This window comes from Kribbella steppae (assembly GCF_004342025.1).
Lineage (GTDB): Bacteria > Actinomycetota > Actinomycetes > Propionibacteriales > Kribbellaceae > Kribbella > Kribbella steppae.
On sequence record NZ_SLWN01000004.1, the window covers coordinates 1 to 57,671 of the forward strand.

47 protein-coding genes and 1 pseudogene (1 of these 48 running past the window's edge) are annotated in these 57,671 nt (G+C 68.4%); 22 read left to right on the forward strand and 26 right to left on the reverse strand.

The window, feature by feature from the left end; all coding sequences use genetic code 11:
• Window positions 1-201: 201 nt before the first annotated feature.
• Window positions 202-1,539, forward strand: coding sequence for an NAD(P)/FAD-dependent oxidoreductase (locus EV652_RS12135; RefSeq protein WP_132209194.1), 1,338 nt, complete (start codon window positions 202-204; stop codon window positions 1,537-1,539).
• A gap of 1 nt (window position 1,540) precedes the next feature.
• On the opposite strand, the gene EV652_RS12140 is transcribed toward EV652_RS12135, so the two are convergent.
• A complete protein-coding gene (locus tag EV652_RS12140) occupies window positions 1,541-1,918 on the reverse strand; it encodes a DUF8738 domain-containing protein (RefSeq protein WP_132209195.1) in 378 nt (125 codons plus the stop codon).
• A 143-nt stretch (window positions 1,919-2,061) separates the two neighbouring features.
• Between EV652_RS12140 and EV652_RS12145 the strand changes: the two genes are divergently transcribed.
• Both EV652_RS12145 and EV652_RS12150 read left to right on the forward strand, forming a co-directional pair.
• Window positions 2,062-3,501 carry an alkaline phosphatase PhoX gene (locus tag EV652_RS12145; RefSeq protein WP_132209196.1) on the forward strand — a complete coding sequence of 480 codons (1,440 nt, stop codon included), beginning with the start codon at window positions 2,062-2,064 and terminating at the stop codon, window positions 3,499-3,501.
• Window positions 3,502-3,563: 62 nt separating this feature from the next.
• Window positions 3,564-4,376 (forward strand): LLM class flavin-dependent oxidoreductase, encoded by an 813-nt coding sequence (locus tag EV652_RS12150; RefSeq protein ID WP_132209197.1) that lies wholly within the window; start codon window positions 3,564-3,566, stop codon window positions 4,374-4,376.
• Here EV652_RS12150 and EV652_RS12155 read toward each other — a convergent pair.
• A complete protein-coding gene (locus tag EV652_RS12155; RefSeq protein ID WP_132209198.1) occupies window positions 4,345-4,989 on the reverse strand; it encodes a lysoplasmalogenase family protein in 645 nt (214 codons plus the stop codon). The two genes, EV652_RS12150 and EV652_RS12155, sit on opposite strands and share 32 nt — an antisense overlap.
• Window positions 4,990-5,120: 131 nt before the next feature.
• Between EV652_RS12155 and EV652_RS12160 the strand changes: the two genes are divergently transcribed.
• Together EV652_RS12160 and EV652_RS12165 are read left to right on the forward strand one after the other, a co-directional pair.
• Window positions 5,121-5,729, forward strand: coding sequence for an RNA polymerase sigma factor (locus EV652_RS12160; protein WP_242001713.1), 609 nt, complete (start codon window positions 5,121-5,123; stop codon window positions 5,727-5,729).
• Entirely contained in the window at window positions 5,726-6,589 is an 864-nt protein-coding gene (locus tag EV652_RS12165; RefSeq protein WP_132209199.1) for a hypothetical protein, read from the forward strand. Before EV652_RS12160 ends, EV652_RS12165 begins: the two co-directional genes overlap by 4 nt.
• Here the strand turns inward: EV652_RS12165 and EV652_RS12170 are convergent.
• The 3 genes from EV652_RS12170 to EV652_RS12180 form a co-directional block, all read right to left on the reverse strand.
• A complete protein-coding gene (locus tag EV652_RS12170; protein ID WP_132209200.1) occupies window positions 6,564-7,658 on the reverse strand; it encodes a mandelate racemase/muconate lactonizing enzyme family protein in 1,095 nt (364 codons plus the stop codon). The genes EV652_RS12165 and EV652_RS12170 overlap by 26 nt on opposite strands.
• 63 nt (window positions 7,659-7,721) lie before the next feature.
• Window positions 7,722-10,946: a hypothetical protein gene (locus EV652_RS12175; RefSeq protein ID WP_132209201.1), complete on the reverse strand. Its 3,225-nt coding sequence runs from the start codon at window positions 10,944-10,946 to the stop codon at window positions 7,722-7,724.
• A gap of 129 nt (window positions 10,947-11,075) precedes the next feature.
• On the reverse strand, window positions 11,076-12,071 hold the full coding sequence (locus EV652_RS12180) for a hypothetical protein (protein ID WP_132209202.1): 996 nt from the start codon (window positions 12,069-12,071) through the stop codon (window positions 11,076-11,078).
• An 89-nt stretch (window positions 12,072-12,160) separates the two neighbouring features.
• Here EV652_RS12180 and EV652_RS12185 point away from each other — a divergent pair, with 89 nt between their 5' ends.
• From EV652_RS12185 to EV652_RS12200, 5 genes and pseudogenes are all read left to right on the forward strand, one after another.
• Window positions 12,161-12,961, forward strand: coding sequence for a hypothetical protein (locus EV652_RS12185; RefSeq protein WP_132209203.1), 801 nt, complete (start codon window positions 12,161-12,163; stop codon window positions 12,959-12,961).
• Between the two features lie 267 nt (window positions 12,962-13,228).
• Window positions 13,229-13,357, forward strand: a complete 129-nt coding sequence (locus EV652_RS45775; protein ID WP_255512591.1) for a hypothetical protein — start codon at window positions 13,229-13,231, stop codon at window positions 13,355-13,357.
• A gap of 525 nt (window positions 13,358-13,882) precedes the next feature.
• The gene (locus EV652_RS12190; protein WP_132209204.1) at window positions 13,883-15,397 is read left to right on the forward strand and encodes a hypothetical protein; all 1,515 of its coding nucleotides are present in this window, start codon (window positions 13,883-13,885) and stop codon (window positions 15,395-15,397) included.
• A 98-nt stretch (window positions 15,398-15,495) separates the two neighbouring features.
• Window positions 15,496-15,813 (forward strand): annotated as a pseudogene (locus tag EV652_RS12195) (ATP-binding cassette domain-containing protein); the annotation flags it as partial.
• 13 nt (window positions 15,814-15,826) lie between these two features.
• Window positions 15,827-16,339, forward strand: coding sequence for an ABC transporter permease (locus EV652_RS12200; RefSeq protein ID WP_132209205.1), 513 nt, complete (start codon window positions 15,827-15,829; stop codon window positions 16,337-16,339).
• Window positions 16,340-16,342: 3 nt separating this feature from the next.
• Here EV652_RS12200 and EV652_RS12205 read toward each other — a convergent pair whose 3' ends face one another.
• From EV652_RS12205 to EV652_RS12220, 4 genes are read right to left on the reverse strand one after another with little or no spacing between them, the layout of a single operon-like run.
• Window positions 16,343-16,723 carry a hypothetical protein gene (locus EV652_RS12205; RefSeq protein WP_132209206.1) on the reverse strand — a complete coding sequence of 127 codons (381 nt, stop codon included), beginning with the start codon at window positions 16,721-16,723 and terminating at the stop codon, window positions 16,343-16,345.
• Window positions 16,704-17,996 (reverse strand): BNR-4 repeat-containing protein, encoded by a 1,293-nt coding sequence (locus EV652_RS12210; RefSeq protein ID WP_132209207.1) that lies wholly within the window; start codon window positions 17,994-17,996, stop codon window positions 16,704-16,706. Before EV652_RS12210 ends, EV652_RS12205 begins: the two co-directional genes overlap by 20 nt.
• A 48-nt stretch (window positions 17,997-18,044) precedes the next feature.
• Window positions 18,045-20,936, reverse strand: coding sequence for a Clp protease N-terminal domain-containing protein (locus EV652_RS45995; RefSeq protein WP_132209208.1), 2,892 nt, complete (start codon window positions 20,934-20,936; stop codon window positions 18,045-18,047).
• A 60-nt stretch (window positions 20,937-20,996) separates the two neighbouring features.
• On the reverse strand, window positions 20,997-22,094 hold the full coding sequence (locus EV652_RS12220) for a serine hydrolase domain-containing protein (RefSeq protein WP_132209209.1): 1,098 nt from the start codon (window positions 22,092-22,094) through the stop codon (window positions 20,997-20,999).
• Between the two features lie 81 nt (window positions 22,095-22,175).
• Here EV652_RS12220 and EV652_RS12225 point away from each other — a divergent pair, with 81 nt between their 5' ends.
• Window positions 22,176-22,757: a TetR/AcrR family transcriptional regulator gene (locus tag EV652_RS12225; protein ID WP_132209210.1), complete on the forward strand. Its 582-nt coding sequence runs from the start codon at window positions 22,176-22,178 to the stop codon at window positions 22,755-22,757.
• On the opposite strand, the gene EV652_RS12230 is transcribed toward EV652_RS12225, so the two are convergent.
• From EV652_RS12230 to EV652_RS12255, 6 genes are all read right to left on the reverse strand, one after another.
• Window positions 22,726-23,859, reverse strand: a complete 1,134-nt coding sequence (locus EV652_RS12230) for an MFS transporter (RefSeq protein ID WP_132209211.1) — start codon at window positions 23,857-23,859, stop codon at window positions 22,726-22,728. The two genes, EV652_RS12225 and EV652_RS12230, sit on opposite strands and share 32 nt — an antisense overlap.
• A gap of 68 nt (window positions 23,860-23,927) precedes the next feature.
• Window positions 23,928-24,893: a quinone oxidoreductase family protein gene (locus EV652_RS12235; RefSeq protein WP_132209212.1), complete on the reverse strand. Its 966-nt coding sequence runs from the start codon at window positions 24,891-24,893 to the stop codon at window positions 23,928-23,930.
• Window positions 24,894-24,901: 8 nt separating this feature from the next.
• On the reverse strand, window positions 24,902-25,261 hold the full coding sequence (locus tag EV652_RS12240; RefSeq protein ID WP_132209213.1) for a hypothetical protein: 360 nt from the start codon (window positions 25,259-25,261) through the stop codon (window positions 24,902-24,904).
• Entirely contained in the window at window positions 25,258-26,118 is an 861-nt protein-coding gene (locus EV652_RS12245; protein ID WP_132209214.1) for a DODA-type extradiol aromatic ring-opening family dioxygenase, read from the reverse strand. Before EV652_RS12245 ends, EV652_RS12240 begins: the two co-directional genes overlap by 4 nt.
• Window positions 26,119-26,130: 12 nt before the next feature.
• Window positions 26,131-26,925, reverse strand: a complete 795-nt coding sequence (locus tag EV652_RS12250; RefSeq protein WP_132209215.1) for a citryl-CoA lyase — start codon at window positions 26,923-26,925, stop codon at window positions 26,131-26,133.
• Entirely contained in the window at window positions 26,922-28,085 is a 1,164-nt protein-coding gene (locus tag EV652_RS12255; RefSeq protein WP_242001714.1) for a CaiB/BaiF CoA transferase family protein, read from the reverse strand. The genes EV652_RS12250 and EV652_RS12255 overlap by 4 nt, the downstream gene beginning before the upstream one ends.
• A gap of 182 nt (window positions 28,086-28,267) precedes the next feature.
• On the opposite strand from EV652_RS12255, the gene EV652_RS12260 reads away from it, so the two are divergent.
• Together EV652_RS12260 and EV652_RS12265 are read left to right on the forward strand one after the other, a co-directional pair.
• The gene (locus tag EV652_RS12260; RefSeq protein ID WP_132209217.1) at window positions 28,268-29,740 is read left to right on the forward strand and encodes an amidohydrolase family protein; all 1,473 of its coding nucleotides are present in this window, start codon (window positions 28,268-28,270) and stop codon (window positions 29,738-29,740) included.
• 61 nt (window positions 29,741-29,801) lie between these two features.
• A complete protein-coding gene (locus EV652_RS12265) occupies window positions 29,802-30,626 on the forward strand; it encodes an IclR family transcriptional regulator domain-containing protein (protein ID WP_132209218.1) in 825 nt (274 codons plus the stop codon).
• On the opposite strand, the gene EV652_RS12270 is transcribed toward EV652_RS12265, so the two are convergent.
• Both EV652_RS12270 and EV652_RS12275 read right to left on the reverse strand, forming a co-directional pair.
• Window positions 30,599-31,264, reverse strand: a complete 666-nt coding sequence (locus tag EV652_RS12270) for a DUF4386 domain-containing protein (RefSeq protein WP_132209219.1) — start codon at window positions 31,262-31,264, stop codon at window positions 30,599-30,601. The genes EV652_RS12265 and EV652_RS12270 overlap by 28 nt on opposite strands.
• Before the next feature lie 152 nt (window positions 31,265-31,416).
• Window positions 31,417-32,316 (reverse strand): TIGR03619 family F420-dependent LLM class oxidoreductase, encoded by a 900-nt coding sequence (locus EV652_RS12275; protein WP_132209220.1) that lies wholly within the window; start codon window positions 32,314-32,316, stop codon window positions 31,417-31,419.
• A gap of 89 nt (window positions 32,317-32,405) precedes the next feature.
• On the opposite strand from EV652_RS12275, the gene EV652_RS12280 reads away from it, so the two are divergent.
• Together EV652_RS12280 and EV652_RS12285 are read left to right on the forward strand one after the other, a co-directional pair.
• Window positions 32,406-33,179 (forward strand): inositol monophosphatase family protein, encoded by a 774-nt coding sequence (locus EV652_RS12280; RefSeq protein WP_132209221.1) that lies wholly within the window; start codon window positions 32,406-32,408, stop codon window positions 33,177-33,179.
• A gap of 46 nt (window positions 33,180-33,225) precedes the next feature.
• Entirely contained in the window at window positions 33,226-33,624 is a 399-nt protein-coding gene (locus EV652_RS12285; protein ID WP_132209222.1) for a hypothetical protein, read from the forward strand.
• A gap of 48 nt (window positions 33,625-33,672) precedes the next feature.
• Here the strand turns inward: EV652_RS12285 and EV652_RS12290 are convergent, their stop codons facing one another.
• Together EV652_RS12290 and EV652_RS12295 are read right to left on the reverse strand one after the other, a co-directional pair.
• Entirely contained in the window at window positions 33,673-34,386 is a 714-nt protein-coding gene (locus EV652_RS12290; RefSeq protein WP_132209223.1) for a VOC family protein, read from the reverse strand.
• 76 nt (window positions 34,387-34,462) lie between these two features.
• Entirely contained in the window at window positions 34,463-37,888 is a 3,426-nt protein-coding gene (locus EV652_RS12295; RefSeq protein WP_132209224.1) for an error-prone DNA polymerase, read from the reverse strand.
• A gap of 63 nt (window positions 37,889-37,951) precedes the next feature.
• Between EV652_RS12295 and EV652_RS12300 the strand changes: the two genes are divergently transcribed.
• The 5 genes from EV652_RS12300 to lysA all read left to right on the forward strand — a co-directional run bounded on the left by EV652_RS12300 (window position 37,952) and on the right by lysA (window position 43,532).
• On the forward strand, window positions 37,952-38,287 hold the full coding sequence (locus EV652_RS12300; protein WP_132209225.1) for a hypothetical protein: 336 nt from the start codon (window positions 37,952-37,954) through the stop codon (window positions 38,285-38,287).
• Between the two features lie 385 nt (window positions 38,288-38,672).
• Window positions 38,673-39,710 (forward strand): agmatinase, encoded by a 1,038-nt coding sequence (gene speB, locus EV652_RS12305; protein WP_132209226.1) that lies wholly within the window; start codon window positions 38,673-38,675, stop codon window positions 39,708-39,710.
• Window positions 39,711-39,813: 103 nt separating this feature from the next.
• Window positions 39,814-41,265, forward strand: a complete 1,452-nt coding sequence (locus tag EV652_RS12310; protein WP_132209227.1) for an amino acid permease — start codon at window positions 39,814-39,816, stop codon at window positions 41,263-41,265.
• Window positions 41,265-42,185, forward strand: coding sequence for a universal stress protein (locus tag EV652_RS12315; protein WP_132209228.1), 921 nt, complete (start codon window positions 41,265-41,267; stop codon window positions 42,183-42,185). The genes EV652_RS12310 and EV652_RS12315 overlap by 1 nt, the downstream gene beginning before the upstream one ends.
• Window positions 42,186-42,272: 87 nt before the next feature.
• The gene (gene lysA / locus EV652_RS12320) at window positions 42,273-43,532 is read left to right on the forward strand and encodes a diaminopimelate decarboxylase (protein WP_132209229.1); all 1,260 of its coding nucleotides are present in this window, start codon (window positions 42,273-42,275) and stop codon (window positions 43,530-43,532) included.
• Here lysA and EV652_RS12325 read toward each other — a convergent pair whose 3' ends face one another.
• The gene (locus EV652_RS12325) at window positions 43,533-44,978 is read right to left on the reverse strand and encodes a gamma-aminobutyraldehyde dehydrogenase (protein WP_132209230.1); all 1,446 of its coding nucleotides are present in this window, start codon (window positions 44,976-44,978) and stop codon (window positions 43,533-43,535) included.
• Window positions 44,979-45,052: 74 nt separating this feature from the next.
• Here EV652_RS12325 and EV652_RS12330 point away from each other — a divergent pair, with 74 nt between their 5' ends.
• Window positions 45,053-46,972, forward strand: a complete 1,920-nt coding sequence (locus EV652_RS12330; protein WP_132209231.1) for a primary-amine oxidase — start codon at window positions 45,053-45,055, stop codon at window positions 46,970-46,972.
• A gap of 9 nt (window positions 46,973-46,981) precedes the next feature.
• Here EV652_RS12330 and EV652_RS12335 read toward each other — a convergent pair whose 3' ends face one another.
• The 6 genes from EV652_RS12335 to EV652_RS12360 all read right to left on the reverse strand — a co-directional run bounded on the left by EV652_RS12335 (window position 46,982) and on the right by EV652_RS12360 (window position 57,479).
• Window positions 46,982-49,255 carry a penicillin-binding protein gene (locus tag EV652_RS12335; protein ID WP_132209232.1) on the reverse strand — a complete coding sequence of 758 codons (2,274 nt, stop codon included), beginning with the start codon at window positions 49,253-49,255 and terminating at the stop codon, window positions 46,982-46,984.
• A gap of 21 nt (window positions 49,256-49,276) precedes the next feature.
• Window positions 49,277-54,778 (reverse strand): ATP-binding protein, encoded by a 5,502-nt coding sequence (locus EV652_RS12340; RefSeq protein WP_132209233.1) that lies wholly within the window; start codon window positions 54,776-54,778, stop codon window positions 49,277-49,279.
• Window positions 54,779-54,925: 147 nt separating this feature from the next.
• Entirely contained in the window at window positions 54,926-55,807 is an 882-nt protein-coding gene (locus EV652_RS12345) for an LLM class flavin-dependent oxidoreductase (protein ID WP_132209234.1), read from the reverse strand.
• Between the two features lie 33 nt (window positions 55,808-55,840).
• Window positions 55,841-56,245, reverse strand: coding sequence for a Rieske (2Fe-2S) protein (locus EV652_RS44580; RefSeq protein WP_369410011.1), 405 nt, complete (start codon window positions 56,243-56,245; stop codon window positions 55,841-55,843).
• 11 nt (window positions 56,246-56,256) lie between these two features.
• A complete protein-coding gene (locus EV652_RS12355; protein ID WP_132209236.1) occupies window positions 56,257-56,808 on the reverse strand; it encodes a DUF6529 family protein in 552 nt (183 codons plus the stop codon).
• A gap of 8 nt (window positions 56,809-56,816) precedes the next feature.
• Window positions 56,817-57,479: a hypothetical protein gene (locus EV652_RS12360; RefSeq protein ID WP_132209237.1), complete on the reverse strand. Its 663-nt coding sequence runs from the start codon at window positions 57,477-57,479 to the stop codon at window positions 56,817-56,819.
• Window positions 57,480-57,561: 82 nt separating this feature from the next.
• Here EV652_RS12360 and EV652_RS12365 point away from each other — a divergent pair, with 82 nt between their 5' ends.
• On the forward strand, window positions 57,562-57,671 hold the 5' portion of the coding sequence (locus tag EV652_RS12365; protein ID WP_199238150.1) for an alanyl-tRNA editing protein. It continues 619 nt past the right edge of the window; the window shows 110 of its 729 coding nt (coding positions 1-110); it begins with the start codon at window positions 57,562-57,564; the stop codon falls past the right edge of the window.

Consider the following 57,671-nt stretch of genomic DNA (forward strand, 5'->3'; position numbering starts at 1 on the left):
CGTCACCCTCGAACCCGCCGCCTGAACCACAACCGGCTCCCCTGCGCTCCACCGGCATCTTGCCGCACGCCCGACCCGGTCCATTTTCGGATTAGCGAGCAGCGCCGCGCAGCACGCGGGGAATTGAGAGACGTGCCCTAGTCACAAATGAGCCCGCTGTTTTGTCTTAGTTAGTGAATAGTCGGACAGACGGAGGCAGCAGTGCGCAGGATCCTTGTGGTCGGTGGCGGGTACGCCGGTTTCTACGCGGCATGGAAGCTGGAGAAGAAGCTTCGCAAGGGTGAGGCCGAGATCGTCGTGATCGATCCGCGGCCGTACATGACCTACCAGCCGTTCCTGCCGGAGGTCGTCTCCGGCTCCATCGAGGCTCGGCACGCCGCGATCTCGTTGCGGCGGAATCTGCGCCGGAGCAGGCTCGTCGCCGGCTCGGTCACGTCGATCGAGCACGCCCGGCGGACCGTGACGGTCCGGCCGCTGCAAGGGCCCGAGTTCGACATGCCGTACGACATCATCGTGGTGACCGCGGGTGCGGTGACCCGGACCTTCGCCCTGCCCGGCGTGGCCGAACGCGCGATCGGGATGAAGCACGTCGAGGAGGCGGTCGCGATTCGCGACCGTTTGCTCACCGCCTTCGACGAGGCGTCCGTGCTCCCGCCCGGCCCGCAGCGGCAGCGCCTGCTGACCGTCACCTTCGTGGGCGGCGGCTTCGCCGGCGTGGAAGGCTTCGCGGAACTCCTCTCCCTCGCCAACGGACTGCTGAAGTCCTATCCCGAACTCGCGCCGAGCGACCTCGCCTTCCACCTGGTGGAGGCGACCCAGCGCATCCTGCCGGAGGTCGGCGACGGCCCAGCCAAGTGGGTGCGCTCGACGCTCGAGCGCAAGGGAGCGCAGGTCCACCTCGGCACCACCCTCGTGTCGGCCGCGGACGGTCAGGTCGTGTTGTCCGACGGGTCGGAGTACGAGTCGGATCTGATCGTTTGGACAACCGGCAACGCCGCGACCCGGCTGGTCCGCAGCCACACCGACCTCCCCGTCACCGCACGCGGCCTGATCCAGGCCCGGGCCGACCTCCGGGTCGGCACCGAGACCGACCCGGTGCCGGACGCGTGGGCGGCCGGGGACGACGCTGCGGTTCCCGACCTCGCGTCGCCGGTGCCGGGATCGTTCACGGTGCCGAACGCGCAGAACGCCGTACGGCAGGGGAAGTTGCTGGCGAAGAACCTGCTGCGGACACTGCGCGGGCGCAAGCCGAAGAACTACGTCCATCACACGCTCGGGGCCGTTGCCACCCTCGGCTTGGGCAAGGGGATCTTCCAGTACAAGCGGATCGTGGTTAAGGGCTTCCTCGCGTGGCTCATGCACCGCGGCTACCACGTTCTTGCGGTCCCGACCTGGGACCGGAAGGTGCGGGTGCTCGCGGTGTGGCTGGCCGCCGCCTTCTACGGCCGGGACATCGTCTCGCTGGCTTCGGTGCAGCGGCCCCGAGACGCTTTCGTGAACGAGGCCGACGTACCGATGCTGGACTCCCGCTCCGCCTGAATCAGCGTTGCGGATTGGTGCACAGGAACGGCGGGCGCGTGCCGCCGGAGTGGTAGTGGTACTGCTTGCCGGCGGCCTCAAGGATGATGCGGGAGCCCGGCACCAGGGCCTGGGTGTAGTTCATCCCCGGCTCCGGGCAGCCGAGGCTGCCGTCCGGCCAGGTGACTTCGCTGGAGCTGACCACGGTCACCTGTGCCGCCTCGACGCCCAGCCGCTTGGCGAGGTCGGCCTTGGCCTGCTCGACCGGACCGGACGCCGCCGCAGGCGTCTCGGGGAGGGGTCTGCTGTTCACCGTCGGTTGTCCTTCCGCTCCGGACTCATTGCCACACGCAACCAATAGCGCCGCCACGACGACGGCGACCACACCGAACCTTCGCATCCCGATCACCTCCCACTATGGACGCCCGGCCTGCCCGGATCGTTGCAGGGTCAGTTGTTCAGGTGCTGTTTCCCCGGTGTCAGCCGGCCAGGGGCAGGATCGCCTGGGGCCGCCCGCCCGCCAACGTACCGAGGAGCACCGCCATGTCTGTTGCCCGCCGTTCCGTCCTCCGGGGTGCCGCCGCCGGCGCCGCGGGGGTCGGTTTCGCCACCGTCGGCACCGTCCCGTCGCTCGCCGAGGCCACGCCCGGTCCGCGGCAGTCGCCGTACCCGACGCATCGGCCGTTCCCGCCGCTGCTGGACGACCCCGACGGCATCCTCGCCCTGCCGCCGGGCTTCAAGTACCGGATCGTCACCCGGGCCGGCGAGACCAAGCTCACGACCGGGCAGCCGACCCCGTCCCTGCATGACGGTACGGCGGTCTTCGACGCCGGCCGGAACAAGTACCTGCTGATCCAGAACCACGAGGTCGGCAGCGCCAGCGAACTCGGCGTACCGCCGATCGAGGGCACCGTGTACGACGCCGGCGTCGGCGCGGCCGGAGGTTGCACCGTCATCTCCGTCGACCGGGACGGCAAGAACCTCGGCGAGTGGGTCGGCATCTCCGGCACACTCACCAACTGCGCCGGCGGACACACGCCGTGGGGCACTTGGCTGACCTGCGAGGAGACCGAGTCCAAGGCGAACGGCACGACCCGGCTGAAGGACCACGGCTACGTCTTCGAGGTTTGGGGCGACGGTAAGACCGCGCACCCCGTCCCGCTCAAGGCGCTCGGACGCTATGCGCACGAAGCCCTCGCGGTCGACAAGGACCGCAACCACATCTACCTGTCCGAGGACGCATCCGGACCGAACGGCCTCTTCTACCGCTGGTCCGCTCCACACGGGTACAAGCTCGGGCCGACCAGCTGGCGGCAGCTGGCCGACGTCGGCTTCGGCACCCTCGAGGCGATGGCCATCCTCGGCGACGACGGCAAGCCGATCCCGGATGTCGCCTACCTGACGTCCGCCCAACTGCTCCGGCCGTTCCGGGTCGCCTGGGTCCCGGTCCCCGACCGTGACGCGGTCTCGGTCTCCTGCCGCAAGCAGTTCACCGACGACAAGGTCACCCGCGGCAAGAAGTTCGAAGGAGTCTTCGGCACCGACGAGGGCGTGTACGTCGTCAACTCGTACGCCGAGGCCGGCACCACCGATCTGCCGGGCGACGCCGTACCGCACGACGGCATGGTCTGGTTCTACAACTACCAGGCCCGGACCATCCAGCTGGTCACCTACTTCCCGGACAACGCCGCGGCCGACAAGGGCTCCGAGGCGCGGTACGACGACTACAACTTCGACAGCCCGGACAACGTCACCGTCACCCCGTGGGGTTCGCTCGTCCTCGCCGAGGACGGCAACGCCAGCAGCCACGTGCTGAGCTCGACGCCGGGCGGACCGACGTACGCGATCGTCCGCAATATGCTGAACGACTCCGAGTTCACCGGACCGGCCTTCTCCGACGACGGCAAGGTCCTCTTCGTCAATATGCAGACCCCCGGCATCACCTTCGCGATCACCGGCCCGTGGCGCGACTACCTGGGCTGACCTGGTCCAGCGTCCTCGAGGGGGTTGCGATGCTTGTCGGTGGGGGCGGGTAGGAAGGAGGTATGAGATACAGCGTGATTCTTCCGGGCGGTACGGCGGTCGAGCAGCTCGAGCAGGCTGTGCTCGCCGAGGAGGCCGGGTGGGACGGGGTGTTCGTCTGGGAGGCGGCGTACGGCGTCGACGCGTGGAGTCTGCTGAGCGCCATCGCCGCCCGGACGAGCCGGATCCGCCTCGGCACGATGCTGACTCCACTCCCCTGGCGACGGCCGTGGAAGGTGGCCAGCCAGGTGGTCACGCTGGACCAGATCTCGGCCGGTCGGGCGACGCTGGCGGTCGGGCTCGGCGCGATCGAGACCGACCTGCCGCTGACCGGCGAGGAGCTGGACCTGCGGACCCGGGCCGCAATGATGGACGAGGGCATCGACCTGATCCGCGAGCTCTGGGCCGGGCGCTCCAGCTATCACGGCGAGCACTACTCGTACGAGTGCGCCCGTAATGACCTGGTCGAGGTGGGACGACCAGTGCAGGCGCGCATCCCGATCTGGGTCGTCGGTGCGTGGCCGCGACCCAAGTCGATGCGCCGGGTCCTGCGCTGCGACGGCGTACTGCCGCAGTACCCACCGGGCAAGGACTCTCCGGAGGAGCTCCGGGCCCTCCGCGCCTGGCTGACCGAACAGGGCGGCTCACCGGAGCTGGACGTGATCGCCGAAGGCGAGACCGACCCGTCGACTGCCGCCGCCGAGGTCAGTCCGTGGGCGGTCGCGGGCGCGACCTGGTGGCTGGAGACGCGGTGGGAAATGCCGCACAACTCTCCCGAACGCATGCAGCAGGTCCGCGACCGCATCACCGCCGGTCCACCGACGGGCTCCGACTGACATCAGGCTTGTGTACGGCGCCCGAGGCCAGGAGGTACTGCCCGACGGCGTACGTCGACATCACCAGAGCGCCGCGCCCCGGGAAGTCGCGACCAGCCAGGCGCATGGCGATCAGGGCGTCGGAGATGAGGAAGAGCGTGCCGCCCAGACCGCTGCGGGGATTGTGCCAGCGGGACGCGATGGCGGTTGCGGTCAGCAACAGCGCGTAGGCGGCGACCGGCACTCGCTGACCGCCGAGCCCCGGTGAGAGCACCGCGACCAGGGCGGCCCACAGAGCGCCGTACGCCGCCACTACCCGCCACGACCGTTGCCCGGGCTCGGCCAGGAAGACCGCCAGGTAGCACGCGTGCGCCGCGGCGAAGGCAGCGATCCCAGCCAGTTGCAGATCCGTCTCCAGCAACAGGTCACCGGCCGCCGAGGCCAGTAGTGCGGCCTGCAGCAAGGGCGGTGCCTGCTCGGTCCGCGACCAGGACAGCAGCAACGGCATCAGCGACACCTTGCTCGCCTGCTTCAGCACCTTGACGTCACACCCGACGGCAACCACCTGAACCACCGTCGCACCCCAGTACGCCGCCAACCGCCGCCGGCCCCGTACGAGCTGCCCCAGTCTCATGACGGTGACTCTCCCCCACCCCGGTAAACACCACGGGAACCTTCCGCGTCGAGCCGACACAAGACGGGTGCAAAGGGAGTTTGAGAGTGGACGGGAGCGCTGATGCGCGGCAGTAGCAGTGGAAATAGGTCGTGAGCAGCCTCCAGGCCGTGCACGATGGCCTCATCATGTCGACCAACTCGGATCGGACTCTGTGGGAGCGCGCCACCGACGGCGACTCCGAAGCGTTCGGCCAGTTGTACGACCGGCACGCTCGGGCGATCTACAACTTCCTGTACCGGCGGACCGGGTCCTGGAGCGACGCCGAGGACCTCACCTCGACGGTGTTCCTGCACGCCTGGCGTCGTCGTACCGAGGTCGTCCTCGACCGCGACTCGGCGCTGCCCTGGCTGTTGCGGACCGCCGACTACACGGTCCGGAACGAGTGGCGCGCCAAGTTGCGCTACCGCAAGGCCGTCGCGGCGGCGCAACTGCTGGTGGATCACGTCCGTGACCACGCCGACGACGTCGCCGGACGACTCGACGACGACGAGCGGATCCAACAGGCCCGCGCCTCGCTGAAACGCCTGCCCAAACAGGAACGCGAGATCGTCGAGCTCTGCATCTGGGCGGGCCTCGACCAGCAGGCGGCGGCCGTCGCCCTCAACGTCCCGATCGGCACGGTGAAGTCGCGGCTCTCCCGCGCCCGCAAGCACCTGCGCGAGCTGAACCCTCTGTCCCCCGTGGAGACGCCATCATGACCATGTCCCCGCCGGAGTACGACCTCCGCCCCGAAACCCGCGCCCGCCAGCGCGCCGAACTGATCGCCATCGTCTCGCAGGAGACAGCGACCCCGCCACGACGCCGCCTGGTCCCGCTGGTGGCCGCCGCGGCCGTCGTCGCCATCACCGCGGGCCTCGCGGTCGGCCTGCCGGCACTGCGGAGCGACAACGGGCAGCCGCCGGTGAGCGGCACGAACAAGTCCCAGCCGGCCACCGTCGAACCGCTGAGCGACGCGGACAAGGCGCGGCTCGGCAAGATCTGTTTGGGGCGGTCCCGGACCCCCTACGTCAAACCGGGGCAGGAAGAGCTCGAGGTGAACGACGGGTTCAGATTCTCGAACGCTCCGGGTGACGCCTTCATCACTACCTGGGTGGTCATCCGCCACAGGCCCTTCGCCCTGTGGACGGCCTGCGGGATGAACTCCGAGGGCAAGCTGCTGCAGGTGGTCTCGAACGCCAGGGACCGGGTCCTCTATCACGAAGTGGACAACCGCGCGATCGGCGCCGGCTCCTATGCGGCCCATGTCACCCGGATCACGATTGCCGTTGGCAACCAGGCGCCGGTCGACGCCGTGCTCCGCCACGGGTTCTTCTACGCCCCGGTCCCGTACGTCCGGGTCCGCGGCCCACACACCGCCGCGACGCCGCTCCCCTACACGGTCCGGGGGTACGACGCCGTCGGCCAACTGGTGTACACCAGCCCGAAGAACGACGGGGAATGGCGCGCGGCGTTGAACCCGTGCTACATCGGCAAGCCGGTCACCGGAACGGGCAGGATTCCGGGTCCTGGCCCGAAGATCTGTCGGCGCAGCTTCAGCTGGAACTACCTGCCGCAGTGAGATCGATTCCGAAGCCTGGTCGGTCGGACAGGATGAGGGTGCCGTCGGACAACTGGTAGCCGTCGCCGTCGGTGCCGAGGGTGTGACCGGGCACGCCTTCGACGATGGGGACGTTCCCCAGGCCGGCGGCGATATGGGCGGCGTACAGGGTCTTGAGGGGCAGGCCCCAGGCGTGCGGTGAGGCCTCGGTGGACGACGCCGTCAGGGCCGGCATGAGTCGCCGCCAGGCGGTGAGGCCGTAGCCGACGGCATCCATCAGCGCGACATCGAGGAGATCGGCCCGGGCGAGCCGCAGGATCTGGTCCACGTTCGGATCGAACTCCCCGTCGGCGATCTTCGGCCGCCATGGCAATGTGGCGAGGTGTGCGCGCAGGAACTCCAGGTCCTCGCGGCGCTCGGCGTACACCTCCTCGATCCAGTACAGGCGGCAGTCGGACACCGCGGCGAGGTACTCGGTGAGTGCGTTCACGCTGAAGCCGTCGTTCGGGTCGACCAGGATGTCCGCCTCGGGATAGAGCTCGCGGGCGAGCCGGGTCACCTCGATGTCGCGATCGAGGCCGGCCTGGTACGGCATCCAGCGGTACCCGCGGCCGAGCTTCAGCTTGAAGTCGCGGAACCCGAACTCGTGGTCCTGCGCGAGGTTCTGCTTGATCGCGGTCAGCCCCGCCGGCGCCTCCTGCGGGTCGAGATCGTCGAGATAGATCCCGCCGCTGTAGCACCGCACCTGCGCCGACCCGGCCGCCCCGAGCATCGCGTACACCGGTACGTCGAGAATCCGCGCCGCCAGATCGTGCAGCGCATAATCCAGGAACTCCGCCCCCGGCTCGATCACGCCGAGCTCCGGATCGATCAACTCGGCCACGTTCCTGCCGATCAGCGCTGCCGGATCCCCAGTCGACAATGGCAGTCCCCACCCCGTCGCGCCCCGATCGGTCTCGACGACGTACGCCGTCTCGACTCCGCCCCTCCCGTGATGCCCCCGAAACGAGTTCCGCCCCACCTCCCGGATGTACTCGGCCCCAACCTGTGCCGTACCGATCCCCGTGATCACATGCCGAGAAAGGCTCATCAGTCCTCCATGCCGCCGACGCCAAAACATCTCCCAGCATGCCGTGCCCACGGACCCGACGGGCTAGTCGAGCGTGGCGAGCAACTGGTTGAGACAGACGTAAGCGCCCGGCCGAATGAGTGGTACGGCGTCATCAGAACCGTTCCCGGCCTGCTTGGACGGTTCGCATTTCCGTCCGGCCTCGTCGGCGACGGCAGTCTTCAACCGGGTAATGCTGTCGGCCGACAAGGTCCAGCCGAGAGGTGCCTCGACGGATGGCCGGGTCAGCGGAGCCGCGATCACGATCCCGTGCGGCACCTCCCGATGCAGTGCTCTGACTGCCTGTTGGCAGGTGGGCGAGCTGATCGGACATGGATCGGCGATGCCGGTGGCGACGCGTTGCAGCAGCGTGCCTGATGTGGTCTGCACTGCCTTGGCGTTGCGGCCGGCCAACGGCACCAGGAGTTCGGTGGACAGGCCCTGCGGTGGCTCCACGATGTCACCGCGCGCGGCGTCCTCAAGGAACAGCACCACCGGAACGACCGGCGGGCTGTCGGGACTGCTGGCGTTGTAATTCCGCACCACCTGAACGAGCATCGGCGCGATGTCCGACAGCGTGCCGAGTCCGGCCGCTTCGGCGTACCCGCCGTCGATCAATTGAAGATCAGGCCTGGTCTCGTCCACGGGCTCGCAGGAGATCCGGCCGCCCGGCGTGACCGTCGGGAATCGCGCCGACAGCATGGCCGCCGTGGCCCAGGACATCCCCTCCACGCAGGGTCCGTACGCGTCCTGGAGGTCCAGAGACGCGGCCGGTTGCGCCGTCTGACCGCTGCAGTTCGCCCGATCCGCGTCTGTTCCGACGGGACGTGACGCGAGCCCGGTCGTCAGCTCGACCTGGCTGATGAGTACCCGGCATCCCCGGCCCGCGACCGCCGAGTTGAACACGAGGACGCCGCCCGGGCCCGAGACCTTGGTGTCGAACTGCTCCTTCAGCGACCCGACCTCCGATTCCCAGTACGTCTCGATCAGGCCGGCCCGATCCCGCCAGGCGAAGTCGCCGTTGCTGTACGACGGGATCCGCAGCCCGGTGCCGCCGCCGACGAGATCTCCGGCGAGCAGACCTGCCATCGCGGCAGCCAACGCATTCGGTTCCGCGAGCTTCTCGGCGTACCCGATCTTCGCCTTCTCGATGTCGTCACCCCGCGACAACGCCAGCCCGACCGAGCCTCCACTGACCCCACTCGACAAGAAGACCGCCGTACGCGCGCACTTGGCGGTGCGGAAGGTGTCAAGCACCGCAGCCGTCCAGACCGCCGCCCGCACCCCACCCCCACTCGCCGCCACCAGCACCATCGGCCGAACCTTCGTCCCATCGATGTCCTGCTCACAACCGGCGCTTCGCTCCAGCCACTTCTTGAATTCGCCGTCCAGGTTGCCACGCGGCAAAGCATCGAGCTGCTGCGCCCCGGCATCCTGACTGGCACGTATCGCGTGCAGTTGCGGATCCCCGCCGGACGCCGACGCCACGAGGGTAAGTGCGATCAGCAAGGTCAGCAGCGGCGTGGCGCCCATTCCGACGGACCGGAAGATCGGCGGCGGGTCGGAACGCTGCAGCCGAACGATCATGATTCCGAGGATGAAGGCCCAGGCACCGAGCGTCAGCAGGGTCGTCGCGACCACACCGGCATGCCGAGTCATCGTGGCCGGAAGCAGCATCAAGGCAAGGATCCACGCGACCGACGCGACGATCAGACCGACACCTACTGCGATCGCTCGTCCTTGTGGAGGCGTCGGTGTCCTCGGATCCAGGAAGTGTCGCAGACCGCTCGCATTCGCACCGGCCGGCTCAGGTGGCCTCAGCGCACGTGTTGCCAACACGATCAGCGGCATCACCACGACGGCGAAGACAACGCCTCCGATCAGCACGATGAGTCGAACCGACCACACCGTCCCGATCGGCAGACCGAACACCACCTCGACGAACGTCTGCCCTTGTCCTCGAGGGCCGAGCATGACCGGCGCGACCAGCGAACGAACCAGTCCAAGCCCGGCCAGTACCCAAAGACTCGCGGCCAGCAGGTCACCGGCACGCCAGACATCGCGTGCGAACCGTATGTTCTCCTCCCGGCTCGGCGGCGGCTCATCCGGCGGCGGAGCGACCGCCGGAACGGCGGGTGAACGCAGCAAGCGCCGGAGCATGCGGATGAACCGGCGCCAGGCCGCAACGATAGACCGCCAGAGCGCAACGACCCGCGACCGCCAGCGCGCCAGGACCGGCGAGCGCTCCAACCTGCGGTCCCACCATCGTTTGACAGCTCGCGGAACGACAGACAGCGCAAGAACGCCGAGAGGGAACGCGGACGCCACGACGACTGAGCCCCAGCCGACGTCGATCTTCAACACCCCGAGGATGACGGCAACGATCCACGGCGCGATCGCCGCAGCCAGCCACCATCGCCAGCGCCAGTGCCGATCCGGGGGCGCGCCCGGCGGCGGTGCCGTCGAGCCGACCTGCTCGTTCCACACCCGCTCGGCGCGCAGACGACCCAGCACGAAGAGATAGATGCTGACGACCATGGTTGCGGCGGCCGCCCAGATCGCGTGCCACTGACCTTGACGGTCGCCGTCCAGCCACGACCGTTGCACATCGGGCAACTGATCCCAGATGTTCGGCAACGGGACGATGGACAAGATCCCGAAGAGTGCCACCACCAGGAACGACAGGCGCTGCTTCTTGAGCGCCCTCAGCACCCGCATTCCTCCGTCCCGCAGGGCGTGCCGGCGACCGTCGTCGACCAGAATCGCCAGGACCAGGATGCCGGCGGCGATCCATTTGAAGGTTGCGACGCCGGACAGGATGAATGCCCAGACATCCGAGACGCGTCCAGTGGCGAGCAGACCGGCAGCGATGAGGAGTCCGACCGTCTCGATCACCTCGAGAGTCAGGAGAACTTTCAGCGCCTTCCTGGCTTGCGAACAGGTGCGAACGAATTTCCACAGCAGCCAGCCGTAGCCGACGTACAAGGCGATATCGAAGATCGCATGCAGCGCGATCCACCCGGCCACCGGTGTCGGGTCATCGACCTGCACCCAGACGTCCCACGTGTCGCGCCCACCGAACAGCGCCAACCCGACAACGTCGGTGACGGACCGGCTCTGACCGGCATCGGTCAACGCCCCGGTCACCAGCCGATCGATCTCACTCATACAGATGGCGCCGATCAGCAGCAGGATGACCGGCGTCGCAAACCAGTAATTCAGCGCGGGCCCCGCCGGAGTATCGGCGTCGGCAATCGGCTCGGTCTCCACAAATGCCCCCTCGTCACACGAAATCAGCACAAATCGCAGGGGGCTCGACTCAGTGAACTCTCCACCGTCCCCACCGTCAACAACGCCCAGGTATCGATTACTTCGATTCGATTCCGCACAATCCCTTGACTATGTCTGTTTGCGGAGGAGGCCACTGACGCCGGCCAGGAGGATCGCTGCGAAGACCCAGGCCATCAGACGCATGGCGTGAAATGCGCCTGTGAGGGTCCAGGAATCATCCGGCGGCGTCCAGGTATGGCCGGGACCGATGACCGGAAAGGCGGTTGCGAGGCCGTAGGCCAGCGGATCCAGGCAAGGTACGTCCCACCCGGTGGAGCAGAGCCCGGCAGGAACGCGGCCGGGAACAGGAGACATTTGGCTCGCGAGGTCCGCACGGATGGCAGTGCTGGTTGCCGTAGTGAACTGGTCTCCCCAGACCGCGGTCAAGGTGGTCGCAACCAAGAGGATGAGGACGAGCCAGGCCAATGCCACGAGCGGGTAGTACCCGTGCCCGGTGGTCACCCGGTACGCCTGCCGGGTGAGCCACACCAGTTTGGACGTGTTCTTCGTCGACCGTAGTGCCGACTTGTACCTCATCCAGCGCGCATCCGGCGATTGCCCGTTGCGATCGTAGATCGCGGCCAACGCCTGCCAGGGCTGCGCGGCCGCTTGGGTCGACAGCCACGCGGCGGCGGCTCGCCGATCGGTCCTGATCACTCCATTGACATCTTGGAGGGTCCATCCTGTTGCATCACCCAACGTCGGCAAGGAACCAGGCGTGTCACCGACTTCGAGTAGCTGGATCTCAGCTCCCGCCATGCTGACGCTGCCCACCGCGGAGAACCCGTTGCTCAGCAGAAGCTTGCGGTCACACTTCAATCCGTCCGCGACAAGGCTTCGTCCCTTGCTGTCGATTCCACCGAGCTCCGCACCGCTCAAGCTGACTTGACCACCGATCCGCGCACCTGCCAATCGGACGGCGCCGGCAGTGGTGAACCCACTGTTCATCGCCAGCCTGGTGTCGACTCGCAATCGGTCCGCAACCAAGCTGCTGCCAGTGTCGTTGGTGCCCTTGATCTGAGCACCCGCCATCGACACACTGCCGGTGACCTGTGCACTCGGCAATCGGATCGCTCCTGTGCAGACCAGCGAACCGAGGTACACGTTGTCGTCGACCCGGAGGCGATCGGCGACCAGGCTGGTGCGCTTGCGGTTTGTCCAAGGAGCTTGGCCCCGGTCATGCTGAGGTGTCCGGCCAACCGCGCTCCGATGAGCTTAACCGCCCCGTGTGCGATGAAGTCCTCGTCGAGACTGGTGTTGTCGTCGACTCGGAGACGAGCCGCCACCAGGCTGACCCCGTCGTCGTCGGCGCCGAGAAGATGCGCGCCTCGCATCGTCAGCTCACCCCCGATGTGACCGCCGACAAGCCGAATCGCTCCATCGGCGGTCAACTCCGGGCCGAAGACAGCGTTGCCGGTGACCTTCAAGCTGTCGGCGACGAAGGCGTTGCCAGCGGCATCTCGGCCGAGCAGAGACGCATCGCGCACAGCCAGCTGGGCACCGACGCCGGCGCCGACCAATCGCACCGTTCCCGCAGAGGTGAATCCATTCGACATGCTCACCTTGCCATCGACCCGCACACCGTCCGCGGCCAGGCTGACCCGGTCGGCGTCGGCGCCGGTCAGCTTCGCACCGTCGAGCACAAAATCGCCTCCGACGTGGCTGCCCGTCAGCCGAATGGTGCCCATCGAGCTGAATCCCTCATCCAGGTGGACGCTGTCGGCGACCCGCAGACCGTCGCCGATCAGACTGGCGCCGTCGTCGCCTCTGCCTTCCAGAGCCGCCCCATGCAAGCTCAGGTGCCCAGCCACCAGGCATCCACTCAGCAACAATCTTCCGCTGAACGCGCTCCCATCCAACTCGAGGCTCCGCAGCCTCGACTGCTCGGCAACGACGTCGTTCACGAATCGGCAACACGCAAATCTCAAGGGGAAGTCAACGACCGCTCCGGATAGATCCAAGACCCCTTCTATGACAGCTCCCTGGATCGTCAACCCCTTCGGGTCGGCCGGGCCGGTTCTGCCGATCACCGACGCGCGCACCTCATCAGCGGAGATCGTCAGCGCCGTAGGTGCCGGGCTCCTGAACACCGGACGCCAGACCGGAAGCCCCGCACCGAGGACGACCGCATTCCACTCCTCCGGCTCACCAAGCCCTGGCCGATCATTCTGTTGTCGCATCGCGCTCTCTCATGTGCGCCGCCGTACGAGGACTGATAACGGATGACAAGCCGATCGCCGTACCTGCCATGCCTCCTGAAGGTCGTCAACGCCCGCCGGGTCTCCAAACTGTCCTGGTTCACCGGACCGCGGCCGCGCATCGTCGTACGACATGTGGTTCCCCCCACGTGATGCCGCGTATTGGTAGCTATATCGCCGGGCGTCATCGGGTGTTACGCACCGACGCGTTAATGAGGTCAGGAATTTTCGCACTCACGAAGCCGAGCGAGTCAAAAGCCCACCTGCTGGTGCGTTTCGGCGTAACGAAAAGCTCAGGTGACCGATACGTCTGGCTTGGCCGCCGGCCGAATTGTCTCGAGGGCGATCGGCGCTGTACTTCGATTGAGCTTGCGCGATGTTGTGGGTCGCGCGTCGGAGGAGCGGGGCGGAGCGTTGGATCGAGCGGTGGACCACGTGGTCGGGTGGGTAGCGCACCAGGATCTCCGCGATCCGGGCGTCCACCGTGCCGCGCCTGCCCCAGCACGCCCGCCAGCGACCGAGCACACGCAGCCCCCTGGGGATGAGCCCACCGCCGAGGCAACTCATCTTCGAGGAGACGCTGCGCTAGGCGGTGGGCTTCGTCGGGTCTGAGCACGAGACCGACGGTATGCCTGACCCTCGGGGGCGGGATGCTTTGGGGACGATCGAGGAGGGTGGATGTCGGACTGGTATCAGGAGCACCGGCAGAATGAGGAGCTCGAGGAGCTTCGGAGCGAGATGTCGCGGGCGTGGTCGGAGGCCTCGAACCTGCGGTCGCGGGTCTCGCAGTTGCAGGGCAGCCTGGATTCGCGGTTGCAGCGGCTGACGGCTGCGTTCGATGCCTTCGTGGAGTTGTCCGACGTCCGGTACGAGCTGATCGGGTTCGCTGCCGCCGCGGAGGTACGGCGGCATGCCGGTCAGGTGCTGACCGCGCTGGCATCAGCCCAGCAGCCACCGCCGGCCGGCCCCACGTTCCCCAACTACTGGTTGCAGCCGGCGGTCGAGGCGATCCGCAGCCTGTCGATCGAGACGACCGAGTTGCCGGACGGACCGTTGTCGGAGGCAATGGCTCTCGATCACGAGCGTACGTCGATCTTCCTCTGCCTTGCCCTGGCCGCGCTCGGACGTCGCGACCTGGTCCAGACGACCTGGCTGGAAACAGCTTTCGGTACTTCGGCCGACGGCAAGGTCACCCGGTTGCAGCGCGCACTGTGGTCCACCGGTGCTCGCGGCGGCCTGGGTGCGGAAGGCCTGACCCTGATCGTCGAGCGGCTGCAGGAACACACCAAGGGCCTGAGCTGGCTCGAGACCGTCAAGAGCCGGGCCAAGCCGGCGAAGGTCACCGGCCCGTCCTTCACCGAGGTCGCCACCGCGAGGAACGCCAGCGCTCAGCTCAGTCAGCTCCGCCCGGCCGTCGAGCTGATCGCCGGCGATACCGCCGTCCGCGAGCCCGATCGTGATCTCGCGTACGGCGAACCCGACCCGGACAGCGCCTCGGCCGTCCTGCGAATGCTGATCTCCGAAGGCAGCGAGCCCGAACGCGAGCCGCTGGCCCGTGTCGCCGAGCTACGCACCCGGATCACCGACATCGCGGCCGCTCCCGGGGCGATCACCGACCCGGTCGACACGATCGAGAACCTGCTCCGGGCCGACCTGCGTCGCGACGACGAACCGCATCTGTCCGCGACCGCGCTGCGAGTGGTCTCGGACGGCGTACTGACCGAAGCGGAGGAGCTCGCCAAGACCGCCAACTCCCTCACGCCGACCGAGGTCGTCTGCGAGTTCGGCCGGCGCAAGATCACCGTGCTCCCGGATGGCGCCGACTCGCAGTCGATGGCGGCTGCCGTTGCCCAGATCAACGCCGAGGCGCCGCCGCTGACTGTGCGGGCTCTGGCCGGACCGATCGCGATCGCCGCGTCCGGTCTGGTGGTTGCTGTCGGCCTCGGCTTCTTGCACCCGTTCTGGATCGTCATCGGGATGGTGATCGTCGGCGTCGCGGGCCACCGCTTCTGGCGGGCCCGTACCCAGGCCGCCGAGGCCAAGGCCGATGCGGCCGACCAGATCGTCCGGCTGAAGGAGAAGGCAACCGAGGCCGCCGCCGAGCTGGCGTCGTACAAGGCGGACGCCCGCGACCGAGAGGCCTCGATCACCGCCGACCTCGACGCGATCCGCAAGCACCTGACCAGCACCTGACGAGCGGCTGATCCAGGCGTCGAGGGCCCCTGACCCTGTTGACGCAGTCCTGATCGAGTAGTCGACTGAGAGGTCATGCCGAGCTGGGAGGGCACGGGATGGACCACTCGATCTGGGCGGAAGGACTGACCAAGCGGTTCGGCGAGACGCAGGCCCTGGCCGGTGTCGACCTGGCGGTACCGACCGGCACAGTCCTCGGCCTGCTCGGCCCGAACGGCGCGGGGAAGACGACCGCGGTCCGTGCGCTGGCGACCCTGCTCCGGCCGGACGAGGGCCGGGCCACGGTCGGCGGGTACGACGTACTGCGGGAGGCGCACAAGGTCCGACATTTGGTCGGGCTCACCGGACAGTACGCCGCAGTCGACGAGAACCTGACCGGCACCGAGAACCTGTTGCTGATCGGACGACTGCTCGGCCAATCCCACCGATCTGACCAAGGGTGTCTTCGATCGACTGCGGTCGTTGCCCATAGCCCGCTGGGCACCACTGGCCGGCCGGATCACGGCGGACCTGGTCAAGCACGCGTGGTCGGTCTTCCTGCTGCTCGCCGTCGGGTACCTGATGGGGTTCCGGGTCGAGACGTCGATGCTGGAGCTGCTCGCGATGGTCGGCCTGGTGCTGGTCTTCGCGTTGGCGTTCTCCTGGATCTCGGTCCTGGTCGGGGTGATCGCCCGTGATCCGGAACAGGTTCAGATCTTCGGCTTCACGGTGCTGTTCCCGGTGACCTTCGTCAGCAATGTCTTCGTCCCGACCGAGACGATGCCGGGCTGGCTGCAGCCGATCGTCGAGGCGAACCCGGTGACCATCCTGTCCGACGCCGCCCGCGGCCTTCTCATCGGCGGCCCGGTCGCAGAGCCGGTCGTGTGGACCCTCGTCTGGGCCGGCGTGATCATGCTCGTCTTCGCACCCATCTCGGTGTTCGCCCTGAAGCGCAAGGTCTGAGGATCAGCGGTCGGACTCGGATTCGACGATCATGCCGGCGAAGGCGAGGAAGATCGCCGCGAACGGACCGGCCAGTGCGACGATCCCCCATGCCCAGTTGCCCGTCCACAACCACACGGTCAGCCCGACCGGGACAGCCAGCAGAGCGAGCAGCAGGACGACCCACATGCATCCCTCGAACGCGCTGTCCGATTCGGCGAAGATCATGGCCAGCGCGACGATCAGCGGCGCCGCGGTGATCGTGGCGATCAGCCCGGTCAAGCCCCACCGCCACTCGCCGGTCAAGGGCCAGGCCGCGATACCGGCGACGAGACAGAGTGCCGAAGCCAGCAGCGGGATCCAGAGCTCCCGCCACCAGCTGACTTCAGCGTCGCGGGCGGTCAAGAAGGACGACCTCGCAGTTGTAGTGCTGGGAGGCCGTCATCGGGCCGCGGAACCAGAGCAGTGGGACTCGGGTCGGGTCGCCCGGGGCAACGATCGGGCGGAGGTTGTCGGCCTCGGAGTTCTCGGTCACCGGCGTCCACGTCGTACCGGCCACGTCAATGCGGGCGTGGAAGATCTCGTGGTGCTCGAGCTCGGTGCCGTTGCGCGGGTCGATCGGGGTGGAGACGTAGAGCGAATCCAGGTCGTACGGGTCGATGGCGACCAGGCCGGTGTAGTCGTTCTCGTGCGGCAGGAGACCTGGACCGGCCTTGGCCAGTTGCCGTACCTGCCACTCCCCGCCCGGGGCCAGACGCGCGTAGAAGAAGCGGTGATCCCGTACGTCGTACCGCCGCGCAAAGGCGTCCTCCGGGTTCTCCGGAGTGTCCTGGCGAGCAAGGAGTACAGCCGCCAGCGTGCCGTCGTCGGAACGCCGGATGTCGATCGTCCAGCAGTGCGTCATCGGCTCGCCGTCCCACAGCGACCCGCCTTCGAGCACTGTGGTCAACTCGACCTGCGACGGCGCATCACCCTTGAGCGCCACCGGGTCCACCACCGTTCCGTCCGTCCGGTGCAGCGCCCCGGCCTCGAGGTAGCCGTGGTAGATCGAGTTGTTGTAGTCGCGCGGATGGTGGTCCGTCGTCACCAGGTCGATCCGCGTCGGCGTCGAGACATACCGCGTGTAGCCGTTGACGTAGCCGACCTTCGGCCGGGTGAACAGCTTGCCGGCGTACGTCCAGGTGTCACCGTCGTCGTCGGAGACCAGCGCACACTGGTCGTCGTTGACCGCGCGAGCGAAGCAGTACAACCGCCCGTCGAGCACGTGCAGGTTCGAGTACGTGACCCCGCGCCCGCCGGTGAACTCGTTCCAGTCGAACGTCTTCACCGGCCCCCACTTCCGCGGATCCCCCGGCTCACTCACTCGCCACCTGGTCAGGTCATCCGTCTTGTGCTTCGTGTAGACCGCGAGCCACCGACCATCCGCCCGCCGCCACAACGCCGGCACGTCATGATCGTCCGCCTCGAACCTCTCATGCAGTACGACGACCTCACTCGCACCGGACCGCAGATCGACGACTGTCAGCTCAACGTTCCCGGCACGCCCGTCACCGCCAGGCCCTTCGGGCGCCGCGATCGACCCAACCACCAACGTCTGACTGTCCGGATCCACCACCGCCCGCTCATCCTGAAACCAGCACCAAGCACCGTTGTCATTGATCACCACAGGTTCACGCATAGGCCCCAAGTCTGCCAGCAAGCGCTTGCCAAGTCGCCCCGAGGCGCGTCAGGCTGATTCTGCGGTGGCTGCTTCGGAGCCGGCGAGGGGGTTCGTTCCGAGGGGACGACTGATGAGTTGGGAACGGATGGCTTGGCGGGCCTCCGTACCACCGATGCCGGCCAGGAGGTCGACGAAGGCCTGGTTGCGGGCGAGGGACGGGTAGTCGTCGGGGAGTCGTTGCTCCAGCTGTTCCAGGTGGGCAGCCAGTCTGTGACGTTCCGCTGCTGAGCGGTCGGGGGCCCGGAGGCCCTGAGCGCGGAAGGTGCGGCTGACGGTCGACCACCAGGGGTCGCCGGCCGGCGGTGGGTTCGAGCCTTTGGCCTGTACGTCGGCGTAGTCGAGGAATTCCAGGATCGGGTCGGCGCCAGAGTCCTCGCTGACCAGGCGTTCGTAGAACGAGGGGTACAGCTGGTGCAGCAGGATGACGGTGATCAGCTGGGCGCTGCCGAGCGGCGGTTGCCGCCAGGCCGGGTTCAGGCGGTACTCGAGGACGAAGCTGTTGATGATCCGCTTGATCCGTCGTGGATTGCGTCCGGTCCGCTCCGCGAGCAGCTCGATGACCGTGTCGTCGACGAGGGCCGTCGTACCGGATCGGTCGGCGTACCCGCGGATCAGGCGCCGAACCCGCTCGTGGTCCGGCGCCGGGACCCGATAGGCGACCTGCACGATCTTCTCCAGGTACGTACGGCCTTCGCTCAAACCTCCCCTGGCCGCACCGGACACGCCGCGGGCCAGGACGGAGAGGTCGCAGCCGATCACGAAGATCAACCCAGGGGCGTCGAGGTACAGCTTGACCGCCTCACAGACGCCGAGTACGACGGCGTCGTCACAGCGGTCCAAGTCGTCGATGAAGACGACGAGTGTCCGGTTGCCCTTGCGCTTGCCATCAGCACCCACCCAGTCTGAGAGCAACCCGTGGATCAGGTCGCGCAGTTCGTTGCGCGACTGCGAGTCGACCGCCATCCGGCTCATCAGTTCGTCGACCAGGCGACTCGCGCCGAGGAAACGCGCCAGCACGAGCGAGCCGATCCGGGCGACACCGACCACGCGTTTACGTCTGGCCAGCTTGCGGATGGATCGGCGGATCAGATTGCTGTCGAGCTCGACCAGCACCGACTTGATCAGCCCCTCGAGTGCGTTGCCTCCCTGCGCCGTCCACGCGTTGAACCGAACCTTCACCATCTCCGGCGGCCCCGGCAGCCGCGCATCGATGTGGTGCAACAGGGTGCTCTTCCCAACCCCCCAACCACCGTCAACCGCCAACACGAACGGCGTCGACTCCCGCGACGCGGCGAGGATCGCCGCGATGTCCCCGGCAACAGCCGACGTTCCGAGCAGATCGTCCAGCTCATCCTCAGCCGGCCTGTCCCCGATCAACACATATCGATCTCCGGTCACCACGGGAACCACGGCCTGGCCAGGCTCGGGTTCGTCGGTGGAGACGATCTTGGCGATCGCTGTCCTGGACGCTTCGGAGACGATCTCGACGATCAGGTCCTCGTCCACCTCGGCGACCAGATCGATGTCGCCGTCCTTCCACTGTCTCTCCCGCTCTGCCTTGCGGCCCCGGATCGCCTTCTCCTCGTCGCGCAGACTCGACGCCAGCTCGAAGTCCTGCGCATCGATCGCCTCCTCCTTCTGCCGGCGGATCGCCGCGATCTCCTCGTCGAGATCGCGCAGATCCGGCGGCTGGGTCATTCGGCGGATGCGCAGCCGGGCGCCGGCCTCGTCGATCAGATCGATCGCACTGTCCGGCAGGAACTGGTGCGTCATGTACTTGTGCGCCAGGACCACGGCCGCGACCAGCGCGGAATCGGTGATCGTCACCCGATGATGGGCCTCGAACTGCTCGCGGACCCCTTTGAGCGACTCGATCGTCCACGCGACACTCGACTCGGCCACGGTGATGGCCTGGAACAGGCCGCCCAGCAGGTTGTCGTTCTCGAGATAGTTGCTGTAGTCATCCAACGTCATCCCGCCGACGACCTGGAGCGAACCATCCAGCAACGCCGGCCGCAGTACGGCGGCAGTGTCGACACCGCTTGTCGCCCCGGCTCGCAGCAGTACGTGCAACTCGTCGACGAACACGATCACGTCGCCTCGGTCGGCGGCCTCGCGCAGCGCGGAATGCAGCTTGGCTACGGTGTCCGCCTTGTCGATCGCCGTCGTCAGCAAGGACTCCGCATCGAGGGCGTAGATCTGCTTGCCGCGCAAGATCTCCGGTACGTCGCGGCGGACGATCAGCTGGGCGATCCCCTCGACGATGGCATGCTTGTTGATCCCGGGCTCGCCGACCAGACACGGGTTGTTCCTGGTCCGGCGGGACAGCACCTGCAGCGTCCGTTCGACCTCCCGCTCGCGGCCGATCACCGGGTAGAGCTTCCCTTCCCGGGCCAGGGATGTCAGATTCTGACCTAGCTTGTCCAGCTCCAAGGTGACGACCTCGGCCGCACCCGGCACCGGCCGGCCGCTCAACAGCTCGATGACCTTGGCTCGCGCGGTATTCAGATCGGCGCCCAGTTTGACCAGCACCTGCGCGGCGACACCCTCGTTCTCGCGGAGGAGACCGAGCAGGATGTGCTCGGTACCGATGTAGTTGTGGTCCAACTGGAGGGCCTCGCGCAGGGCGAACTCCAGCACCCGTTTGGCGCGCGGGGTGAACGGGATGTGCGCACCCGGCCCATCGTCCCCGACGCCGACGACCTCCTCGATCTGCGACCGCACGGCGTCGAGCGAAACCCCGAGGCTCTCGAGAGTCTTGGCGCCGACACCTTCACCCTCCCGGACCAGGCCGAGCAGGACGTGCTCGGTCCCGATGTGGTCGTGCCGGTACTCTCTGGCCTCTTCCTGCGCCAGGACCACCACCGCGCGAGCCCGGTCCGTAAACCTCTCGAACATGCATCCCCCAGCCCTGATCCCTCCCCCCAAGTTGCCCTGAATCAGCGGATGACGCCAGACTCAACCGACAGCCTTCTCCAGTGCGGTGAGGAGGTCGAGGGGGCGGTCGTCGGGCTTGGTGCGGACCTCGTTCATCACGTAGGAGAAGGCAATTCCGCGGGTCGGCCAGGCGCCGTGGCGGGAGCCGCCGGCGCCGCCGTGGCCGAAGACGTCGGCGGGGCGGCCGAGATGGGCTCCGGGGACCTGGAGTTCGAAGCCGGCGCCGTACGCGATCTCGGCTCCCCAGGTCGGCTCGATGCCGCGGCGGATCTCGCGGCGGCCGAGCTCGACTGTCTCGGGTCTCAGGACACCCTCCCCCTCGCCCAGCAGTGAAGCGTAGAAGCGCGCCATGCCGCGGGCGGTCGCGAAACCGCCGACGGCGGCCAGGCCGGCGCTGCGGTACTCGGGGCTGTTCCAGATCTTCTCCGCCCCGGGCACCCAGAGCGGATTGCGGTTGAGCTGCAGCAGCGGGTCGGTCTGTGGTTCGTCCACGAGTACGCCGTCGGGCGCGACCATCGACGTCGCGCGCCAGTGAAGCTCGTCCGGGAGACCGATCCAGACCTCCAGGTCGAGCGGCGTCGCGAACTCCTCGGCGAAGAACTGGCCGGCGGTTCGCCCGTCGACGCGGCGGATGAGTTCGTCGACCAGCCAGCCCCAGGTGATCGCGTGATACATGAAGGCGGCCCGCGGGTCCGTGGCCGGAGCCTGGGCAGCCAAGTGGGCGGCCATCGCGTCGTGGTCGAGCAGGTCGGCGTACCCGGCTTCGACCCAGGCCAGCCGGGCCTGATGGGACAGCACCTCGGCGACCGTCGTCTCGCCGGCCCGGAACTCCGGCCAGTAGCGGCTGAGCGGATCGTCGAGCGACACCTGACCTCGCTGGACCAAGAGCAGAACACACGCCGCCGCGAGACCTTTGGTGCCGGAGAACATCAACTGGGCCGCGTCCCGCGTCCACTCACGTCCGGTGTCCCGATCCGCCGTACCGCCCCACAGGTCGACCACCAGCTCGCCGTCCTGGTACGCCGCGAAGGCTGCACCCAGCTCACCTCGCTCGGCGAAGTTCCGCGAGAACGCCTCGGCCACACCCTCGAATCCCGCTGCTGTCCGTCCGTTGATCATGACGGAGATAGTACCGATCGGTCTTATCTTGCGCCAGTAGATGAGACCGATCGGTACTATGAGTCCCGGAGGTGGTGCACGATGCCGGTCAGAGCTGGCGAACGACTGGACCCCGAGGCGACCAGGGCACGCATCCTGGCCGCTGCGTCGGAGGTGTTCATGCAGCGCGGGATCCATGCCGTCGGCATCAATGAGGTCGCGGAAGCGGCCGGCGCGTCGAAGCTCACCATCTACAAGAACTTCGGCTCCAAGGACGGCCTGGTCGAAGCAGTGCTGACCGACCGCACCCACCGGGTTCGCGCCTGGCAGGAGCAGGCGGTCGAGCAGTCCGAGACCGGCCGCGACCGGATCCTGGCCGTCTTCGACCTGGTCGCGACCTGGTACGCCGAGGCCGGGTTCCGCGGCTGCGCGATGATGAACGCGGCGACCGAGGATCGCGGCCACGACGGCGCACCCCGGCGACTCGCGCAGGATCACCTGACCTTCTATCGCGACCTGTTCCGCCGGCTCCTGACCGAGGCCGGCGCCCGTGACCCCGAAACCACGGCACGCCAGCTGGTCGTCGTACTGGAAGGCGCGACCATCATCAGTGCGGTCGACCGGGATCCCGGGCTCGGCGCCGAGGCGCGGGTCATCGTGGAGACACTGCTCGACGCGGCCTGAGGAACGCCAGACACACGAACACACAGGCCGCAGCGGTGCCCGCGGCAACAAAGAAGGCGATCGGGAACCCGAGCCGCTCAGCCACGAGTCCACCGAGCGGACCGGCCGCCAGCACGCCGAGATCCCAGAACGACGTCATCACGCCCATCGACACGCCGGGCCGCAGCCCGCGCACCCGGTCGAGAGTCATCGACACACAGGCCGGGTAGATCAACGCCAGCCCGAGTCCGGCCAACGCCGTGAATACCAGGGCGCTCGCCGGCCCAGCAGCCAAGGCGATCCCGACCAGCGCCAGGACCTCGACTGCGACCGTCGCAGTCGCCACCGCACGTCCGCCGTACCGATCGACCAACGGGCTGCCCGCGAACCGCACGATCAGGAAGGCCGACGCGAACACGGCGAGCGCGTAGCCGTCGACGCCGATGTCGTCATCGCGTAACCGCAGGACCAGCAAGGCCGCGATCGTGCCGTAGCAGTAGGCCGCCAGACCTACAGTTGCTCCTGGCAACGGTACGCCGGCCGGCAGCAGATCGCGGACGCCGCGGATCCGGACCAACGGCTCGACCCGGCCAGGATCCGCGCGGGTCGTGAAGACCAGCACCATCGACGCACCCGCAAGACCGACGATCGTCCACCAGACCCACTCGCCGACCAGCGACGCGATCACCGGCCCGCCTGCCAGCCCGCCCCACATCGACAACCCGAACCAGCCCGCGACCCGCCCGCGCTGCGCCACCCGCGTCCCAGCCAACACCCACGGCAACGCCGCCGAGAACAACGCCGCCTCGCCCGCACCCATCACCAAGCGCGCAACCAGCAGAACCGCGAGATTCGGCGCGACCAACTGCCCGAGACCACCGGCAGCGGTCAGCACTCCCCCGACCAGGACGACGGGACGCGACCAGCCGCCGTCCGCCAGCCAGCCGGCGAACGGCCGCCCGCACGCCGTGGCCAGGAAGGCGATCCCCACCGCGGTCCCGCTGGCCAGCGCACCCCCGCCGAACCTCTCCGGCACGTACGACGGCAACGCCTGCAACGCAGCGCCGAACGCGAGATAACCACACAGCACCGCCACCCACAACCGCCGCACCGGAACACCCATGACTCAGATGATACCGATCGTTCTTATCTGCCTCCGGTGGGCTGGCCATCCAGGCGGTGGGACGGCGATCAGACGGTGAGGACGAGGCGGCCTGCGGTCTGACCCGCGGACTGGCGATGCCACGCGGCGGTGATGTCGGGCAGGGGAACGGTCTCGTGCGCGACGGCGATGGCGCCGGTCTCGGCGTGCCGGAGTACGGCTGTCAGGGCGTCGCGACGCTGGTCGGGGGTGATGGCGTTGTTGGTGTAGCCGAGGATGCTCGCCGTGCGGCTGCGCAGGAGCGCCGAGGAGAAGGTTGCCTCGTCACCAGAAGCGCCGCCGAGGTTCACCAAGCGGCCACCGGGCGCCAAGAGTCGCGAGGCCGCGGTCGCAACCGCTCCGAAGACGGGGTCCACGACGACATCGACGGCGCCACCGGTCGCCTCAGCAAGCCGCCCGGCCAGATCGTCGGTGGTCAGCGTGATCACCTCATCGGCACCCGCCGCCAGCGCCCGCTGCCGAGCATCATCGGACCTGCACACGGCAACGACCCGGCCGGCCTCCAGGACTCGCGCCGCCCCGATCGCGACCTGTCCGACGGCTCCGCCGCCACCGAGGACGAGCACCCGCTCCCCAGGCTGGAGCTGCGCACGCCAAGTCAGCACCATCCACGCAGCCACCGCAGACAAGCCAAGTGCGGCCACCTGGGCATCAGGCACCGGTGTGTCGAGAACGATGAGGTCCGCATCGGGTACGGCGCACCGCTCGGCGAAACTCCCGTCGCCCGGAGACATCCCGGCCGACGTCGCGAAGAACACCTTGGTCCCCGGAGCCACGACGGCCGACTGGTCGACCACACCGACCCCTTGCACCCCTGGTACGTACGGCAGCTCGGGTGCGCCGAAGTACGACGTACCAGAAGCACACAACAGATCGAGAGGTACGACGGGCGCCGCGGTGACGCGGACGATCGACTGGCCCTCGGACGGGACGGGGTCCGGGTGTTCAGCATGTGATGGCGCCTCACCGTGGATGCGCAGGACGGCTGCTCGCACGCGATCTCCTAGGTGGCGATATCCGGATACGGCAGGGATAGGTGCTGGAGGGCCTTGCCGTAAGCCTTCTGGTACTCCAGCGGTCCGTGATCGCGCTCGAACATCGCGATGAACAACGTCAACGTGAGGAACGGGTGCGCGCCCATGCGGAACAGCGTCACGTGATCCTGTTCGACGAGTGCCTGCCGTTCTTCGTCGGTGAACGCGAGCCAGGTCGACTTCTCGCCGGTGGTGCAGTTGAGGATCTGGTTCGCCAGTTCCACTTCCCACCACGTCACCGTCCCCGCGGCATCTTCGCGATACCGCTCGACCAGCGCCGGGTCCCGATCGACCGTGAAGAGGAACTTGTCCAGCAGATACTTACTCATGCCGGCACTCCGTTCGGATACCAGGTGAAGTACGCCTCCATGGTGTGGAACAGGTCGAGCGAGTCGACGTGGTCGGCCTTCGCGCCGCCGGCCACACCCATCATCAGCATGAAGTCCATGAACCCGTGGGTCGCGTTGCCCGGTAGGTGCAGGCTGTCCAGGGTCACCTCGGCCAGGCAGCCGTCGAGGTCGCCGCTCGCGATCCAGTCGACCGCCTTCCGGTCGAACTCCGGATCGGGGCCGTGGGCACCGAACTGCCGCGGACCGCCGAGCTCGAGGGACAGGTGCCCGGTGCCGATGATCGCCACCCGCTGGTCGTCCGGCCACGACTCGACCAGCCGGCGGATCGTCCGGCCCAGCTCGACGAACCGCTTCGGCTGCGGGAGCGGCGGGGCGAAGATGTTGGTGTAGATCGGCACGATCGGCAGGTCCGCCTCCGGCCGGAGCGTGATGATCGGGCAGGTGATGCTGTGGTCGATCCGCAGTTCGTTGCTGAAGGCAAGATCGAAGCCGGCGTCCAGCCCGTTCCGCAGGATGTGCGCGGCCAGCCGCTCCTCCCCCGGCAGCGTCATCCGCGGCAGCCCGAACTCGCGCTCCTCGTTGTACCAGTTCGCATCGAAGTACGGCGCCTTGCCGACCAGGAACTGGGGCATGTTGTCCAGCCAGAGCTGGTGGAAGTGGTCGCTGCCCACCATCACCAGGATGTCCGGCCGGGCCTTGGTGAGAGTCTCCCGGAACGCCTCGATCTTGGCCACCCATTCGTCGGCGAACGGCGGTCGGTCGGCGCCGGTCGACGTACTCGCCCGGTAGTAGAACGGATGGTGTGTGGAGGCGATGACCGCGACGACAGTGGCCATGTCCTGCTCCCCTTAGCTCTGGTCTTGGGTCTCGGTCGGGTCGACGTAGACCGCGTTGCGGTCCACGGTGAGATAGGCGTCCATGCCGATCGGGCGACGGCGCTCCTCGGCGAGTTGACCGAGCAGGCCGGCAGCCCTGGCCAGCAAGGCGAAACCGCGCAACAGCTCGACCGGCAGCCCGAGGTCGGCGAGGGCCGCACCACAGACTCCGGCACCGTTCAGTGGAAGCTTCCGGCCGAGGACCTGCTCGTGCACGCGCCCGATGGCCTGGAACAACTGCAGGTGCGGTCCCAGCAGCCCTTCCTCCGCGGCGATGCCGATCAGCACCGGCGTCCGCGGATCCTGCACCTTGTGCACCGGATGCCCGAGGCCGGGAACATACTTGCCAGCGGCACGCGTCTCGGTCACCACCTTGAGCGCAAGCTCGTCCCAACCGGCATCGTCGGCCGGCAACTCATGGTCCAGCAGGGCCTGGTGCAAATACATCCCGCAGTCCTCGGTCACCCCGAGGAAACGTGATCCGCCGCCGAGCAGACCGGCTGCGAGTGCACCCTGCAGCGAGTCCGGCGCGGACAGATAAGTCAGCCGCGCCGCAATGGCTGTCGGCGTGAACCCGTGGTCGGCGAGCGCGACCAGCACGGCCTCGAAGACTCGCGTCTCCGACGGTGTCGGTCGGCGCAGGGCCACCAGCCAGAAGGCCAGTTCGCCGAACCCGACCTTGCCCATCAGATCGGCCGTGAGGTCCTGGCCGAGCAGACGGATCTCATCTTCGGTCGACGTACCGAGTGACGTTGGGAAAGTCGTCATGCTGAGCGCTCCTCGTTGGTCAGCCAGCGGCGGAGTTCGGCGCCGTGTTCGTCCAGGGACGGCGGCGGCAGGCGGTACCCGGCCGGCGTTTCGGAGAAGGTGATCGGGTTCCGCACGGTCGGGATCGATCCGATCGTCACCACCGGATCCAGTCCGATGTCCTCCGCGAAGGCGACGCCGCCGTCGACGGTGTTGATCGGCCCGCACGGAACGCCGGCAGCGATGATGTCGCGGAACCACTCCATCCGCGTCTTGGTGCGCAGGCGCTCGACCAGCAGCGGCCGGAGCTCCTCCCGGTTCGCCGTCCGCTTCTCGTTCTGGTCGAACCGCGGATCGTCGGCCAGCTCCGGTACGCCGAGCACCTCGGTCAACCGGCGGAACTGGCCGTTGTTCCCGGCCGTGATGATCAGATCGCCATCGGAGCACGGCAACGGCTCGTACGGGAACAGGCTCGGATGACTGTTGCCCATCCGCAGTGGTACGACGCCACCAGCGACGTACGCGCTCGACTGGTTAACCAGCCCGGACAACGCCGACGACAGCAGATTCACCTCGACGTGCTGGCCGCGGCCGGTCTCGTGCCTCGCGTTCAGTGCGGACAGTACGCCGATCGTCGCGTGCAACCCGGCCATCACGTCGAACACCGAGATGCCGGCCCGGAACGGTTCCCCGTCCGGATCACCGGTGAGGCTCATCAACCCGGAGATCGCCTGGACGATCAGGTCGTAGCCGGGCAACGCCGCCCCCTTCGGACCACTGCCGAACCCGCTGATCGAGGCGTAGATCACGCGTGGGTTGGACGCCGCCACCGCGTCGTAGTCCAGGCCGAAGCGCGCCAGCCCACCCGGCTTGAAGTTCTCCAGCAGTACGTCGGCCCGCCGGGCCAGCTCCTGGGCCGCAGCCAGATCCTCCGGGTCCTTCAGGTCGAGCGCGATTGACCGCTTGTTCCGGTTCACCGCGAGGTAATACGTCGAGATGCCGTCGCGGACCGGTGGCTGCCATGACCGGGTGTCGTCACCCCCGGGCGCCTCGACCTTGACCACCTCGGCACCGAGGTCGGCCAGCAGCATGGTCGCGTACGGGCCGGCCAGGATCCGGGAGAAGTCGGCCACCAGCAGCCCTGCGAGCGGTCCCGTCACCTCCGGCACTGCTTCGGACACAGACATCCTCCTCCGGACACTTGTCCGCAAACGCTCTGTCGCCTCAGTCTGTGATCGCCCCGCCATCGTGTCAAGCGCACCACAACGAGCCCTTGACACCACGGGTGAGCGCTTCGATAGTGGCGCTATCGCCGTGGTGACCGGCATACGGACGTATGTCCGGCCCAACTCTGGAGGGGATCATGACCACTGCCGAGACGCCGGTGGCGGGCCGGCCGCTGCTGCTGCGCGGCGGGACCGTACTGACCATGGACGACAACCACACGGTACTGACCGAAGGCGACGTCCTGGTTGTGGACGACCGCATCGCGGCCGTCGGCGCCGCGGTCGACGTCCCCGAGGGAACGCAGGAGATCGACGCCCGCGGCGGAATCGTGATGCCGGGGATGATCGACACGCACCGGCACATGTGGCAGACCGCGATGCGCGCGTACGGCGCCGACTGGACGCTGACGCAGTACTTCGTCTGGTACTACCTCGAGCACGGCAAGACCTTCCGCCCCGAGGACATCCACGCCGGCAACCTGACCTCGGCCTGGGAGTCGCTCGAGGCCGGTGTCACCACCACGGTCGACTGGTCGCACGGGTTGCAGTCCGTCGACCACGCCGAGGCGGCCGTGGACGCGCTGCGAGCCGTCCCGGGCCGGTTCGTTCTTGCCTACGGCAACATTCAGGCCGGGCCCTGGGAGTGGACCGCGGATCCGGCCGTGCGCGCGTTCCTGGAGCGGCTCCGCGACGACGACCAGATCGGTCTCCAGCTCGCCTTCGATGTCACCGGCGACCCGTCGTTCCCCGAGCGGGCGGCCTTCGAAGTGGCCCGTGAGCTCGGAGTGGGCGTGACCACGCATGCCGGAGTCTGGGGCGCGACCAACGACGACGGCATCCGGCTGACGCACGAGAACGGCTTCATGACACCGCAGAACATCTACGTGCACGCGGCGACACTGACCGAGGACTCCTACCAGCGGATCGCCGCGACTGGCGGCTCGGTCTCCGTCGCGACGGAATCCGAGCAGAGCGCGGGCCAGGGCTACCCGCCCACCTGGCAGGTCCGCAAGTACGGCATCCCGGTATCGCTGTCGATGGACACCAGTGTGTGGTGGAGCGGCGACCTGTTCACCGCGATGCGTACGACGCTCGGCGCCGACCGGGCGCGTGAGCACCTCGAGGCTCACGTGAAGGGCGACACGGTGACCCACAGCCACCTGCGCGCCGAGCACGTGGTCGACTGGGCCACCCGCGGCGGCGCTCGTGCGTTGGGCCGTGACGACCTCGGCAGCCTCGAGCCCGGGAAGAAGGCGGACGTCGTACTGATCAAGAACGACTCCTCGCCGGTGTCGTTCCCGTTGATCAACCCCTACGGTCATGTGGCGTTCCAGGCGCAGCGTGGCGACGTCCACACCGTGCTCGTCGACGGCCGGGTGGTGAAGTACGCGAACCAACTGGTCGGCGTCGACCTTCCCGCCGTACGACGTGCTGTCGAAGCGACCGTCGACTTCCTTCGCGGGACGCTCGGCGACGAGGCGTGGGCCGGTGGGATGAACCCGGATCTGCCCAAGGACGAGGTGTTCGACAACCCCTACCAGTACACCGAGTACAAGTCCGAGTCGACGCGGGAGGCACGCGGCACGATCTTCGGCGACCCCGGCTCGTGACACCGGCCGGCGTCGTAGGCTCGGGCGCGACAAGACGTCGTACGGCGGGAGGCAGGAACTGATGGCAGGACGAGGCGCGGGCCCGGATTTCGTCGAGTCACTGGCTCGCGGGCTGGACGTGCTCGCCTGCTTCGACGCGGATCACCGCACCATGTCGTTGTCCGAGGTGGCGACCGCGGCCGGGCTCGCCCGCCCGACCGCACGCCGGCTGCTGCTGACGCTGGAGGAACTCGGCTTCGTCCGGTCGACCGACGGTTCCTTCCAGCTGACCCCGAAGGTGCTCACGCTCGGGATGGCGTACGTCGGCGCGCTCGGGCTGTGGGACATCGCGAAACCCCACCTCGAGACGCTGGTCGCCCGCACCGGGGAATCGTCGTCGATGGCGCAGCTCGACGGCTCCGACATCGTGTACGTCGCCCGGGTGTCGGTGCCGAAGATCATTGCGCTGCGGGTCGACATCGGCACGCGGTTCCCGGCCGCGCAGACCTCGCAGGGCAAGGTCCTGCTCGCGGCCCTCTCCCCCGACGAGCTGGTCGAGACTCTCGCCCAACCGAGTCGCGCCGGACTCCCGCCGTACATCGGAAGGACCGCGGAGCAGCTCCGCGACGAGCTGACCGAGATCCGCGCCCGCGGCTGGGCCCTGGCCGACGAGGAACTGGCACCGGGCGTGCGCTCGGTGGCAGCCCCGGTCCGCGACGGCACCGGAACGGTCCGCGCCGCCATGAACGTCACCGTCCACGCCGCGGAGACCACCACCGAGAAACTCCTCCACGACTACCTCCCCCTCCTCCTCCGCACCGCCGGCGACGTCAGCGCCGAATGGGCCCTCTGGCAATCCCGGCCCCACCACGAACTCGCTCAACCCACCCGCGAGTCCTCGGCCTGATCAGCCGTCGCGAATCCGCGAGCGAAGGTCGTGGGAATGCGACGACCGCGGAGCACGAGCCAGAAGGCGAGGAGCAGTTCGCCGATGAAGGTGTAGGTGGAGATGGTGAGGTCTTGGCCGAAGAAGACGCCGAGGTAGCCCAGGCCGGCGATGGCGAGCAGGATGCCCAGCCAACTGGGGACATAGCTCGCGCGGAACGCCAGGTAGCCGAGGAGCAGCAGGTGCGCGCCGAAGAGGCCGAGGCCGGCCGTCCACAGGTCGGAGAATGCCTCGACGTCCGAGAGCACTTGCTGATCCACGTGCCGGAGGGCGTCCAGGAGGTAGCCCAGGGCGACCATGAAGACGGCCGCGTAGACGAGCCTGAAGGCGGCCGCGAGGAGCGACATGGTTCGGTCGACCGGAGTGAAGACGCGGTAGAGCGCGCAGGCGATGACCACGTCGAGCACGACGACCAGGAACAGGCTCGCCACTCCCGCCCGGAACAGACCTTCCGACGCGGCAATGTCCTGCGCGGTCTTGCCGGCATCGCCCCACGTCACCAGGCCCTCGATGGCGGCGAAGTTGCCGAAGCCTACCAGAGCGGCCATCAGCAGTAGTGCCACTCCCGCGGCGACGGCCCACGTGCGGATCGAGATCATCTGTCCCCCTATGGACTTCGTACTTAGTACGGCCAAGGTAGCGTACTAAGTACGAAAGCGCGAGGATCAGGTCAGAAGAGACGTGGAGCGCGCGATCGACGAGGTGGCCATGAACCCCCAGTAGTACAAGGGTTCCGGCCGAGGTCATCTGTTCAAGCGTTTGCCCCTCGCAGGAGGTCCGCCATCACGGTGAGCTGCTCGTCGGGGTCGGTGTCCATCGCCCAGGCCACGTGGTCGATACCGGCGCCGCGCACCCGGTCGAGGTCCTCCAGTACCTGCTCGACCCCACCGGTGAGGGGTTCCCGGGCATCGGTGGGTGACGGCGTGACGGCCCCGTTCACCTTGAGGACGATCGGAAGCGACTCGTGCCCCGCCTTGTCCGCGGCCGCCCGGAACATCGAGACCATGCCGTCGAGAATCTCCCAGGTCATCATGATCGGGTTCCACCCGACGCCCAGGCGCCCGGCCCGCTCGACCGCGGCCGGTGCCATCGCCCCGGCCAGCACCGCCACGCCCTCAGGCCTGGTCGGCTTCGGCCCGATCTGCGACGGAGTGATCCGGTAGAAACGGCCGTCGTGTTCGACCGGGTTCGGTCCCCAGATCTTGCGCATCGCGGTGATGTGCTCGCCGAACCGCGGTCCACGCTGTTTCTCCGGTACGCCGGCCGCCTCGTACTCGGCGGTCATCCACCCCACGCCAAGACCCGCGACCAGCCGGCCACCACACAGCCGGTCGAGGGTCGCGAGCCTCCGGGCCAGCACGATCGGGCTGTGCAGCACGGAGTCGACCACACTGGTCCCGAGGGTGATCGTTCTGGTCCGTGCAGCGAGGTACGCCAGCGTCTCGATCGGGTCCCACACGCTGCCGTAGCCATCCGGCAGTGGTACGGGGTCGCCGCCGCCGATGGCCATCGCACCGCCGACCGGGTACATCAACCGCTCGAACGTCCACACCGACGCCAACCCGATCCGCTCGGCGCTCTCGGCCACCTTGGCGATGCTCTCCGGGCTCACGTCCGCACCAGCGGTCGGCAGTGTCAGTCCAAGCTTCATTCCCTGGTCCTCCCTCAGTCGTCAGGACCTCCAGCCAACCCCCGCCGCCTTTCAAATCGCTTTCACAACCTTGGTGTTGGATACGAGGTATGAGCCAACTGAATGACGCCGAGGTGGCGATCAACGCGGCTGAGGCGGGTGCGGTCGTCGTACGGCAGAAGTACGGCGCCGCCCTGAGCCGGTACGACAAGTCGCCGACCGACTTCGCCACCGAGGCGGATCTGGAGGCGGAGCGGGCGATCCTCGAGGTCATCCGCGCGGCCCGGCCGGATGATGCGGTGATCGGCGAGGAGTACGGCGCGACCGGTCAGGCGGCTCGCACCTGGTTGGTGGACCCGCTGTGCGGGACCCTCAACTTCGCGGCCGAGACACCGCTGTTCTCGGTCAACGTCGCACTGCCAGGTGCAGGCGTCGCCGCGGTCGCGCAGCCCCTGACCGGAGAGGTGTTCTGGACCGACGGCACGACAGCCAACGTCCGCCGGAACGGCACCGACTCCCCCGCCCAACCATCCGCAACCTCCCACCTGGTCGACGTCGACATCGACGCCCCGCCCGGCAGCGACTTCCTCGGCCCGCAGTTGCTGACCGACGAGAAGTTCCGCGCAACGTTTGCCGGCCGCGTCTCCTCAACCACCCTCACCCTCGCCTGGGTCGCCCTCGGCCGCCGAGCCGCCTACGTCACCAACGGCGCCCTCCTCAACAGCGTTCACTTCACCGCCGGTACGACGCTCTGCCAGTCAGCCGGCTGCATCGTCACCGACTTCCGCGGCCGACCACTCCACACCGGCCCTGGTTTGGTTGCCGCCGCCAACCGCGCCACCCACCAGCAACTCCTGGATCTCATCGCGCCGCACGTTTCGTAACCATTGGTTGACCATCAACGGGGCGTTCTCGGATTAGCCTTGAGGTATGGCCACGTACGGGCACAGCCCTCGAGGCGATGTGGGGCTGCAAGAACTCATCGACGCGTCGCCGGCGCCGCGGGCGCGGATGTCCGTTGCCGCCGAGACCGCACTGGTGTGCGGCCTCGGAGCGGTGCTCACGGCAACCTTCTCGATCCTCTTCGGCGTGTCGCTGCTGTTCGGCGCCGTCGCGGTGCTCACCGGTCTGGTCGGCCTCATCAGCACCCATCGCCCGGACGTCGCCGGCAGCGCCCTCAACGTCCTCGGCCTCTTGCTGGGCCTCCTCGCCCTCGCCATCGTCGGCGTCCGCTACCTAGGCATCGACACCGCCCTCGGCGACCCCCTCATCCCCTGGCTCACCGACCAACTCCACCACTGGAACACCAAACTTCCCCAGCCCCGCTAGTCAAACCTCCGGCTCGGCGTCGGCGCTGCGGACCCATCGTGGTTCCGCTCAGTTGATGTTGCTGAGCAGGCAGAACGGGTGCCCGTGCGGGTCGGCGTAGACCCGCCAGGTCTCCCCGTCGCCCGGCAGCCTGGTCGCGCCCAGCTCCAGCGCGCCCCGCTCCGCCTCATCGGGGTCGTCGACCGTGATGTCCAGGTGCAGCTGCTGCGGGTACGCCGGGTCCGGCCACCTCGGCCGGCGGTGCTCGGCGATCTGCTGGAACATCACCTGCTGCTGCCCCTCGCTGCCCAGCAGCACGCCCTCGGGCCCCTCGTAGGCCACCTCCAGACCCAGCAGCCCCGAGTAGAACCGGCCCAGCGTGGCCGCGTCGTCCGTGTCGATCGTGACCGCGAAGATCTTGGTGCCCTCGACGTCCGCCCGGCACAGGCAGAACGGGTGCCCGGCCGGGTCAGCCAGCACATGCCAGCTCTCCCCGCCGCCCAACCGCTCGGCGCCCAGGCGCTCGGCCCGCTCCGCGGCGGCGTCGATGTCGGCCACCCTGAAGTCCACGTGCATCTGCTGCGGATAGGCCGGATCCGGCCACCGCGGCGGGATGTAGTCCGGCGCGTACTGCACCCCGAAGCGCCACCCGTCGGCCGAGGTCAGCGTCAGCCAGTCGTCTTCGGCGTTCTGCAGCGTGAGGCCGGCCATGCCCACGTAGAAGTCGGCCAGACCCTTGATGTCGGGCGCGTCCCAGACCACCGTCTTCAGCTTTCCCACCATGGTCGTCTCCTCTCGTCCCCGCCATCCTCGCCGACGAGTCCGACAAACCCGGGGAAAGGGTGCCCTTCTTCGCGGGTCAGCGGAAGTCGCGGGAGGTGGTTCTGGCGGACAGGGGGAGGCGTTCCAGGTGGTCGGCGGAGAGGTTGGTGACCTCGCCGGCGCGTTCGACCCGGCCGCGGATGATGAGGGCGCCGGAGGTGCGGGCGACGGTGGCGTGCCGGTGCCAGCAGCCGACGGTGATGACGATGTTGGCCATCCCGGTCTCGTCCTCGAGGTTCATGAAGGTGACCCCGGAGGCGGTGGCCGGGCGCTGGCGATGGGTGACCACCCCGGCGACGCGGACCCGGCTGCCCGCCGGTGCCTCGCGCAGTTGGGCGGCGGAAAGGATGCCTTCGGCCCGTAGTTTGTCGCGGATGCGCTGGATCGGGTGGCTGGTGGTGGTGATCGAGGTTGACCACAGGTCGGCCATGTCGGACTCGATATCGGTCATCCCGGGCAGCGTGGGTGGCGGCCCGGCGGCGGTGATACCGGCGAGCTGGCCGGGGCGTTCCTCGGCGGCCCGGCCGGCTTCCCACAACGCCTGCCGGCGATCGAGCCCGAAGCAGTCGAAGGCCCCGGCGGTGGCCAGCGCCTCCACCTGCGCGGCAGTGATCCCGGTACGACGGACAAGGTCGGCCATCTCGGTGTACGGCCCACCGCGATCGCGCTCCTCGACGATCAGCTTCGCGCCCTTCTCACCGACGGTCCGCACCTCCGACAACCCCAGCCGGACCGCGAACGCACCGTCGCGGCGATGGAGAGTGGTGTCGGACGGCGCCTTCGGATCGAACGAACCGACCAACGGCTGCGGATCCACCAGACAATCCGGCGAACCGGTCGGCCCGGTGAGCTCCTGCCCGTCGACCAGTTGCTCGAGCCCGGCGTCGACACCCGAGAGGTGCAGGTCCGGCCGTCGTACCTCCACGCCATGGCGACGGGCGTCAGCAACCAGGGACTGGGGGGAGTAGAACCCCATCGGCTGTGCTCGCAACAGCGCGGCCAGGAACGCGGCCGGGTAGTGCAGCCGCAACCACGTGCTGGAGTAGACCAGCAGGGCGAAGCTGATCGAGTGGGACTCGGCGAAACCGAAGTTCGCGAATGCTTCGATCTTGTCGTAGATCTCGTCGGCCAGGTCCCCGGTGATCCCGTTGCGCGCCATCCCGGCGTACAACTTCTCCTTCAGTGACGAGATCTTCTCGATCCCGCGCTTCGACCCCATCGCGCGCCGGAGCAGGTCGGCCTCGTCGCCGTCGATCTCGCCGACTGCCATCGCCATCTGCATCAACTGCTCCTGGAACAGCGGCACGCCCATGGTCCGCTCCAGCACCGGTCGCAGCTTCGGGTGCAGGTAGGTGACCGGCTCCTCCCCGGTCCGGCGACGGATGTACGGATGGACTGCACCGCCCTGGATCGGGCCGGGCCGGATCAGCGCGATCTCGGTGACCAGGTCGTAGAACTTCCGTGGCTTCAGTCGCGGCAGCGTCGCCATCTGCGCCCGCGACTCCACCTGGAACACCCCGACCGAGTCCGCCCGGCACAACTGGTCGTAGACGCCGGCCTCCTCCTTCGGGATCGTGTGCAGCAGCCACGACTCCCCGATCTGGTCGCGGACCATCTCCATGCAGTACTGCAACGCGGCCAGCATCCCGAGCCCGAGCAGGTCGAACTTCACCAGCCCCATCCACGCACAGTCGTCCTTGTCCCACTGCAGCACCGTGCGGTTCTCCATCCGGGCGTGCTCGATCGGCACCACCTCCCCCACCGGCCGCTCGGTCAGCACCATCCCGCCGGAGTGGATCCCCAGGTGCCGCGGGAACTTCAGCAACCCGGTCGCCATCTCCACCACCCGCGAGGGGATGTCGTGCTCGGTCGAGGTGATCTCCGGACTCCACCCGTCCACCTGTTTCGACCATGCGTCCTGCTGGCCGACCGAATACCCGAACGCCTTCGCCATGTCCCGGACCGCGGACTTCGGCCGGTAGCTGATCACGTTCGCGACCTGGGCCGCGTTCCGGCGGCCGTACTTTCCGTAGACGTACTGGATCACCTCCTCCCGGCGGTCGGAGTCGAAGTCGACGTCGATATCCGGCTCCTCGGTCCGGGTCGAGGCGAGGAACCGCTCGAACGGCAGGTTGTAGAGGATGCTGTCGACCGCGGTGATCCCGAGCGCGTAACAGACCGCCGAGTTCGCCGCGGATCCCCGGCCCTGGCAGAGAATCCCGTGGTCGTGCGCGAACTTGACGATGTCCTGGACGATCAGGAAGTACCCCGGGAAGCCCTTCTCGTCGATGACGTCCAGCTCACGCTGCAACCGCTCGTACGCGTCCGGCCGCTCCGCCCTGGTGCCGTAGCGCAGCGCCGCGCCCTGCCAGGTCAGCTGGCGCAGCCACGACATCGGCGTCTCCCCGGCCGGCACGTCCCGCAACGGCAGCTTGGGTTTCGCCCGGCGCAGATCGAAGGCGATCTGGTCCGCGATCGTCACCGACCGCTGCACCGCCCCCGGGAACCGCTGGAACCGGGTGGTCATCTCGGCCCCCGACCGCAGGAACGCCATTCCGGCCGGCGGCAGCCAGCCGTCCATCGAGTCCAGGTCCCGCCGGGCCCGGACGGCGGCCACCGCGGCGGCCAGCTTGTGCTGCGCCGGGGTGGCGTAGTGAACGTTGTTGGTGGCAACTATCGGGAGTCCACGGTCGGCGGCCAGACCGGCCAGCGTCCGGTTCCGGGTCGAGTCGGCCGGCAGGTGGTGGTCGATCAGCTCGACCACCACCCGGTCTTTGCCGAACAGACCCACCAACCGGTCCAGCTCCCGCCCCGCGGCGGCTGGACCATCGGCGTACCCGCCGAGCTCCAGGGCCTGCCGGACCAGCCCTTTCCGACAGCCGGTCAGGATCAGCCAGTTGTCACGACCTCGCTCGGCGAGATCCTCCAGGTCGTAGACCGGGCGGCCCTTCTCACCACCGGCCAACTGCGCCTCGGTGATCGCACCGGCCAACCGGTGATACCCCTCCTGCCCCTCCGCCAGCACCAGCAGATGACTGCCCTCCGGATCGGCCACACCGTTCTGCGGGCCGGTCAGGCCGAGGGAGAGCTCCGCCCCGAACACCGTGGGCAGCTCGTACGCCGTGGCCGCCTCGGCGAACCGGGCCGCGCCGTAGAACCCGTCGTGATCGGTCAGCGCCAGCGCGTGCAGACCCTGCCGGACCGCGGCCTCGACCAGGTCCTCCGGCTGCGACGCACCGTCCAGGAAGGAGAAGTTCGAGTGCACGTGCAGCTCGGCGTAGGGCACCGCGTGCTCCGGCCTGCGGGCGGGGAGCGGCACATACGGACCGCGATGCTGCGACCACGCCGGGCTGTCGCCGCCGTCGGCCGTCACCGGGCGGTCACCGTGACTGCCCGGGCGCGAGCGGTCCGACAGCTTGCGCTCCAGCTCCGACCACTTGATCGGCGGATTGTTGTAGCCCATCGCACATCCTCCCCGTCCACGTCCAGACTAGAACATATGTTCGACTGTCGCTAATCTGAAAACATGCTTGGGCGGTTCACGGTGCGACCTGCCGACGACGGATCGAACAGATTCGGCGTCTGGGACGGCGCGGTCAACGGGTGGCGGGCAACAGACATCGACGACGAGACGGAGGCCCACCGGATAGCCAGCGATCTCGACGTCCAGTACGACGCGCACGGCCCGCGACCGGCCGACGCCATCCGCAAAGTGGACCCGGCCCAGCCGGTCCAGCGCGCCCAGTGGCAGAACGGCGAACTCGACGTCTGGATCCGCGACAACGGCGAATGGCTCGGCCGCGTCCGCGACAAGGACGGCCGCGTCACCTGGATCCCCGGCACCGACCTCCGCCCGCTGTAATCCGACGTACGCCGGAGCCCGGAGTACTCCGGGGCCGAGCTGGGCGGCCGTCGATGCAGACGACCAGCCGCTCGGCCAGGCCGGGGCTGAGACCCCCTCCGGTGGGCCGAGACATGAAATAGCAGGTCTCTACCCACCGTTCCCTGTCTCAGGTCCCCACGAGTTGCTCGGGATCCGGACCGCATCCGTCACAGACCGGGAAACCGCGCAAAGCGCGAGCCGCGCACACCAAGGTCAGCAGCTACAGCTACTTCACGTAGGCGATCGGCCGGACCCGCAGAACACGTCGTACCTGGTTGATACCTTGCGGGCGTTCGCCGCGATCGGCGCCCAGCTCAGCTCGCGGGATGCTTGACATGCGTTACCGGCCTGCCAGACTCCGAGAATGACCCGGTACGGCCAGCAGTTCGGCCCGGACTTCACCTTCCTCGGAGTCCCGGCCTGCGACCTGGACGATCCGGCGTCGTACGCCGACGCGCAGGTGGTCATCCTGGGAGCGCCGTTCGACGGAGGTACGTCGCATCGCCCGGGAGCCCGGTTCGGCCCGATGGCGATCCGGATGCGCGACTACCTCGGGCATGACGGATCCCGGCCGAGCCTGGCGCTGCGGACCGACGGGCTGGTCGATCTGCACGTCGTCGACGCGGGTGACGTCGAGATGTACTCCGGCGACATCGAGACCGCCCTGCCCACGCTCGAGGCCGCGGTCGAGAAGGTGACCCGGTCCGGAGCCATCCCGGTCGTGCTCGGCGGCGATCACTCGATCGCCTTCCCGGACGCGAAGGGTGTCGCGAACGTGCTCGGCCACGGCCGGGTGTCGATGCTGCATTTCGATGCTCACGCCGACACCGGTGACATCGAGTTCGGTTCGCTGTGGGGCCACGGTCAGCCGATGCGCCGGCTGATCGAGTCCGGGGCGCTGCGCGGCGATCGCTTCCTGCAGATCGGTCTGCGCGGGTACTGGCCGCCGCCGGACACGCTGGACTGGATGGCCGAGCAGCGGATGCGCTCGTTCGAGATGACCGAGATCGTTCACCGCGGACTGGACGAGTGCCTCACCGACGCGTTCGCGATCGCCACGGATGACTGCGACGGCGTCTTCCTGTCCGTCGACATCGACGTGTGCGACCCCGGTCATGCACCCGGCACCGGGACACCCGAGCCGGGCGGCCTGACCGCGCGTCAGTTGCTGGACGCGGTCCGGCGGATCAGCCTCGAGCTGCCGGTGGTCGGGATGGACGTGGTCGAGGTGAGCCCGCCGTACGATCACTCCGACATCACCGCCGCGCTGGCGAACCGCGTTGTGCTGGAGGCGTTGTCGGCCATCGCACGCAAGCGTCGCGACGAACGCGACGGCACTCGGTGGGATCCGGCCCGTCCCCTGCTGAGCGATCGTCCGCTGACTGGCGGCGACCTGCCCTAGCCGGCCTGACGTGTTCCCAGCACTCCTCGCGAGTGCCAGACTCCGAAGAAGACGGCGGCGGGAGCGGGGGCTGGGTGGAGGACCGGCGCCGGGAGGGGAACCCATGGCGCCCACCGCGCAGCAGTTGTTCCGCCGCAAGCCTGTCCCGGAGATGTCGCTGGAGACCGGCACCGACACCGGCAAGAGTGAGCTGGTCCGCTCGATCGGTCTGTTCCAGCTCTCGATGTTCGGGATCGGCGCCACCATCGGCACCGGGATCTTCTTCGTGCTGGCGCAGGCGGTGCCGGTCGCCGGGCCCGCGGTGATCTGGTCATTCGTCATCGCCGGCGTGGTCGCCGGGCTGACCGCGATCTGTTACGCGGAGCTGGCCAGTGCGGTCCCGGTCTCGGGATCGTCGTACTCCTATGCCTATGCGACCCTCGGCGAACTGCCGGCCATCGGCGTCGCCGCGTGCCTGCTGCTGGAGTACGGCGTGTCGGCTGCCGCGGTCGCTGTCGGCTGGTCGCAGTACCTGAACGAGCTGTTCGACAACCTCTTCGGTTTCACCATCCCTGACAGCTTGTCGCAGGCGCCGGAACAGGGTGGGCTGTTCAACCTGCCCGCAATGATCCTGGTCCTGCTCTGCACCCTGCTGCTGATCCGCGGTGCGAGCGAGTCGGCCAAGACCAACGCGGTGATGGTGCTGATCAAGATCGGCGTCCTGGTGCTGTTCATCGTGCTCGGGCTGCAAGGGTGGAACTCCGACAACCTGTCCGACTTCACCCCGTTCGGGATCAGCGGGATCACCTCGGCGGCCGGCATCATCTTCTTCTCCTACATCGGTCTGGATGCCGTCTCGACCGCGGGTGAGGAAGTGAAGAACCCGCGGCGGACGCTGCCGATGGCCATCCTGATCGCGCTTGTCACCGTCACCGTGCTCTACATCCTGGTCAGTGTGGTCGCGGTGGCGGCCCAGCCGGCCGCGGAGTTCGAGGACCAGGAGGCCGGACTGTCGGCCATCCTGGAGAACGTGACCGGGCAGACGTGGCCGGCCACGGTCCTCGCCGCCGGTGCGGTCGTCTCGATCTTCAGCGTCACGCTGATCGTGATCTACGGCCAGACCCGGATCCTGTTCGCGATGGCTCGCGACGGGATGATCCCGGAGCTGTTCCACAAGGTGAACCCGCGCACGCACACCCCGGTGCAGAACACCATCATCGTCGCGGTCGTCATCAGTCTGCTGGCCGGGCTGATCCCGATCAACTTCCTGGCCGAGATGACCAGTATCGGCACGCTGGTCGCGTTCCTGGTCGTGTCGATCGGCGTGATCGTGCTGCGCCGTACCCATCCGGAACTGCCGCGGGGCTTCAGGGTGCCGCTGTTCCCGCTGACGCCGATCCTGTCGATCGCCGGTTGTCTGTGGATCATCCAGGACCTGCGCGCGGTGACGATCTGGGTGTTCCTGATCTGGGTCGCGGTGGCGCTGATCTGGTACTTCGCGTACAGCTTCCGGCACTCGCACCTGGGCCGGCACGAACACGTCGGGCTGATCGACGACGAGGGCGGGCCGCACTGATGACCATGGTCGTCGGCTACGCCCCGGACGAGCGCGGGAAGGCTGCGCTCCACCTCGCGGCGATGCTCACCCGGTCTGCACACGACGACCTGATCGTCTGCACCGTCGTACCGGCGCCGTGGATGCCCGGCATGGCCCGGGTGGACGCCGAGTACCGCGAGTACCTCAACCAGGGAGCCGATCAGGCGCTCGAGCGGGCCCGGTCCTTCCTGCCGACCGACGTTCCAGCGACATACATCAGGTACAGCGCCCGCTCGGCCCCCGCCGGTCTACTCGAAGTGGCCGAGCAGCACGACGCCAGGCTGATCGTGCTCGGGTCGTCGTCGGCCGGGGTATTCGGCCATATCGCGCTCGGCAGCGTGACGGACCGACTGCTGCACAGCTCGCCGGTCTCGATCGCCCTTGCTACCCGGGGATTCCGGTGCCCGCCGGATACCAGGGTGAAGCGGGTGACGGCGGCCTTCGGCGGGAGCGAGAGCGCGGAGGACCTGGTCCTGGCCGCGGCCGCGGTGAGCGCCGACGTCGGCGCCACACTGCGCATCGCCACCTTCGCGGTGTGGTCCCGGCCGGCGTTCACCACCAGGCTGGGCACGGATTCCGAGGACCTGGTGATGCAGGAGTGGCGAGTCGAGCTGGAGAAGGCCGTCAACGCCACGCTGGCACAGGTGAAGGAACTTCCCGAGGGGCCGCGGAGCGTCGAGACGGTGATCGGCTCCGGCGTGAGCTGGGACGAGGCGATCGACGATGTCGGCTGGGAGACCGGCGACGTCCTGGTGGTCGGGTCGAGCGAGCTCGGGCCGGTCGCGCGGGTGTTCCTCGGCTCCCGGGCGACGAAGATCCTGCGGCACTCCCCCGTCCCGGTCGTGGTCGTACCGCGGAGCCGGGCCGAGGAACTGGCCGAACGCGCGACCGAGAACTGACACCGACAGAGCCGAGGTTCCCATGTACGAGGTCGATCCCGGCACCAGTCTTGACCTGGTCCGCGAGGTGCTGGCCAGGACCGAACCATGAGCGACCTGCTCTCCCTCTTCCCGGCCGGCAGCAGCCTCGACGACGACGGCATGCTGGTCGTCGGCGGCTGCCGCGCCGACGCCCTCGCAGCCGACTTCGGTACGCCGGTCCTGGTCGTCGCCGAGGCCGCACTCCGGTCCCGCGCCCGCGAGTACCGCGACGAACTCACCGCCCGCTGGCCGAACTCCCGCGTTGTCTTCGCCTCCAAAGCCTTCCCCTGTACGGCGGTCCAGCGGGTGATGGTCGAGGAAGGACTCGGCCTGGATGTCGCCGGCGGTGGCGAGATCCTGACCGCGGTCAAGGCCGGAATCGATCCGGCCCTGATCGTCCTGCACGGCAACGCGAAGACCGACGAGGAGATCGCGCTGGCGGTCGAGCACGGTGTCGGAATAGTTGCCGTGGACAACTCCGACGACGTGGACCGGTTGGAGGCGACCGTACCCGCAGGCCAGGCCCAGGACGTGCTGGTGCGGATCATCCCCGGCGTCACCGCGGACACGCACAGCCATGTGCTGACGGGTCACGAGGGATCGAAGTTCGGCCTCGCGCCACCCGATGCGGCCCGGTTGATCCAGCGCATCGAGCACAGTCCGCGGCTGCGGATGCGTGGCCTGCATGTCCATATCGGCTCGCAGATCCTCGACGTCGAGCCGTTCGCCGAGTCGGTCGCACCGGTCGCCCGGCTCGGTGAGTTCGAGGTGTACGACCTGGGCGGCGGCCTCGGCGCCCGCTACACCTGGGCCGACGAACCGCCGACGGTGGCCGCCTATCTCGACGCCCTGATCGGCGCGGCGCACCAGCATCTTCCCGCGCAGGCACAGCTCATCATCGAGCCGGGCAGAAGCATGGTCGCGACGGCGGCGACGACGATCTACCGGGTCACGACGGTCAAGCGCGGGAGGATCATCTTCGTCGCGGTGGACGGCGGGATGGGCGACAACCTGGAGGTCGCGTTGTTCCAGCAGCGGTTCGAGGCCGGCATCATCGGCCGGTTCGACGGCCCTGGGCTGGAGAACGTCACCGTGGTCGGCCGGCACTGCGAGAGTGGCGACGTACTGGTTGACGGTGTGCCGTTGGCTGATCCGCACGTCGGTGATCTGCTCGCCGTACCGGCCACGGGTGCCTACTGCTACACGATGGCGAACAACTACAACGGCAACCGGCGGATCCCGGTCGCCTTCGCCAAGGACGGCCGGGCGCGTTTCGTCGTCCGCCGGGAGACCTGGAACGACCTGATCGCGCGGGACGTGGACTGATCAGCCTTCGAAGCCGTGATGGAGCATCACATGCTTGATCCGCGTGTAGTCCTCGAGTCCGTACATCGACAGGTCCTTGCCGTAGCCGGAGTGCTTGAACCCGCCGTGCGGCATCTCCGCGATCAACGGGATGTGGGTGTTCACCCAGACACAGCCGAAGTCGAGCCGGGCGGACATCCTGGCCGCGGTGTTGATGTTCGTGGTCCATACCGAGGACGCCAGGCCGTACTCGGTGTCGTTCGCCAGCCGCAGTGCCTCGTCCTCGTCCGCGAACTTCTGCACGGTCAGCACCGGACCGAAGATCTCCGTCCGGATCAGCTCGTCGTCCTGGCGCAGGTCGGCCACGATCGTCGCCTCGTAGAAGTACCCGCGATCGCCGATCCGGTTCCCACCGGTCGTCACCCGGGCGTGCTCCGGAGCACGTTCGACCAGACCGGCGACGTGACCGAGCTGATGGGCGTTGTTGATCGGCCCGTAGAGGATGTCCTCGTCGGCCGGGTCGTAGCCGGTCCGGGCCTGCTGGGCCGCTTCGGTGAGCGCGGCCACGAACTCGTCGTAGATGCCCTGTTGCACGATCACCCGCGTGGCCGCCGTACAGTCCTGGCCGCCGTTGAAGAGACCGGCCACCGAGATGCCCTCGATCGCCGCTGGGATGTCGGCGTCGTCGAACACCACGACCGGCGCCTTGCCGCCCAGCTCGAGATGGGCTCGTTTGACGTCAGCCGCTGCGGCCGTCGCGACGGCGATCCCGGCCCGGGTGGATCCGGTGATCGAGACCAGCTGCGGCACCTTGTGCCTGGTCAGCGCGGTACCGGTGTCCCGGTCGCCACAGACCAGGTTGCACACACCGGGCGGGAAGATCTCCTGCATCTTCTCGACCATCCAGTACGACGAAGCAGGCGTCGTGTCGGACGGCTTCAGCACCACGGTGTTCCCGGCGGCCAGAGCCGGCGCGAACTTCCAGACCGACATCATCATCGGGTAGTTCCAGGGCGCCACCTGCGCGACCGGACCGATCGGCTCGCGCCGGGTCGACGAGGTGAACCCGCGCATGTACTCGCCGGACGACTTCCCCTCCAGCACCCGCGCGGCGCCGGCGAAGAAGCGGATCTGGTCGACCATCGGCGGGATCTCCTCCGACCTGGTCAGGGCGATCGGTTTCCCGGTGTTCTCGCTCTCGATCGCGATCAGTTCCTCGGCGCCGTCCTCGATCACGTCGGCCAGCTTGAGCAGGGCCCGCTGCCGCTCGGACGGCGTCGACCAGCGCCACTTCTCGAACGCGGTCGCGGCGGCCCGGAAGGCCAGGTCGACATCGTGCTCGTCGGAGTTCGGCGCGGAGGCGTACACCTCGCCGGTGGACGGGTTGACGATGTCCATCATCGCCCCGGACGCGGCCGCCTGGACCGTGCCGTCGATGACGTTGTGGAAGACTTTCTTCTCCGGCATGGTGCCCCCTCCACGGCAGACGATCCGTCCCCCGCTTCTTCAATCTAGGCCTACCCACTGACCCAGGAGAAGCCATGGCGACGCATCCGCTCGAACCCCTCGACGCCGACGAGATCCGGCAGACTACGGCGATCCTGCGCCGGGACAAGCAGCTGGGCGGCTCCTGGCGGTTCGCGGCGATCGAGTTGCGCGAACCGGCGAAGGCGGACGTCGTCGCGTGGCGTCCCGGTGACGCGGTTCCGCGGACGTCGCACGCCGTACTGTGGAACCGGGCCGACAACCAGACCTGGGAGGGCGTCGTCGACCTGACCGGTGACCGGGTCGTGTCCTGGACGCATGTCCCCGATGTCACGCCCAACTTCACCGTCGACGAGTACCACGAGGTCGACGAGGCGATGCGTGCCCATCCCGAGGTGATCGCCGCGTTGGCCGATCGCGGCATCACGGACCTGTCGCTGGTGCTGATCGAGGTGTGGACGTACGGCAAGGCGCTGATGCCGGACAAGTACCGCGATCGCCGGCTCGGCTGGTGCGACATCTGGTACCGCGAGACCCCCGACGGCAACCCGTACGCCCACCCGGTCTCGGGGCTCAAGGTGGTCGTGGACATGAACACGCTGGAGCTCCTCGAGCTCGAGAACGACCACAACCACGGCCAGCCGGACGTCAACGGCGAGTACGTGCCCGGTCCCTGGACCGGCGCGCAACGCACCGATCTCAAGCCCCTGCACATCACCCAGCCCGAAGGCCCGTCCTTCGTCGTCGACGGCACCGAGCTGAAGTGGCAGAACTGGACCATGCGGCTCGGCTTCAACTACCGCGAGGGCCCGGTCATCTACCAGGTCAGGTACGACGACCACGGCACGAACCGGGACATCGCCTACCGGATGTCGTTCGCGGAGATGGTGGTGCCCTATCGCGATGCGTCGTTCGACCACTACCGGCGGACGGCGTTCGACATCGGCGAGTGGGGTCTCGGGTTCATGACCACGTCACTCGAGCTGGGCTGCGACTGTCTCGGCGAGATCGTGTACCTGGACGCCGTACTGCACGATTCGCACGGGGAGCCGTACCCGATCAAGAACGCGATCTGCCTGCACGAGGAGGACAACGCGGTTCTCTGGAAGCACGTCGACGCCACCACCGGCGCCGAGGTCCGGCGGATGCGCCGGATGGTCGTGTCCTGCCATGCGACGGTGGCGAACTACGAGTACCTGGTCTACTGGCGCTTCTACCAGGACGGCAACATCGAGTGCGAGGTGCGCGCGACCGGGCTGATGGTGACCACGCCGTTCGCGGCCGACGGCGCTCCACCACCGACCGGCACCGTTGTCGACAATCAGACGTACGCGCCCTTCCACCAGCATTTCCTCGTCGCCCGGCTCGACCTCGACGTGGACGGCGTCGGGAACACCGTGCAAGAGGTCGACTCCCGACCACTACCGGTCTCGGCCGACAACCCGTACGGCCTGGCGGTGGTCACCGAGGCAACCCCGGTGCGCTCCGAGTCCGAGTCTGCCCGCGACTTCAATTGGGCGACCCAACGATCATGGAAGGTGGTCAACCCGAACCGCACGAACGCCCACGGCACCAACCCGGCGTACAAGCTGGTCCCGAGCGCATCGATCCCGCCCCTGATGGACCCAGGTACGCCGCAATACCTGCGCGCACCCGTCATCGGGCACACCGTCTGGGTGACCCGGCAGCACGAGGACGAACGCTGGCCGTGCGGCGCGTACCCGACCCAGTCGACGGTCGACGACGGGATGACCCGCTGGATCGCCGACGACGAGCCGCTCGAGAACACCGATGTCGTGCTCTGGTACGTGTTCGGCATCCACCATGTCACCCGGGTCGAGGACTGGCCGGTGATGCCGGCCGACACGATCGCCTTCTGGCTCAAGCCGTTCGGCTTCTTCGACCAGAACCCGTCGATCGATGTGGCGCCCACGGCCAAGGCGGACGGCGAGCACTGCCACACCGGCCCCGGCTGAGCACCGCGGTCAGTTCTGGCCGTTGGAGAGATAGATCGTGACCAGGGAGCCCTCCGGGGCCCCCTCGTGACTTCGGGGATCGGTGTAGGCGACCGTGCCCTCGTTCTCCGGCGAGTCGACCCGGTCGTCGGAGATGACGACGTCGTAGCCGGCCTGGCGGAGGGCATCCTCGGCCTCGTCCGGGTTCATGCCGTTGACCGGCGGCAGGTTCGTCCGGTCGCCGCTGGACACGGTGGCGGTCGGCGCGACGAAACGGCGCAGCGGCATACCCTCCAGCGCGCCCTGCATCGCGGTCTGCCAGAGCGGACCGGCGGTGCCGGAACCGGTCGGGTCGGAGATGTCGCGGCCGTCCAGGGTGTGGCGGTACATCAGGTTCGTGTACGGCAGGTTCGCGTCGGCCACCACTGCGGCCCCGGCCAGGTTCGGCGCGTACCCGGCGTACCAGACCGCCTTGTTCTCCTGGATCGTTCCGGTCTTGCCGGCCAGGTCCCAGTTGCCGAAGTTCAGCCGGCCGCCGGTGCCGCCGGGCTCCATCACGGCGCTGAGCACCCGGTTCACGCCATCGGCCACCTCCGGCCTGAGCACCTGCTTGCACTCGATGCCCGGGGTGTCGATCGGCCGGCGGGACTTGTCCTCGACGGACGCAACGAGCAGCGGCTTGCAGTACTTGCCGCGGGCCGCGAAGGTCGCGTACGCGTTGGAGAGCATCAGCGGCGTCACGTAGCCGACGCCGAGCGTCATGGAGATCACCTGGTCGAGCGGCTCCAGGGTCTGCCCGTTGTACATCCCCAATGCCTGGGCGGTCTTGGCGATCGGGCACAGGCCGACGCGCTGCGACAGTTGCAGGAAGTACGTGTTCGTCGAGTACCGGGCCGCCTCGACCAGCGTGATGTTGCCGCCCCTGGTCGAGTTCTGCGGCGTGTAGTCCGGGTCCCTGGTCCAGCCCGTGCAGGTCCGGAACCTCTTCCCGCTGAGATTGATCTGCTGTGGCGAGTTGATCCGGTAGTCCAGCGGGATGCCCTTCGAGATCGCGGCCGCGATGGTGAACGCCTTCATCGTCGAGCCGTTCTGGAACCCGCCGAACCCGCCGGGATAGGACTTCTCCACGTTGTAGTTGTAGGCGGTCTGGTAGGCACCCTTGCCGTATTGCTTGCTCTGCACCATCGCCTTCACCAGGCCGGTCCCGGGTTGGACGATCGTGATCGCCGCAATGGCACTGTCCTTCCGCTTGGTGTGCTCGTTGATCGAGGCCTGCGCGGCCTTCTGCATCCGCCGGTCGAGCGAGGTCGTCACGGTCAGGCCGCCGGTCTTGAGGTAGTGGTCGCGGTCCTTGACGGTCGGGCCGAGTGCCGGGTTCTGCAGCAGCTTCGAGACGACGTACTCGCAGTAGAAGGGGTAGCGGGAGCTGGCGCAGCCGTTCGGGACCTTCAGGACCCTCGCGGGGTCGATCACCGGTGCTTTGAGCGCTGTGTTCGCCTGGTGCAGCGAGATGACGCGCAACTCGAGCATCCGCCGGAGCACCACGTCGCGGCGAGCCTTGGCCCGGGCCATGTTGTTGGTCGGGTCGTAACCGGTCGGGTTCTTGACCAGGCCGGCCAGCAGGGCGGCTTGCGGGAGGGTGAGGTTCTTGGCCGAGGTCCTGAAGTAGTGCTGCGCGGCGGCCTGGACGCCGTACGTGCCGTCGCCGAAGTTCACCACGTTCAGATACCGCTCCAGGATCTGGTCCTTGGAGTACTGACTCTCGACCGCGATCGCGTACCGCAGCTCGGTCAGCTTGCGCTCGTAGGTCACCGCGGTGGCTCGGCGCCGCTCCTCGGCGGTCTTCGCCTTCTCGACCAGGCTGAGCTTCACGTACTGCTGGGTGATGCTCGACCCACCTTGCTGAACCTCGCCCTCGGACTGGTTGCGCAGCATCGCGCGCAGCGTGCCCTTGAGGTCGAGGGCGCCGTGCTCGTAGAAGCGCGAGTCCTCGATCGCGACGATCGCCTTGCGCATGATCGGGTTGATGTAGCTCAGCGACACCGGGACACGGTTCTGCTCGTACAGCGTGGCGATCAGGGTGCCGTCCGCGGCGAGGATCCTGCTCCGGACAGCGACCGGATCGATCTCCAGCTCACGCGGCAGCGTCTGGACCGTCTCGACGACCTTCTCGCTGCCGACCCCGGCCAGGCCGGCGAACGGGATCACCAGCCCCGCCGCCAGTGCGCCCGACAGCACGCTCACGGTGAGGAATGTCACCAGTGCGCGAGCCTTGTTGCCACCGCCGCCCCTGTCGGTGCGCATTACCCCAGGTTAAGCCAGCAGTTAACTACCGGCCAGGCCACCGGCGATTGCCTCGATCAACTGTGGACGCAACTCGTTGGCGCTGATCACCGCATCGACCGAGCCGACCTCGACCGCTCGCTGGATACTGTGCACCCGATCGAACCCGGTCGCGACCTCCCCCAGCTTCTCGGCCCGTACGGCGGTCCGCACCTCGGCCAGCTCGGTCGCCAAGGCGGCCCGCTCGGCTCCGGTGGCCTCGCGCACCCGCTCGGCCAGCGTCGCCACCCGCGGATCGGACGCGGTCCGGGCGTCGACCTCGCCGGCGAAAACAACCGCCGCCGCCGGCGCACCGCCGATCACCGAGGCGAACGAGCCCTCCACCGCGAGCACCGTCATCGACGGGTTCAGCGCCTTGGAGAACACCACGAACGCGCCGCCGTGGTAGCGCGACACCACGCAGAACACGATCGGGCCGTCGAAGTTCACGATCGCGCGGCCGATCTCGGCGCCGTACTCGAGCTGCAGGTTCCGCATCGAGTCCGGTGAGCCGTCGAAACCGGACAGGTTGGCCAGCACGACCAGCGGCCGGTTCCCGCTGGCCGCGTTGATCGCCCGGGCCGCCTTCTTCGACGAGCGCGGGAACAGCGTGCCCGCGGTGTAGGTGTCCGGACCGTCGGTGGGCGGGAAGCCCCGGCGCGGTACCGACCTGGACTCGATCCCGAGCAGACAGACCGGGTACCCGCCGAGCCGCGCGTCCTGCACCACCGCGGTGTCCGCGTCGGCCATCCCGGCCCAGCGCTCCAGCACCGGGTGGTCCTGGTCGGTGACGGACCGCATCAGCGTGCGGATGTCGAACGCCTTCTTGCGTTCCGGGTTCGTCGCCGACGAGAAGATCTCGCCGACCGTGCGGAAGTCGCTACCCGCGACGTTGTGCGGGTACGTCGTCACGTCGCGGTCGACCGGGTCGGACGTCTCGGCCCGACGTGGACCCGTCTCCCCCGGTACGACGTACGTGTGGTCGTAATGCGACATCAGCACGTCCCGGGCACCCTTGAGGTCGGGCGCCCAGTACTGCGCCTGGCCGTTCGGGCCCATCACCCGGTCGTAGCCGCCGATGCCGAAGTTGTCCTCCGCGGAGACACCACCGGAGAAGTCCAGCGACTGTTTGCCGGTCAGCACCATCGCGCTGTCCGGCGTCATCACCAGGATGCCCTTGGTGTGCATCAGCATCGTCGCCTCGGCGTTCCAGTACGGCTGCGCGCCGACGTTGATGCCGGCGACAACGATGTTGATCTCGCCGCCGTCCTGGGTGAACTCGACGATCCGCTTCAGCGCCTTCGCCACCCAGTCCATGTTCTCGGTGCCGGAGTCCATCGAGATCCGGGCACCGGCGGACAGCGAGTACCACTCCACCGGCACCCGCATCCGCTCGGCCAGGTCGAGCGCCGCGATGATCCGCGAGCATTCCGCTTCCGCCACCGCGCCGAGCGCCTTGGTCGGGTCGCCGCTGAGCACGACACGTGTGACGCCCTCCGGATGCCGGGAGGTCGGGGTGGTGACCACACCGGCGATCAGCCCGGCCTTGTTCAGTCCGCGCGGCCGCGCCGCCGGCGCCAGCGCACCAGCGTCATCCAGGTCGTACTCCGTCCAGGTGCCACCCGGCCCGGCCACCATGCCGGCGACCTCGTAGGGGTAGACGGTGTTGCGGCGGCGGGAGCGCTGGACCTTCTGCGCGTAGTCGTCGAGCGGCTTGAGCCGCTCGGTCGGCGGCTGCTCCACGGACGTGACGACACTCGCGCCGTGCTGGTAGTAGAACCGCGCGGCCAGCAGGTTGACCGAGCCGTCCGGCGTCGCCACCCGGCCCTGCACGAGGACCTCCTCGATCCCGGCGCCCGCGGTCATCGGCGCGATATTGCGCCGCAGAGCAGTGAGCTCGTCGACCTGGGCGTCGACCTGTGGCCAGATGTGCACCCAGACGTGGTTCATGTCGAGCTTGGCCCCGGCTGCGCCGCGCTCGGTCCGGGCCCGGCGGATCGCCTCCAGGCAGTTCGCGATCGCCCGCTCCGCGTGCGGCAGCGAGGTCACCTGACCGTCCTCGTCCCGGACCACCGCGAACTGGCGGACCTGGGCCAGCGCGACGAGCCGCTGGTCGGCCTCGTTGTCACGAGCCACACAGTGGTAGAGCAGTACGTCCTCGGGCGCGTCCAACCGGGTGATCCGGAAGTCGTGCAGCCGCCACAGCGTCAGTCGCCGGCCGACCATCGGGTGCACACCACGGACGTTGTCGTCCTCGATCACCGAACCGCCGGCCGGGCGGTAGGTGAAGTACCAGACCGGCCGGTCCTGACCCGGTGCGATCGCGACGGAGAACCGCCGTACCTGCTGGGAGACCGGAAGAGCGGCTATCAGGTCGCTGAGGAGATCCGACGCCTCCTGCTGCGCCTCCGGCACATCTGGGCCATGCAGGTAGAGCTCCGCGACGGCCTCATGTCCGGCTGGACGGGTCTCCACCTGCGCGGTCAGCGCCTGGACCAGCGCGCTTTCCGGGTCGGCCAGCTCGGCCACCGTACCGACCGTGGTGACCAGGTGGCTCAGCCGGTCGTCGATCGAGTAGTCGGCGGTCGCAAACGGCCGTCCACCGACGGCGAATTCCTGCAGGTCGTGCAGCTCGTACTCGCGGTAGTGCCGGCGGATGAGCACCTCGAGCATCGGCTCCCGCTCACCCCAGCCCCGCTCGACTCGCTGGGCCAGGAAGCGGACGATCGGCTCCGGGATACTGGCCAGCGCGTCGATCCGCTCATTGCGGTTCGGCGCGGCCGGGTCTGCGGCGAGCGACGCGACCTCGTCGCTGACGCCTGCCAGCACCGAGGCTCGTTCCGCGTCCACCAGCGGCTGGTCGTACCAGCGGAACCGGACACTCCGGGCCAGGTCGCCGATCACCGGGAAGCGCAGCTGGGTGGCCAGCACGAGCCGATCCAGCAACTCGTGCGCACCCTCGTCCAGCGTGGCGGCAGGCCGCGGTTCAGCGATCCAGCGCTGCAGCACCGACGTCACCAGCACCACATCCGGGGTGGACCGCTGCTGGGCGAGGAAGATCCGGAAGACGGCTTCCTCCAGCTCGGTACTGCGCTCGAAGTCGGCCACACCGTAGTGCCCGAGCACCCGACCGAGCCGAGCCTCGAACTCGGCCGGCAGACCGCCACGCTCGGGGTCAAGGCTCTGCAGGTAGGTGTGGAAGTGCTCCCGCGGGCTGTGCACCCGGTTCTCGGTGCTGATCTCCTCACCGGCCGGCCGGTTGCGGCTCAGCTCGGCGAAGTCCGCGAACACCTGCAACAGGGCGATCTCGGCATGCACCGGCGGCTCCGGCAACTCCGAGCGCGCGGCGAGGTAGTCGGCCAGCATGCCGCCCTCGTCCCGCGGGTCGATGTCGAACCCGAGCAGCATGCTGCGCAGATCGTCCAGACCTCGCTCGGCCCGCTCGGCCGCGGACTTCTCCCCCGACCCGTTCGGCAGATCCAGCTGTACGCCGTTCTCCACCGGCGCAGCCTCCTCCGCCCCGGCCTCGTCGTCGACCGGCTCCAGCCGGAGCAGCGGTGCACCGGTCTCCACCTGGCTACCGGTGGAGACCAGCAACTCCTTCACGGTGGCCTTGAACGGCGCGTTCAGCACCGTCTCCATCTTCATGCTCTCGAGCACCAGCACCGGAGCACCGGCCTCGACCACGCTGCCGCTCTGGACCGGCGTCGCGACCACGAGTGCCGGAGCAGGAGAACGCAGTACGCCGCCTTCGTCCCGGCTGACCCGGTGCGTGACGCCGTCCACCTCGACCAGGTGCACGGGGCCGTGCGTGGCGGTGACCAGCCGGAACCGCTGCCCGCCGACGACGAGCCGGCTGCTGTAGGAGTCCAGTCGCTCCAGCTCGGCGTCGACCACCTTGAACTCGGTGCCGCTGCCGACACCGACCCGGAACCGGTCCGGCCCGATCCGCGCGACGGTCACCCGGTACACGACCCCGCGGAGCTTCAGGTCGATCGCCCGGCCCACCTCGTGCTGCACCTGCGGGCGGCCGCCGTGCGCAGTCTCCAGCAACCGCGCTCGCTCGACCTGCTCGGCCTCCTCGTATCCCTCGATTGCCGCCGCGACCAGCGCGACGCCGGAGTGCCGGTGCGAAACCAGCCGTCCCTCGCCGCGAACCCGGTCGATCCAGCCGGTGTCGGCAGTTCCGTCGATCACCTCAGGCTGATCCAGCAACTCGAGGATGAAGCTCTTATTCGTCGTACCGCCGTCGATCAGCACGGTGGTCGCGCCCACAGCCCGGCGCAGTCGTGCGAGCGCCTCGTCGCGGGTCCGGCCGTAGGCGATGATCTTCGCGATCATCGAGTCGAAGTCGGCCGGGATGCTGTCCCCCGCGCTGACCCCGGTGTCCACTCGGACCCCAGGTCCGGCCGGCAGATCGAGTACGGCGATCCGCCCCGGCGACGGTGCGAAGTCGCGATCCGGGTCCTCGGCGTTCAGCCGCGCCTCGACGGCGTGCCCGGTCTCGGCCGGCTTGCTGCCTTCCAGCCGACCGCCGGCGGCGACGTGCAGCTGGGCCTTCACCAGGTCGAAGTCGGTGGTCAGCTCGGTGATCGGGTGCTCAACCTGCAGCCGGGTGTTCACCTCGAGGAACGCGAAGGTCTTGTCACCCGGGTGGTACAGGAACTCGACCGTCGCGGCACCGCGGTAGCCGACCGCGAGCGCCAGCCGCTCGGCCGACGCCTTCAGGTCCTCGACCTGCGCCGCGGAAAGCAGCGGGGAGGCAGACTCCTCGATCACCTTCTGGTTGCGGCGCTGCACCGAGCAGTCGCGGACGCCGAGCGCCCACGCGGTGCCCTGACCGTCGGCGATGACCTGCACCTCGACGTGCCGGGCGCCGGTGACCAGACGCTCCAGGAACACCACGCCACTGCCGAATGCCCGGGCGGCCTCGTCGCTGGTCCGCGCGTACGCGTCCTCGAGCTCCTCCGCCGACCGGACCACGCGGATCCCCCGGCCGCCACCGCCCGCGGTGGCCTTCAGCATCAGCGGATAGCCGATCGACGCGGCCGCCTCCAGCGCGGCATCCAGCGTTTCGACTGCGCCACGGCTCCACGGCGCGACCGGTACGCCGACCTCCTCGGCGATCAGCTTGGACCCGATCTTGTCGCCCAGCTTGCGCATCGCCTCCGGCGGCGGGCCGATGAACGTCACACCGAGCCGCTCGCAAAGCTCCGCGAAGGCGGGGTCCTCGGCGACGAAGCCCCAGCCGACCCAAGCGGCATCGGCCTCGGTCTCACGCAGGGCGCGCTCCAGCACCTCGAGATCGAGGTACGGCCGCGCCGACGCCGGGCCGAGCGGATAGGCGATATCGGCCTCGCGGACGAACGTAGCGGTCCGCTCACCCTCCGTGTACAGAGCGATCGTCTCGATCGGCTCACCGCCCTCGGCGTTGAGCTCCCGAACCGCGTTGATCAGCCGCATCGCGGCCTCGCCCCGGTTCACCACTGCGATACGCTTGAACATCGACCGCCTCCGTGTCTCACCCTGCATGTCGCGTCCGGGCCATGTGGTCTTCGGCCGTCCGCTGGCACAGGTTTTCAGCCCCGAAGCCCTACCGTCGAGTCGGCCCCCTGTTCGGGAGCGTCGTCACGCCTGGTAGTCACCCCGTCATCAGGTCAAGAGCGCCTTCGTCGCCGGTACGACGTCCGCCGCGAACCGGGTGATCTGGGTCAGATCGTGCTGCTCCGGCCAGAAGATGAACGTCCGGAACGGCTGCTCGGTCGCCAGCCGGGCGAAGAACGCGGCCCACTGGTCCGGAGTACCCCGCAACGGAGCGTCGCCCTGAGTGGTGTCGGTGTCGCCGGGTCCGTCGGTGATGGTCCCAACGATCTGTGCGATCCGGACCACCTCCGCCGGATCCCGGCCGGCCGCCTTGGCCGCCTCGTCGATGATCGCGTTCGCACCGGCCCATCCGTCGTACGGGAGGTAGCGCGGGATCGGCGCGGCCCAGCCGTCGGCCAGCCGGCCGGTGAGTTGCATCGACCGCGGTCCGACCGAGCCGACCCAGATGGCGATGTCGTGCAGCGGCAGCGGCCCGGTGCGGACGTTGAGCGGGTAGTACTTGCCGTCAGCAACCACTCGGTCGGGCTCCGTCCACAGCCGCCGGAGCAGGCCGATTCCCTCCGCGAGTGCCTCGAGGGCCTCGGCCGGCGTACGGTCCGGGCCGCCGATGCCGGTGATACCGCGCTGGAACCCGCCCGCACCCAGTCCGAGCTCGAACCGCCCGCCTGACAGTACGTCGAGCGCAGCGGCCGACTGGGCCAGCAGACCCGGCGGCCGCAGCGGCAGCGGGGACACGTCCGGGAAGAACCGCAGCCGCTCGGTCCTGGCCAGCAGATCCCCGATCAACGTCAGCGCGTCGATCTGGCTGGGCGCGTACGGATGGTCCTGCACCGCGACCAGGTCGAGCCCGCCCTCCTCGGCCGCCGCGACCAGTTCCCGATGCAGACCCACCGCTGCGGTCGGCGTCACCTGCACTCCGAATTCGACCATGCCGACAGGATGACAGTTGCAGGGCACTTGAACTCAAGCGAGCTGGATGGAATCCCCGGTGACGGTGATCTGCTTGGCCGCCAGCGGCTGCGGCGCCGGGTCGCTGACCACCGAACCGTCGTTGATGTCGAACTTGCTCCCGTGGCAGGTGCAGTTGATCGTGCCGCCCTCGACGTTGGCGACCTGGCACTGCTCGTGGGTGCAGACCGAGGTGAAGGCCTTGAACGTGCCCGCCGTGGGCTGGGTGATGACGACCTGGCTGTCGCCGATGATCACGCCGCCGCCGACCGGGACGTCCGCGGTCTTCGCGAGCACCGCGTCGGCCGGAGCCGACGGAGGTGGCGCGTTCTTGGGTTCGCCGTACGTGCTGCAGCCGGCGACCGCGGCGACGGCGGCCGCGCTCGCGGCGAGGACAGTACGGCGACTCGGTTCGTCCACAGTGGGTCCTCTCAACGAATGATGCCGAAGGTGGTGAAGAACCACAGCGACGAGGTCAGCCACAGCCCGACCAGACCGGTGAAGACTGCCCCACCTACCGCTGGCAACAGCCAACGCGGCAGGTCGTTCCGGCTCAGCGTCAGCATCTTGGCCGTGAACGCGCCGTAGAAGAAGCAGCCGAGCAGGGAGTGCACGAGTACGCGTGGCTCGTCGTACTGGAATCCCAACGCATAAAGGCAATGCGCGACCACCGGAAGCGTGACCGCGACAGCGGCTCGTCCCGACCACCGGTGCAACGGCCCGACCCAGCGCGACCCAGCCAACGCTTTCAGGTGCCCGAACAGAGCCAGGGCCGAGATCAGTTGTACGACGGCCAGCACCACAGCGACCGTTGCCAGCCAGGCCTTCACCGACTGCGGACTGGAGAAGCCGGCCACGTTCACCGCGACGCCGGTCGGATCGTGCAGCCGGCCGTAGACCCCGAGGACGACGGCGACCGCGGCACCGACGGACAACGGGATCACGACCCTGCTCGCGGCCCGGACCGGCACAGTCGTCGTCATCGCACTCCTCAGAACGTCTCGTCGCCGGTGATCGACGCGGCCGTGACCTCGGCACCGCCGACGGTCGCCGCACCGCTGGCCGGATCGAGCGGAGGCGCGGGCGCCGGGGTGCCGTCGTTGTCGATGCCGACCTGACTGCCGTCGGGGAGGATGATCCAGCCGATGGTGTTGCTCGAGGTCTTTGCGCGGTACAAGCCCGCCGGTGGGTCTGCCTTGTCGATCGTGAAGGACCACTGTCGACCGCGCACGGTGACTGTGCCGGTGACGGCCTCTGCGGCCACGGTCCCGACCAACTGGTCACCGGCCTTGGAGCGCAGCGCGAGCCGGCCGGCCGTGTGCGTTCCGGTCAGCCAGGCCTCGACACTGCGGCCGTCGCAGACGTACGCCGCGGCCCGGCCGCCCTTCACCGCGATCGCGAGGGTGGCCTCGCGTCCCGTCGTACGGCCTGTGTAGACCGCGACGATCTGCTGTGCTGGGGTCGTCTTCGAAGCAGCAGGAGGAGTAGCGGTAGGAGTCGGGTCCGGTGATGGCGGTGGACTGGTTGTGGCGGGCACGCTGGGCGCGGCGGCGCCAGGGCTGGAGGTGCCGGTCTGGGTGCTGTTCACGACAAGCAGCGCCACCAGACCGACGGCTGTCGCCGCCAGCGTCACCAGCGGACTGCGTTGCCCCATGGCTCCCCCACCCCCGCTGTCGAGAATCGCCGTACCCACGCCTCGGGTCAACGGCTCACGTCCCGTTGCTACATTCGGCAGGGTGAGTCAGCACGGACACACCCATCGACTGGATCTCGACGACGCCACGCTGCGGGAGTGGGACGCGGTGGTCGTCGGCATCGATCCCGAACGCGGCATCGTGCTCGACCG

Bases quoted from the DNA above. Each gene is read 5' to 3' on its own strand.
- EV652_RS12230 (WP_132209211.1), bottom strand. From the start codon at position 23,859: ATGGGTGTTCCGGTGCGGCGGTTGTGGGTGGCGGTGCTGTGTGGTTAT.
- EV652_RS12300 (WP_132209225.1), top strand. From the start codon at position 37,952: ATGCTTGGGCGGTTCACGGTGCGACCTGCCGACGACGGATCGAACAGA.
- EV652_RS12170 (WP_132209200.1), bottom strand. From the start codon at position 7,658: ATGAGCCTTTCTCGGCATGTGATCACGGGGATCGGTACGGCACAGGTT.
- EV652_RS12290 (WP_132209223.1), bottom strand. From the start codon at position 34,386: ATGGTGGGAAAGCTGAAGACGGTGGTCTGGGACGCGCCCGACATCAAG.
- EV652_RS12145 (WP_132209196.1), top strand. From the start codon at position 2,062: ATGTCTGTTGCCCGCCGTTCCGTCCTCCGGGGTGCCGCCGCCGGCGCC.
- EV652_RS12340 (WP_132209233.1), bottom strand. From the start codon at position 54,778: ATGTTCAAGCGTATCGCAGTGGTGAACCGGGGCGAGGCCGCGATGCGG.
- EV652_RS12210 (WP_132209207.1), bottom strand. From the start codon at position 17,996: ATGCGTGAACCTGTGGTGATCAATGACAACGGTGCTTGGTGCTGGTTT.
- EV652_RS12360 (WP_132209237.1), bottom strand. From the start codon at position 57,479: ATGGGGCAACGCAGTCCGCTGGTGACGCTGGCGGCGACAGCCGTCGGT.
- EV652_RS45775 (WP_255512591.1), top strand. From the start codon at position 13,229: ATGACAAGCCGATCGCCGTACCTGCCATGCCTCCTGAAGGTCGTCAAC.
- EV652_RS12155 (WP_132209198.1), bottom strand. From the start codon at position 4,989: ATGAGACTGGGGCAGCTCGTACGGGGCCGGCGGCGGTTGGCGGCGTAC.
- EV652_RS12270 (WP_132209219.1), bottom strand. From the start codon at position 31,264: ATGATCTCGATCCGCACGTGGGCCGTCGCCGCGGGAGTGGCACTACTG.
- EV652_RS12355 (WP_132209236.1), bottom strand. From the start codon at position 56,808: ATGACGACGACTGTGCCGGTCCGGGCCGCGAGCAGGGTCGTGATCCCG.
- lysA (WP_132209229.1), top strand. From the start codon at position 42,273: ATGAGCGACCTGCTCTCCCTCTTCCCGGCCGGCAGCAGCCTCGACGAC.
- EV652_RS12325 (WP_132209230.1), bottom strand. From the start codon at position 44,978: ATGCCGGAGAAGAAAGTCTTCCACAACGTCATCGACGGCACGGTCCAG.
- EV652_RS12140 (WP_132209195.1), bottom strand. From the start codon at position 1,918: ATGCGAAGGTTCGGTGTGGTCGCCGTCGTCGTGGCGGCGCTATTGGTT.
- EV652_RS45995 (WP_132209208.1), bottom strand. From the start codon at position 20,936: ATGTTCGAGAGGTTTACGGACCGGGCTCGCGCGGTGGTGGTCCTGGCG.
- EV652_RS12150 (WP_132209197.1), top strand. From the start codon at position 3,564: ATGAGATACAGCGTGATTCTTCCGGGCGGTACGGCGGTCGAGCAGCTC.
- EV652_RS12275 (WP_132209220.1), bottom strand. From the start codon at position 32,316: ATGAAGCTTGGACTGACACTGCCGACCGCTGGTGCGGACGTGAGCCCG.
- EV652_RS12335 (WP_132209232.1), bottom strand. From the start codon at position 49,255: ATGCGCACCGACAGGGGCGGCGGTGGCAACAAGGCTCGCGCACTGGTG.
- EV652_RS12165 (WP_132209199.1), top strand. From the start codon at position 5,726: ATGACCATGTCCCCGCCGGAGTACGACCTCCGCCCCGAAACCCGCGCC.
- EV652_RS12240 (WP_132209213.1), bottom strand. From the start codon at position 25,261: ATGAGTAAGTATCTGCTGGACAAGTTCCTCTTCACGGTCGATCGGGAC.
- EV652_RS12225 (WP_132209210.1), top strand. From the start codon at position 22,176: ATGCCGGTCAGAGCTGGCGAACGACTGGACCCCGAGGCGACCAGGGCA.
- EV652_RS12260 (WP_132209217.1), top strand. From the start codon at position 28,268: ATGACCACTGCCGAGACGCCGGTGGCGGGCCGGCCGCTGCTGCTGCGC.
- EV652_RS12245 (WP_132209214.1), bottom strand. From the start codon at position 26,118: ATGGCCACTGTCGTCGCGGTCATCGCCTCCACACACCATCCGTTCTAC.
- EV652_RS12265 (WP_132209218.1), top strand. From the start codon at position 29,802: ATGGCAGGACGAGGCGCGGGCCCGGATTTCGTCGAGTCACTGGCTCGC.
- EV652_RS12285 (WP_132209222.1), top strand. From the start codon at position 33,226: ATGGCCACGTACGGGCACAGCCCTCGAGGCGATGTGGGGCTGCAAGAA.
- EV652_RS12280 (WP_132209221.1), top strand. From the start codon at position 32,406: ATGAGCCAACTGAATGACGCCGAGGTGGCGATCAACGCGGCTGAGGCG.
- EV652_RS12345 (WP_132209234.1), bottom strand. From the start codon at position 55,807: ATGGTCGAATTCGGAGTGCAGGTGACGCCGACCGCAGCGGTGGGTCTG.
- EV652_RS12310 (WP_132209227.1), top strand. From the start codon at position 39,814: ATGGCGCCCACCGCGCAGCAGTTGTTCCGCCGCAAGCCTGTCCCGGAG.
- EV652_RS12190 (WP_132209204.1), top strand. From the start codon at position 13,883: ATGTCGGACTGGTATCAGGAGCACCGGCAGAATGAGGAGCTCGAGGAG.
- speB (WP_132209226.1), top strand. From the start codon at position 38,673: ATGACCCGGTACGGCCAGCAGTTCGGCCCGGACTTCACCTTCCTCGGA.
- EV652_RS12295 (WP_132209224.1), bottom strand. From the start codon at position 37,888: ATGGGCTACAACAATCCGCCGATCAAGTGGTCGGAGCTGGAGCGCAAG.
- EV652_RS12330 (WP_132209231.1), top strand. From the start codon at position 45,053: ATGGCGACGCATCCGCTCGAACCCCTCGACGCCGACGAGATCCGGCAG.
- EV652_RS12315 (WP_132209228.1), top strand. From the start codon at position 41,265: ATGACCATGGTCGTCGGCTACGCCCCGGACGAGCGCGGGAAGGCTGCG.
- EV652_RS12250 (WP_132209215.1), bottom strand. From the start codon at position 26,925: ATGACGACTTTCCCAACGTCACTCGGTACGTCGACCGAAGATGAGATC.
- EV652_RS12220 (WP_132209209.1), bottom strand. From the start codon at position 22,094: ATGATCAACGGACGGACAGCAGCGGGATTCGAGGGTGTGGCCGAGGCG.